36 protein-coding genes and 1 pseudogene are annotated in these 42897 nt (G+C 37.9%); 26 read left to right on the top strand and 11 right to left on the bottom strand.

The features are described 5' to 3' along the window. Positions 1 to 215: 215 nt before the first annotated feature. The 7 genes and pseudogenes from IOC57_RS19375 to IOC57_RS19350 form a co-directional block, all read left to right on the top strand. Positions 216 to 371 (top strand): annotated as a pseudogene (locus IOC57_RS19375) (JAB domain-containing protein); the annotation flags it as partial. Between the two features lie 605 nt (positions 372 to 976). Then, positions 977 to 1465 (top strand): hypothetical protein, encoded by a 489-nt coding sequence (locus IOC57_RS19370; protein ID WP_207440226.1) that lies wholly within the window; start codon positions 977 to 979, stop codon positions 1463 to 1465. Further along, positions 1449 to 2075, top strand: coding sequence for a hypothetical protein (locus IOC57_RS19365; RefSeq protein WP_207440225.1), 627 nt, complete (start codon positions 1449 to 1451; stop codon positions 2073 to 2075). Before IOC57_RS19370 ends, IOC57_RS19365 begins: the two co-directional genes overlap by 17 nt. A 368-nt stretch (positions 2076 to 2443) precedes the next feature. Then, on the top strand, positions 2444 to 2545 hold the full coding sequence (locus tag IOC57_RS26760; protein WP_483862052.1) for an IDEAL domain-containing protein: 102 nt from the start codon (positions 2444 to 2446) through the stop codon (positions 2543 to 2545). A gap of 792 nt (positions 2546 to 3337) precedes the next feature. Beyond that, on the top strand, positions 3338 to 4051 hold the full coding sequence (locus tag IOC57_RS19360) for a hypothetical protein (protein WP_207440224.1): 714 nt from the start codon (positions 3338 to 3340) through the stop codon (positions 4049 to 4051). Positions 4052 to 4528: 477 nt separating this feature from the next. Next, positions 4529 to 4717 (top strand): hypothetical protein, encoded by a 189-nt coding sequence (locus tag IOC57_RS19355; RefSeq protein ID WP_207440223.1) that lies wholly within the window; start codon positions 4529 to 4531, stop codon positions 4715 to 4717. A gap of 332 nt (positions 4718 to 5049) precedes the next feature. Continuing rightward, positions 5050 to 6729 carry a competence protein CoiA family protein gene (locus tag IOC57_RS19350; RefSeq protein WP_207440222.1) on the top strand — a complete coding sequence of 560 codons (1680 nt, stop codon included), beginning with the start codon at positions 5050 to 5052 and terminating at the stop codon, positions 6727 to 6729. A gap of 429 nt (positions 6730 to 7158) precedes the next feature. On the opposite strand, the gene IOC57_RS19345 is transcribed toward IOC57_RS19350, so the two are convergent. Further along, positions 7159 to 7362 (bottom strand): DUF3006 domain-containing protein, encoded by a 204-nt coding sequence (locus IOC57_RS19345; protein ID WP_207440221.1) that lies wholly within the window; start codon positions 7360 to 7362, stop codon positions 7159 to 7161. Further along, the gene (locus tag IOC57_RS19340) at positions 7362 to 8147 is read right to left on the bottom strand and encodes a ComEC/Rec2 family competence protein (protein WP_207440220.1); all 786 of its coding nucleotides are present in this window, start codon (positions 8145 to 8147) and stop codon (positions 7362 to 7364) included. The genes IOC57_RS19345 and IOC57_RS19340 overlap by 1 nt, the downstream gene beginning before the upstream one ends. 502 nt (positions 8148 to 8649) lie before the next feature. Between IOC57_RS19340 and IOC57_RS19335 the strand changes: the two genes are divergently transcribed. From IOC57_RS19335 to IOC57_RS26575, 6 genes are all read left to right on the top strand, one after another. Continuing rightward, the gene (locus tag IOC57_RS19335; RefSeq protein WP_207440219.1) at positions 8650 to 10164 is read left to right on the top strand and encodes a serine/threonine protein kinase; all 1515 of its coding nucleotides are present in this window, start codon (positions 8650 to 8652) and stop codon (positions 10162 to 10164) included. Positions 10165 to 10282: 118 nt separating this feature from the next. Next, on the top strand, positions 10283 to 10744 hold the full coding sequence (locus IOC57_RS19330) for a dioxygenase family protein (RefSeq protein ID WP_286185033.1): 462 nt from the start codon (positions 10283 to 10285) through the stop codon (positions 10742 to 10744). 149 nt (positions 10745 to 10893) lie between these two features. After that, positions 10894 to 11793: a UbiD family decarboxylase domain-containing protein gene (locus IOC57_RS26585; protein WP_396020865.1), complete on the top strand. Its 900-nt coding sequence runs from the start codon at positions 10894 to 10896 to the stop codon at positions 11791 to 11793. 53 nt (positions 11794 to 11846) lie between these two features. Next, a complete protein-coding gene (locus IOC57_RS26580; RefSeq protein ID WP_396020864.1) occupies positions 11847 to 12380 on the top strand; it encodes a hypothetical protein in 534 nt (177 codons plus the stop codon). A gap of 86 nt (positions 12381 to 12466) precedes the next feature. Further along, positions 12467 to 13042, top strand: coding sequence for a non-oxidative hydroxyarylic acid decarboxylases subunit B (locus tag IOC57_RS19320; RefSeq protein ID WP_207440218.1), 576 nt, complete (start codon positions 12467 to 12469; stop codon positions 13040 to 13042). 107 nt (positions 13043 to 13149) lie between these two features. Further along, positions 13150 to 13275: a hypothetical protein gene (locus tag IOC57_RS26575; RefSeq protein WP_396020863.1), complete on the top strand. Its 126-nt coding sequence runs from the start codon at positions 13150 to 13152 to the stop codon at positions 13273 to 13275. Positions 13276 to 14232: 957 nt separating this feature from the next. Here the strand turns inward: IOC57_RS26575 and IOC57_RS19315 are convergent. From IOC57_RS19315 to IOC57_RS19295, 5 genes are all read right to left on the bottom strand, one after another. After that, positions 14233 to 14985 carry a 3-oxoacyl-ACP reductase family protein gene (locus tag IOC57_RS19315; RefSeq protein WP_207440217.1) on the bottom strand — a complete coding sequence of 251 codons (753 nt, stop codon included), beginning with the start codon at positions 14983 to 14985 and terminating at the stop codon, positions 14233 to 14235. A gap of 45 nt (positions 14986 to 15030) precedes the next feature. Further along, complete coding sequence (locus IOC57_RS19310) at positions 15031 to 16491, bottom strand: NCS1 family transporter (protein ID WP_207440216.1); 1461 nt, start codon at positions 16489 to 16491, stop codon at positions 15031 to 15033. Positions 16492 to 16508: 17 nt separating this feature from the next. After that, the gene (locus IOC57_RS19305) at positions 16509 to 17351 is read right to left on the bottom strand and encodes a carbon-nitrogen hydrolase family protein (RefSeq protein WP_286185031.1); all 843 of its coding nucleotides are present in this window, start codon (positions 17349 to 17351) and stop codon (positions 16509 to 16511) included. Positions 17352 to 17381: 30 nt separating this feature from the next. Further along, complete coding sequence (locus IOC57_RS19300; RefSeq protein ID WP_207440215.1) at positions 17382 to 18497, bottom strand: zinc-binding dehydrogenase; 1116 nt, start codon at positions 18495 to 18497, stop codon at positions 17382 to 17384. Positions 18498 to 18827: 330 nt separating this feature from the next. Next, positions 18828 to 20558 (bottom strand): sigma-54 interaction domain-containing protein, encoded by a 1731-nt coding sequence (locus tag IOC57_RS19295; protein ID WP_207440214.1) that lies wholly within the window; start codon positions 20556 to 20558, stop codon positions 18828 to 18830. A gap of 293 nt (positions 20559 to 20851) precedes the next feature. Between IOC57_RS19295 and IOC57_RS19290 the strand changes: the two genes are divergently transcribed. The 3 genes from IOC57_RS19290 to IOC57_RS19280 all read left to right on the top strand — a co-directional run bounded on the left by IOC57_RS19290 (position 20852) and on the right by IOC57_RS19280 (position 23179). Next, positions 20852 to 21751 carry a polysaccharide deacetylase family protein gene (locus IOC57_RS19290; RefSeq protein WP_202186425.1) on the top strand — a complete coding sequence of 300 codons (900 nt, stop codon included), beginning with the start codon at positions 20852 to 20854 and terminating at the stop codon, positions 21749 to 21751. Between the two features lie 66 nt (positions 21752 to 21817). After that, the gene (locus IOC57_RS19285; protein WP_207440213.1) at positions 21818 to 22153 is read left to right on the top strand and encodes a hypothetical protein; all 336 of its coding nucleotides are present in this window, start codon (positions 21818 to 21820) and stop codon (positions 22151 to 22153) included. Between the two features lie 12 nt (positions 22154 to 22165). Then, on the top strand, positions 22166 to 23179 hold the full coding sequence (locus IOC57_RS19280; protein ID WP_207440212.1) for a CobW family GTP-binding protein: 1014 nt from the start codon (positions 22166 to 22168) through the stop codon (positions 23177 to 23179). 413 nt (positions 23180 to 23592) lie between these two features. Here the strand turns inward: IOC57_RS19280 and IOC57_RS19275 are convergent, their stop codons facing one another. The 4 genes from IOC57_RS19275 to IOC57_RS19260 form a co-directional block, all read right to left on the bottom strand. Further along, positions 23593 to 24276, bottom strand: a complete 684-nt coding sequence (locus tag IOC57_RS19275; RefSeq protein ID WP_286185027.1) for a MerR family transcriptional regulator — start codon at positions 24274 to 24276, stop codon at positions 23593 to 23595. Positions 24277 to 25548: 1272 nt separating this feature from the next. Further along, positions 25549 to 25968 (bottom strand): hypothetical protein, encoded by a 420-nt coding sequence (locus tag IOC57_RS19270; protein ID WP_207440211.1) that lies wholly within the window; start codon positions 25966 to 25968, stop codon positions 25549 to 25551. Positions 25969 to 25977: 9 nt separating this feature from the next. Next, positions 25978 to 27120 carry a ParM/StbA family protein gene (locus IOC57_RS19265; protein ID WP_048883064.1) on the bottom strand — a complete coding sequence of 381 codons (1143 nt, stop codon included), beginning with the start codon at positions 27118 to 27120 and terminating at the stop codon, positions 25978 to 25980. Positions 27121 to 27281: 161 nt separating this feature from the next. Beyond that, the gene (locus tag IOC57_RS19260; protein ID WP_286185026.1) at positions 27282 to 29141 is read right to left on the bottom strand and encodes a helix-turn-helix domain-containing protein; all 1860 of its coding nucleotides are present in this window, start codon (positions 29139 to 29141) and stop codon (positions 27282 to 27284) included. Between the two features lie 1055 nt (positions 29142 to 30196). Between IOC57_RS19260 and IOC57_RS19255 the strand changes: the two genes are divergently transcribed. The 10 genes from IOC57_RS19255 to IOC57_RS19210 form a co-directional block, all read left to right on the top strand. After that, entirely contained in the window at positions 30197 to 31747 is a 1551-nt protein-coding gene (locus IOC57_RS19255; RefSeq protein ID WP_207440210.1) for a primase C-terminal domain-containing protein, read from the top strand. A gap of 1187 nt (positions 31748 to 32934) precedes the next feature. Further along, positions 32935 to 33729, top strand: a complete 795-nt coding sequence (locus IOC57_RS19250; protein ID WP_207440209.1) for a hypothetical protein — start codon at positions 32935 to 32937, stop codon at positions 33727 to 33729. Beyond that, on the top strand, positions 33698 to 35683 hold the full coding sequence (locus IOC57_RS19245; RefSeq protein WP_286185035.1) for a type IV secretion system DNA-binding domain-containing protein: 1986 nt from the start codon (positions 33698 to 33700) through the stop codon (positions 35681 to 35683). Before IOC57_RS19250 ends, IOC57_RS19245 begins: the two co-directional genes overlap by 32 nt. After that, a complete protein-coding gene (locus tag IOC57_RS19240) occupies positions 35670 to 36749 on the top strand; it encodes a conjugal transfer protein (protein WP_207440207.1) in 1080 nt (359 codons plus the stop codon). Before IOC57_RS19245 ends, IOC57_RS19240 begins: the two co-directional genes overlap by 14 nt. Before the next feature lie 5 nt (positions 36750 to 36754). Next, entirely contained in the window at positions 36755 to 36985 is a 231-nt protein-coding gene (locus IOC57_RS19235) for a TcpD family membrane protein (RefSeq protein ID WP_016236199.1), read from the top strand. Beyond that, positions 36982 to 37371, top strand: a complete 390-nt coding sequence (locus tag IOC57_RS26570; protein ID WP_207440206.1) for a TcpE family conjugal transfer membrane protein — start codon at positions 36982 to 36984, stop codon at positions 37369 to 37371. Before IOC57_RS19235 ends, IOC57_RS26570 begins: the two co-directional genes overlap by 4 nt. 12 nt (positions 37372 to 37383) lie before the next feature. After that, positions 37384 to 39834 (top strand): ATP-binding protein, encoded by a 2451-nt coding sequence (locus tag IOC57_RS26345; protein ID WP_207440205.1) that lies wholly within the window; start codon positions 37384 to 37386, stop codon positions 39832 to 39834. Continuing rightward, positions 39831 to 40265: a hypothetical protein gene (locus IOC57_RS19220; protein ID WP_207440204.1), complete on the top strand. Its 435-nt coding sequence runs from the start codon at positions 39831 to 39833 to the stop codon at positions 40263 to 40265. The genes IOC57_RS26345 and IOC57_RS19220 overlap by 4 nt, the downstream gene beginning before the upstream one ends. Before the next feature lie 11 nt (positions 40266 to 40276). After that, complete coding sequence (locus tag IOC57_RS19215; protein ID WP_207440203.1) at positions 40277 to 42331, top strand: CD3337/EF1877 family mobilome membrane protein; 2055 nt, start codon at positions 40277 to 40279, stop codon at positions 42329 to 42331. A gap of 95 nt (positions 42332 to 42426) precedes the next feature. Continuing rightward, positions 42427 to 42897, top strand: a 471-nt coding sequence (locus tag IOC57_RS19210) for a lysozyme family protein (protein WP_207440202.1), incomplete at its 3' end; no start/stop codon positions are given.

Below are 42897 nucleotides of genomic sequence, written 5' to 3'. Positions count from 1 at the left end.
CATTAAGAAGTATGGAAAATGATCAAACAATTTTATAAAAGAATCATTCAACTGAATATATTAAGAGCGTGTTTTGATCAATCTCAAAACACGCTCTTTCTTTTCGTTTACCAAGATTTTTAAATATCAATTTGATCAAACTTTATTTTAAATACAATCAAAAAATGGATAAGTTAGGTATAACCGAACTTACCAAGGGGAAACATGTCCTTTTCCACCCATCGGGTGACCCAACCCCGAGTATGGGAGACATTGAAGTCACAAAGCGATTGGCGGAAGCAGGGAAAATTATTGGGATTGAAGTTTTAGACCATTTGATTGTTTCCCATACGGGTAAGTATGTTAGCTTAAAAGAAAAGGGGTATTTATAATAAGAAAAAAGACGAGCAAGAGGGGGATGGTTCTCCCTTTTGTTTTATAGGGACTGGGTACCTTTGGAAAAGCACTGAAGGAAATAACCAATAAAAGGAGGCACACCGGCTGGATCGTCAGCTGGTGCGTTCACGCATGGAGAAAAAAACATCCGTTTTTTCTCGATTTAGAGCAGGCATCGAGCCTGCTTGAAGGTTGCTTGATGCAACCTCAAAAACTTACAATAGCGCCTTCGGGTAGAAGGAACAATTTGCTGAGTAAATATTCTACGCTTGTAATAAAAGTCAGAATGTCATTCATTCGCTTTCTTCTTACTTTATCTTTACCTTTACAATTTTTCCTCCGGCCTTTTTACCCGCCTGTTCCATTAATTTCGCAAACTGCTTCTTTATCTCCGTATCCTTTTTGTTCTTTTTCATCATATATATCCCTCGCAATTTAATATTCTTGCTAAATAGTATCGCCATGGTAAAGGAAGCTCATACATTCCTCGGTTCTAAAGTGACCTCTTCCCCACTATATTGTTAGTAAAGTGGAAAACTGGCAAAGTGACCCTAAGGTATGTTCCCATTTTTACAGAATGAGAGGGGAGAGGAGGGAAGGGATGACATCATTGAACCCTTTTTTCGAGGAAATGAAGAAAAAGGATCCAAAACCAAAAGCTATTCAAAAAACATCTTCCGAAGGTTCTTCGTACCAAATAACGTCGGTGAGGAAAGTCAGGAAGGACAAGCAGCATGACATTAAGTTCCCTGTCGATTATGTCATGAAGGTCAAGCTCCGGACCCTTTGCAAAACGTTAAATCCGATATATAAGCAAAAAACGGGAAAATCCTTGACGCAAACGGCCTGCAATACCTTATTGCTAAGGTTCGGTTTGACTAGATGGAAGGATGTGAATTATGCAATGGACTATGCGGACACGAAGGAATATATGCATACCTACTTGCTGGAAACTGAATACGGCGAAAGGGGAGGATTGCATGAAGTCGCCATCTTAAAGGATCTGTCCGATCGGAGGGTTGCCTTTTGCATGATTCATCATACGGTAGGCTGGTTAGAAAGAGGGGGTTCCATTGAAGAAATCCTATAGTCAATTTAACCTTTTATCGAACAAGCTGTTTTATGGGAAAAAGGAAAAAAAGGGGTTTTTTGATTACTTCTTGCCTAAATATCGATATGTGCAAATTGAGTTACCCTATTATGAATTTTTAAGGGGGGAGGTATTCGTTGAAGACATGAAGGATTTGTTTGAAGAGGCTCCGCAAAACCTAAGTTTGTATCATCTTATTGCCCTCTTATACTTCGATTTTCTAGAACAAGTGAAAAAGGGGGCCAAATATGAACAGCTCTGTCCCTTTTTAATTTCTTCCAAAAAAAAATTCCTGGAACGGCCGATGATTGAAAAAAGAGTATTGAAGCAGGTGACGACCAACCTTTTCTCTTTCGAGCAAAGGGAAGAGGAAATCGAGGTGACCTCAGAAGAAAAACGAGCAGAAATCACCCTTCGAATAAAGGAGTCAGAGATATACCGGGGTGAGGTATTCCTGCATGATATTTCCCCATACTTGATGGATGAAGAGTTGAAGGTCGAGGATTTACTGGTGATTTTGTTCATGGACTTTCTGAAAAGGATTAAAGAAAAGGGAAACTCAAGCCAAGCCATGAAGGCCATTTTATTGAACTTTGAGGATTATTTTTGATAAGCGATGATGAAATGCAGAAGTGCCTCATCAGAGTTTCCTTCACATTATGGAGAGAATCCTCGGTCAATATAGGTCGGTGTGAAAATTCTGGAGATTCCTGCACCTCCAGACTCATATTCAATGCGTGTTTCCTGGCCGCAAGCAACGCCAAGGATCTTGCATTAATTCCTTCTTGAAAGTTAGAGACGGCTCCCTTAAAGTACACGCCACCGATGATGTGATAATTCCGAGCAAAAAAGAAAAAGGAACAAGGCAAGCACTTAATAAATGATAATAATCTTCAGGGTACTCAGTATAATAAAAAAGGTTTAGGAGTTGGCTTCTTATGGAAAAGCAATTGCCTGAAACCTGAAGTGATCGCTGAAATGGTACTAAAAAGAGCCCTTGAAGATTACAGGAAAGCCCAAATTGAAAAACAAATCGATGACTCATTGAAAAACGTAATAAGGTCGAGTTTTTCCGGTTAACAAATAAATTAAAACGCACACATAAAATGCAAGAGACCAGAACTTAATAAAAAAAGATAACTCCTAACTTAAGAAATAATGGATCAGGTAATGCTGCTTAATTTCCTGATTCATTATTTAATTTAAGTGGTCTTAGAATGCTTGGAGGACCTCAAGTATATTCAATGCTTCCATCTATAAGAATAAATAAGAAAATTAATTCTAATGACAGTTGTGTAGGGAAGCATTGTTTTAACATTAAATATAATTATCTTTGACCTTTACTAAAAAATTCAGCGCTTTCTTTAATGGATAGCCTAAGAACGCTATCAAAAGATATATCTATGTATGGGTATTTTAACATTAACCTCGTTAGAATATAAAAGTGTAACCATCTATATTTTAATTTTTTACAGGCTATTATCCTTTATAGAAAGTTCTCTGATAAATTATTACAAGGGACATTAATGGTGTAAGTAATACGGAACTGTAATTGTTAAAACGTCCTTAATCTATGTAAAAGACCAAGGTTGGAAAATATATTATGTAGAGTTTGTCAGACAATTAATAGGTCGGGAATAAATTTGATTCTAAAAATCCTAAGAAATTTTATGGTCATTTCGGAATATATGTCGGTTATGGGAAGTTTATTGGAGCCCAAACTAATACAGGGGTAGTTATCGCTAATATGTCAAAAGGATATTAGCAAAATAAATTTAATGGACGAGTTAAACGTTTATAGAAGCAGGCTCTGTATGGATATATTGAATTAGGAAATGGGTCTTTATTTTATTTAAGGAGTTGTGTAGTCCTATGGAAACAAACGACGTAGCACTGTTTTATGAAAAGTTAGGAATTGACAGGATGAATCCACCTGATGATCTACTGAAAAAAATGAATGATTGGCCAAAACTTGAATCATTCTGTTGTACAAAAATTGAGGTGCAAAAATTGGTTAACCCTCAACAAATCTTTAGCACATATCACTCTAAATACTCAGAGTGTTCAGTTATAGAAGCTTTTGAAAGGTCTGATCAATCTCAGCGTTGTAAGAAGTTTCTAGAGAATCCCGAGTACTTTTTTAAATATATGAAAAGTACTCCAGAGCAACGTAAAGGGATGAATGGACGGGGTCTAGGAGGCAATACAATTACCCTCAAGGAATATAAAGACCAATTTCGAATTGAAGATGGGAACCATCGTGTGCTATTTGCAAAGGTTGCTGGTATTCCACTTGTTTATGCTGATGTAACAGTCTATACCTCTGATTCTAAAAGAACAAAAATGTTTAGAAGAGCCAAAGAAATGGGAATCCTTTTAGAAGATTATGGGAGAGCATCTGAATCCGCTGCAGCATACTTTGTAGATGAATTGGACGATAATTCATATTGTAAACCAATAGAAACGTTTAAAAATTTACAGGAGGTTGAAGTTTTTATACTAGAGGTACAAAAGAAGCTATCAAGGGGTAATGAATCTAGTGAGTCCAAATTTAGACGAATGATTAATTGGATTTCCTTCAGATAGAGGACCTCGGCGCTATCATAACTAAAAGACGTTGAAAGAAGGTACTTAAACTATTTGGTGCGTTAGTTCATTAGGATGGACTAAAGAAGACCACTTATATAGGGTGTCTTCTTTTATTTGTTCAAAAATCAACATCAATCTTTAAAAAAGCCAAATAAAAAAGAACCTCTAAAGAGATCCCTAAATTATATTTTTAGTTGATTAATTTTAAAAAGCTAAATCATCTTTTATTATAGGGCGTATCTTACTTACTAAATCTGTAATGTCATTTTCTCCGTTGTAAACAATACTAAAAATTTGAAAGTCGCTTGGATAGCGAACAGAGCTTTTTATCTTTTGTATCCACTCATAAGCTGATACAGCAGCAGTCCTTTTAATGCTATTGGGGATTTTTGCTCATTTCTTGCATTTGATTATAAAATTTTCTCTTTGAATCGTATTTAATAACATGCAATTTTAAAAGAAGGGGGAATTTGAATGACCACTAAACAAAAAGCGGAATTTTGCAAGCACTTAAATTATCAATTTGAATTAAAAAAAGGATGGCACATTATTGTAAGTTGGGAAGCAAGGAACAGATTAAATAGGGATGATTTTATTGATTTTATGACATATTTGGGGTGGGAAAAGAATTTATATGGGATGCTTCGATATTACGATAAATAAACGAGAAAAAAAGGCACTCACTAAAAAAGAGTGTTTTTTTGTGTCTCAAAACGTACGATTGGTCGGATGGTTTCTTGTTCAAAGGGTAAAGTTTGGAGGTGCTAACATTGTTCTATTCATCTTCTTTGAGAATCTAAAAGAAAAACGAAGAGAGAAAAAATTTCAAAGGGGAATATGTCCCGATTGCACCTCCACTGAGTGAAAAAACCGGAACAGTGAATGGAATAATCGAACAGAAACCGCTCCTATTATAGGGCGCGATCTTTTTTTTGCTGCCAACAAACAAGAGTGGTAGTTTTGCTGGTATTATTTGTATATAGGGGGAGTGGAAAATGCCTAGATATGCTTATATACCGTACCAATCGGATTATGAAAAAGTATTGCAGCATGTAGACGTAGATGAATTTCAAGGGAACAAAGTGTTTAGAGTCGATTCAACAGAATTAACAGAACAGGATTATGATGTTATTCGTAATCAATTAAAAGAGACTTGTTATTGCTATTCATGTGAAACACAAATGATTTTTCGTAGACCAAAGGATAGGAATAACCATTTTGCCCACCTTACTAGAAATAACTGTTTTCAAGCGGAAGGCTTGGCGCATTCTGCCGTAAAAAAAGACTTGTTTCAGCGGTTCCAGCAAAGAGGATATCATGTATTAATGGAGCGTGCTTTCAGGGCCAATAATAAGCAGGTTCGTACAGATGTGGCAGTCCTGTATCAGCAAGATATATTGGCCATTGAAGTACAGGCAAGTCCATCTATTAAGCGTTCCACCGTTGCCGAAAGGACTAATACATATTCCGCTGCAATCATACCGACAGCGTGGATCATTGTCTTAAATTCCTTTTTTGGTGAGGGTAAATATACGAGTCTATCTGAAAATGTATTAGTCGAAAATGAAGATGGTACTAAAACCTATAAAAAACAAATGATTCCCTTTGATAAACCCACACCATTTTTTATTTTAGCTGACATTCCGAACAGCTTTCACCTGTTAATGGATTCCTATAAGTATGTTGTATCCGTTAATCATGATGGCCACTTTTTCTTAATCCGGGAAAAAGATTTTGCTGTTAAAGAGGAATATGAAGTCTATCGTATTGAACAGGATAAAGTCGTGGATGTGTTGCTTGCAACCGAAGTATTAAATATAGATTATGTGCCGGATAAAAAAGCAGCAACTGAGCAGCCGGATGCTGAATTAGAGCATAACGAAGGCAAACACCAGCCGGCACAATGGGCCGGAGAAAAGTTTCTTAATATTGATTTTAAGAAGGCTTATGAGGAAGAACAGGAGCAGCTGCAGCATGAGGAAGCTATTAATATTCTCGCAGTTGTCAAGGAAACAAAAAACCGGGAACGCTTTGATATTAAAAAGCAACAGGTTATGCAGAGTCTTAATGTTGAGTTGATCGAGCTGCAAAACCAACAGGAGTATATTCAATCTGTTTCTGAAAGGCGGCAAGCCGAAATAAGACGACAAGAAAAGCTGCTGAAAGAAAAAGACCGTTTAGAAAAAAGTGAAAAAGCTGAAATCTTATCTACTATCCAGGAATACAAGGAAATGGATCCGTATTTTTACGAATTAATTAGTGGTTGGGAAGCAAAATCTAATTTAGAAGAAATGCAGGCACACCGATTAAAGAAAGCGGTCGAGTATCTGGAGAAACAAAAGACAAAAGTTGCAGTTAAGGTGGTTCGTGAAACTTATGCGGAACTTTCAGAGATAATTGGGAGTATTCCAAATGTACATCCTACCGCAGTAGCTCAACAATTTGTTAATGTCATGAGAAGAAAGGAAAGTCCCCCTAAAAATCCTAATGATTTATATATTAAAGTTAATGGAGAGCTTAATATCCGTAAAAGATATAAAGAATTGCTGCAAGCGTTAATGTTTCATAAAGAAAAGATGATTATTGTAGCCGAATACTATTTTTGGTGGGAAAATATAAGCCTTCAAGAAAAGAGCGAAATTAAAAGTGAACGATACCGACAGGCCATGAAGTAATGCAGCTGCTCTAAAAAGAGCGGCTTTTTTTATGCCCAGGTAAACCCGGTAAACCTGTGAAGGGGTTCGAAAAAACATGTCGTTAGATTATTTCTCGAAATGCGCTTGTTGCGGAAAAAATTACATGACATTGGACTACCGTTTGTCTTGTTCCAATGATTACAAAGAGCAATTAGAAATCGAATTTTATTTTGATAAATACGAGGACTTACAATGGGAACTCGAAAACATGAAAAAGGATTTGTAAACAGGCAAGATCGGCTATTGGGTATACATACACCCAATCACTAAGGAGTTAAGGATTCAGAAGCAAGATAACTCCTTTGAGTATATTCAATTTACCGAAATAATTAGTCTAATGGTAATGGATTAAAAGAGAAAAACCCCTTCTTATTAGAGAAGGGGCTCAATCATCAATCTTCAAATAATTCATCCCATTAAATCGTCAATTTCTTTTCTTAATTTTTCAGTGCCTTCCTTAGAAATGGTGATGTTATCACCTTCGATGATCAGCATATCCCCAACTTTGGCTCCTTTGGGAAGAGAACTTTTAGGGAAATCCTTCATATCGCCACCATCGATTTCAACGACGGCAATATTTCCTTCGAACCGATCAATAATGCCTTTTACCATTACTTCACCGTCTTTACAGTAATTTTCGTACCTGTAGAAGTAAAAATGATGTTGCCTGATTTGTCCGTGCGGTATATTTTGGCTTTCACCGAATTCAATCGTTTTACCACCGTGGAAGTAGGGTGCCCATAACCATTTTTCCCTACACTGATTACAGCGTATTTCGGTTTGGCTTTATTAATAAAGGCTGAACTTGATGAAGTGTTTGCTCCATGATGGCCGACCTTAAGCACATCCACACTAGGAACTAGCTTTTTAGCCAACATGTCTTTTTCGGACTTTTCCTCGGCATCCCCAGTGAACAGGAATGTCTTCTTGTCATGTTTAAGTAAAAGTACGGCACTCCAGTTATTTAAGTCTGATTTTGCATAGTCTTTTACGGGTGCAATGAATTTCAATGTCGAATTCTTTGCTTTAGTTGAAATATCCACGCCTGTCTTGGCCGTTTTAATCGTAAGCTTTTTCTTTTTAACCGCCATCAAAAAGTCTTTGTATGCTTGCGTAGTATGTGAAACCTTAGGTGCATACACAGTTTTTACATTAAGCGTTTGAATGACATAAGCCAATCCACCAATATGATCAGCATCCGGATGAGTGGAAACCACTGCATTTAAGGTTTTCACTTTTTGTTTCTTTAAGTAAGCAACCACTTCGTCGCCTTTATCTAATCGTTCATTAAACCTTTTATCTCGTTCTTCTTCATATTTAGATTTTTCGTTTAGACGTTCAACTAATACCCGGATCAGTTCGGATTGTTTTTCTATGGTTCTATCTTGCTGGTCCATTCTATCTGATATATCTTGTTCAAGACGCGTTATATCAGAGGGTATAAGTTGTATCGGTAGGGAAAACAGATTTACTTTCATATACTGATACAATCGACTTTGCAGCCGTTTCAAGAGTTATGCCAGGGCGGTTCCGCTGCTTTATAAGCTCTTTGAACATCATAATGTTTGAATCGGTATAATTTCTATTTCCTTTTTCGTCTTTATGGAAGTTATAGCCGTTTTGTTCCAGCAGCCGGGCATACTTGGTTACAGTTTGTCTTTCTATACCTAGCTATTCCGCTACTTCTACAGGAGAATAAAGCCTTTCTATTTGTTCTGTATCGTCCATAACGGTAAAAAACCCCCTTTTCTCTTTAAATTACAATTAGGATTATAACATTCTATTGAAATAGATTATTTTCCTTTTTATTGTTGTATTTATAGAGAGGATAATGGTTAATAGAGTAATATTTGTTAATTAGTTTGTTGATAATTATTTTTGAAGATACGGGAGGATACAATGTCTAAAGAAGATGAAAATATAAGTTTAGTGACAAGAGTAAGGCGTTTTATCGAGCAAAATAAAGGGTCAATTATTTTGTCATTAGGAGAAATTTCTAATTTAAATGAAATAGGTCAAGGTGGGAACGGTCTTGTTTATGGTGGGGTTCAGAATAATCAAGAGGTTGCCATAAAATTTCTCGTAGAAGATAGTAGGAAGAGTAAATTACAACGTTTTAAAGCTGAATATTTCAATATTAATTTATTGGAAGACCGTAGTAACATAGTTAACTATATAAATTATGAAGAAATTTCTTTAGAAGAAGGCTATTTGGTTCCGGCAATTATTATGAAAAGGTACGACAAATCACTCAAAGCTTTTCGAGGTGTTACTTCGAAAATAAGTGAAGAGACATTTATAAAATTATTTTACTTTTTACTTAATACTTTAGATAAAATACACCAAAATGGAATAATACACAGGGATATTAAGCCAGAAAATATTTTAGTAACAAAAGAAATTGACTTTATTTTAACCGATTTTGGAATTGCTAACTATAATCCTGAGTTATATACATTAAAAGCAAAAACTGAAAGAAGAGAAAGGTTAGCGAATTATGAGTTTTCAGCTCCTGAACAAGCAAATAAAGGTGCTGTTCCTGCCCCATCGATGGATATATATGCTCTTGGTCAAGTTTGCCAATGGTATGTATTTGGAGCAACGCATAGAGGAACAAATAGAAGCAGAATCACTGATATTTTTACATCAGAAGAAGCAGAAGTTATTGAAATAGTGTTAAATAAGTGCCTTTATAATAACCACGAACAAAGGTATCAGAATATTAATGAGATTTTTGAACATATTAACGAAATTAAGGACTCAAGAAGAGAAGTGGATCCTTTTGAAGAAATGTTTTTGTTAAATGATGTTATTTGTTCTACATGTCCCTCTGTATCTCAAGGATTACAGTTTGTTGATGATGAAAAATATATAAAAAGATTGGTGGAAAATATCAATAAACAAAACTTTAAGAAAAAACTCTGGTTTAATACCGGGATAGCAAATAGTGAGTTTAGTAAAATAGTGTATTTGGGAAATAAGATAATTTTGTTGGGTGATTACAGAGAATTAAAAATCAAAGGAATATGGTTGTATACAGGAAATAGTTATGATGACTTAATCATATTTGAAAGAGAAGAAAATGAACCTTTCATTATAAATGGAGAAGAGGTGTATCATGCGTTAATAATAAACGATGAACATATATTAGAGACCCATCATCTTAATTCAGGGTATATTGAAATTGAGGATAAAGTGTATAGACTCGCAGACCTCCAAATAGAAGAACGCAATAGATCCAATGATTATAATTACTTTTTCATTGGAACTATGTTTCACTGTTCAATTATAAAAGCGAATGATTCTGTTTTAAATGAGTTTCAAAAACATGAGGAAATAAACAAGGAAGCAGTATTTCAATTGATAAAGAATTTAAGAAGGAATAAGCATAGAGAAGTAGGATATAGATTATAGTACCAAGAATTATGGGATGTCTTTTCGACCGATGAAGACATGAACCATTAAGTGCCTGTAGCGGAAATTGCTTCAGGCTTTCTTTTATGTGATGTCCAAAAGTTATGATATAGATAAAATGAGTGGATTTGAATTTGAGGAGTATATGGCTGTGCTGTTTACAAGACTGGGTTACGCTGAAGGTATTCCAGATAATAATTTACGTGGTGTATTTTACACAGATTCGAATGGTGATTTTGAAATTAAAACAGTTGTACCGGGTAATTATTCAATTCCAACAGATGGACCTTCTGGTCAGTTCTTAAAGTGGATTGATCATCATTCATATCGTCCAGCACATTTGCACCTGTTATTCCAACCGGAAAATGGCGATAGATTAGTAACACAAATTTATTTTGAAGGGGATAAATATTTAGAAGATGATGTTGCACAAGGTGTTCGCGGAAGCTTAATTACGAAGTTAGAAAAACATTCTGGTGTTGAAAAAGGATTGAAAAATGATTATTATACTGCTCATTTAGATTTTGAACTTAGATTACAAGATAAACCAGTTTTCAACAAAGCTATTTTGAATAAATAATTGTTAATATACTTATACCCTGTAGGAAAATTATTCGAATTTTCAAATTACTATTGACTGTATAGTAGACCTTGTAACCGATTACATATAGGTTCTTTGAAATTGAAGGATACATTGGATGCTGATCATAAAGTGATAGGGGGATTTTTATGTCTGAAAAAATGAATAAAGTGACAGATTTACGTTCTGCTTTAGAACTTTTACAAACAGTTCCAGGACAATTAATTGAAACAAATGAACCAGTCAATCCACACGCTGAATTATCAGGGGTTTATCGTCATGTCGGTGCTGGTGGTACTGTAATGCGCCCAACAAAACTTGGGCCAGCCATGATTTTTAATAATGTAAAGGGACATGAAGATGCAAGCGTACTGATTGGGCTTTTAGCTAGCCGTGAAAGAGTTGGCCTCATGCTTGATACAAAACCAGAGCGATTAGGGTTCCTATTAAATGAAGCGGTTAAAAATCCAATTAATCCAATTACCATTTCAAACGATAAAGCGAAAGCTCAAGAAGTGGTTCACTATGCAGAAGATCCAGATTTCGATATTAGAAAATTAATACCTGCACCTACGAATACAGAGGAAGATGCGGGTCCATATATTACGATAGGTATGTGCTATGCCTCTGATTCAGAAACGGGAGAATCAGATATTACTATACATCGTTTATGTTTACAAAGTAAAGATGAGATGACTATGTACTTTGTTCCAGGCCGCCATTTAGAAGTTTTTCGTGAAAAGGCAGAAAAATCTGGAAAATCATTACCCATTTCCATTAGTATCGGCGTTGACCCTGCTATTGAAGTCGCGGCTTGTTTTGAGGCACCAACGACACCGCTAGGTTTTAATGAATTGAGTGTTGCAGGAGCGATTAGAAATGAAGCTGTTGAACTAGTTCAATGCTTGACCATTGATGAAAAAGCCATCGCAAATGCTGAATATGTGATAGAAGGGGAATTGGTTCCTGGAGTACGTGTTCGAGAAGATCAAAACACCAATACCGGAAAAGCAATGCCGGAATTCCCTGGTTATACGGTTCTGCTGTAGCTGAACTACCTTTAATCAAAGTAAAAGCTGTTACGCATCGTGTCAATCCAATTATGCAAACAGTTATTGGTCCAAGTGAAGAACATGTGAATATGGCTGGTATTCCTACAGAAGCAAGCATACTTCAAATGGTGGAAAGAGCAATGCCAGGCAAATTATTAAATGTTTATGCTCATACATCAGGCGGCGGTAAATACATGGCAGTTTTACAATTCAAGAAAAGTCAGCCAAGTGATGAAGGACGTCAAAGACAAGCAGCTTTGCTTGCGTTCTCTGCATTTTCTGAGCTTAAGCATGTCTTTATAGTGGATGAAGATGTGGATCCATTTGATAGCAATGATGTATTATGGGCTCTTAATACACGTTATCAAGGGGATGTTGATACCGTATTCATTCCTGGAGTGCGTTGTCATCCGTTAGATCCTTCACAAGATCCGGCTTACAGCCCATCTATTCAGGAAAAAGGGGTTTCCTGTAAGTCAATTTTTGACTGTACAGTGCCTTATCATTTAAAAGATGAATTTAAAAGATCAGCATTTAAAGAGGTAGATCCAAGTCTTTTTGCGCCAGAATTATTCAATAAATAATTACCCTTTGCTTCGTGTAGGGGGAATTTGCATTTGACAGTTTTTCGCTTTATTAAACAAAAACATGAAAAAGGAGGGGGAATTGGATGAAAATCATTGTTGGAATTACAGGAGCAACTGGAGCAATTTTGGGGATTAGGATTCTTCAAATGCTTAAAAATAGTGAAGTGGAGACTCATTTAGTAATGTCTCCTTGGGCTCATGCTACTATTCAACACGAAACCTTGTATTCTGTTAAAGACGTGGAAGAGTTAGCTGATTATGCCTATTCATACAAAGATCAAGCTGCTAGAATATCCAGTGGATCCTTTCGAGTTGATGGGATGATTGTAGCTCCTTGCAGTATGAAAACCCTTGCCTCGATTCGAATGGGATTAGCTGATAATTTAATAACACGATCTGCTGACGTAATGTTAAAAGAACGAAAAAAATTATTATTGATGACAAGAGAAACCCCTCTAAATACGATTCATTTAGAGAATATGACAGCACTCTCAAAAATGGGAACTATTATATTCCCTCCGATGCCAGCCTTTTATAATCATCCGGAAAACGTTGACGATATCATTGACCATCTTTCATGCAGAGCTTTAGATCAATTTGAGCTCGATGTTTTCGGTGCGAAACGGTGGGACGGAATGAAATATAGCAGTAAAACATAGATGGATGATGGAGAATTTTCTGAAACTATATAACCTATATTATATTTTTACATTACTTTTTATATGGGGTGCAGGCCATTGGTTTAAAATGAAGAAAAGGTGAAAAAATGAATAGAATAGAAATATCAACAGAGGTATTCGACTTGTTAAATGGTGAAGAACTTACTGACAAACAGCATGAAGCCATGTTGTTGTTAACGGTAAGTGAAGACGGTTGGCCACATACAGCATGATAAGCGTTGGAGAAATCGTAGCCATAAGCGGTAAGGAACTACGAATTGGATTATGGCCAGATACATCGACTACAGTTTAAAAATGCCCAGTAAAAATAATTTGAAATTTTTATTCTGTCTCATTAATACAAGTTTACTTGTGATTATGAGACATTATTTTTTGGTATTATCAACTTCCTATAATATATGTTATGTAAACTAAAAAAATGTGTAATAAAAAAGAACCCTTTTAAGCCCCTACTCTATTATATATACTCTGAATCTTACAAGTTGTTGTTCTTAGGTAATATAACTATTCGTATAATTCAATTTTTACGAATGAATGATTCAACCTATCTTCAATCTCTTTTTTAGCATCCAATTTTCCATCATAAACTCTTTCCAGATGCATTCCCTTTTGGTAGGTCATATAAATATTATTAGGATCTTGGAAACCATGATGTACTTCGCATATAACCTGTATAGGTTTTTAAATTCCTTCAATGCTTCTAAGCTATTCGAACCCTCGTAAGTTCAAGCTTTTGAGCAGCTAGATACCTTAACGCCGACTTTAAACCTCATTCTCCAGTTACTCTAAGAGCAGGCATTATATATCCCTACTGTCTTGTCTTTAAACCATAACCTCGGTAGAATATAAATGAATTAAACCACCCTATAAATCCAGGACGGTGTCTCATCGTCCTGGATTTATAGGATTGGCGCTATTAAAGGAATGGTTGCTTATATAATAAATGGTTAGGATAAGGGGACATTCGATTCAACAAAGAATTAAACACCCTTATTAGTGTAGGATTCCGTTTGATTTTTTATCAAAATTAATTGGCATTATCCTATACATCAACTACTATTGAATTGAATTTGAAATAAGAAAAACGCTTGATGTGGACGCTCACTAATGTCATCTCATTATCTATACTTTAATTAAGCATTTGAATCCCTGAAAATGTGAGTGATCTATTAAAACATTACATCCCCGCAATTAGGTCCTAATGTTTGACCGGTATAGATATTCCCGTCTGGATCAGAAGCTAATAACACTGCAGTAGGAGCGACCTCTTCTACTTTCCCAAATCTTGGAATAGCAAGTTCGCTTCTTTTTTGCCGTTTCCACTCTTCTTCGATGGCATAGAATAATTCTGTTTCTATGGGACCAGGAGCAATGCAGTTAGCGGTAATATTATAAGCACCTAATTCTAATGCAATTGATTTAGTAAATCCAATTACTCCTGCCTTTGCAGCAGCATAATGACTTAACTCAATTCCACCTTTTTGTGCGGTTTGAGAAGCGATATTTATGATACGACCATACTTTTGATTTATCATATGGTTTACTACAGATCTTGTAGTTAAAAAGACAGATTTTAGATCGATGTTTATCATTTGATTCCAAGTTTCGACAGTCATGTCCTTAATCAGGCTTTGCGTCAGGATACCGGCATTGTTAACCAAAATATCAATATGACCATATTCAACTATTGTCTTTTCAACTAGTTCCGATACTACTTTTTCTTGAGAAATATCTCCTTCGGTTACGATTACCATACTACCATACTCGTGTAATTCTTCTAGTAACTTTTGGACTTCTTCCTTTTGCATTCCATAGAGATTAAGTGATAAATGGGCACCCTCTTTAGCAAAAGCAAGGGCTATCCCTTTTCCAATACCTCGTCCTGCTCCAGTTACAATGGCCACCTTATCTTTCAACTTCATATCATTTCTCCTTTATAACCCCTATAGGAATTATTTCTTTAGCTTTTATTGTGCTTCTTTGATACCTGTTATTTCTGCATCTTTTAGTGGTAATTCATCAATTGAAATATTCCAATCACGACCGACTGTCGTCCCTAAAAATTCATCAGAGTAATTTGATTCGATTTCTTTTTGAGGATGTTTTTTGAAATACCAAAATTTAGTCAAAATATAATAAGTGATCATTCCTGTAGGGAAGCCAACAATATACATATACTCTAAAAAGTAGATGGCTAATCCTCCTGCAAAAACCCAAGAAATCATCCCTGCCCAATTTATTCCTTTGTGAAATTTATATTGACCTTCTGTATCGTAAAGGTCTATTACGTTAAGTCGTCTTTTTCTGATAATGTAATAGTCACAAATCATAATTCCAGCAAGCGATGATAGAACGGCTCCGTAATAGCCAAGAAAGATGGATAATTGGTCTAATATTGCCCATGGTTGGAATAAGGTCCCGATAATACCTGCAAGTATAATCCCTGTAGAATAAGATAAATTAATCTTTGCTCCCGCATTTACAAAAGTTAGTGAAGCAGGGATTAGGTTAGCTGCCGAGTTAGTTGACCACTGAGCAAGAACTACCATTAAAAGAATAACTACCATGATCCAACCCGTTGATATTTCTTGTACAACCTCTATAGGATTCCAATTACCCGTAGCTAAGAAACTTACGGCCCCTATGACTCCCATGAAGGTTTGAACCGTTGGTAATGCAGTCAGATGGGGAATGATATTATTCTTGTTCCGTTTAAACCAATTTCGTTCATTTTTTGGTGCCTTTAAGTATCGTGTGATATTAGGGATATCAACAGCTAACGCAGACCAAAAGCCCATGTTTGTTGCCATCACTAATAACCAAGTTGTATTATTACTAGTTCCTTCGTACGTAAGGATGTTCGTTCCATTGTCCGCAGCAATCCCGGAAATTTGGAAAAAGATCCAGATTGATATTAAAATAATAGATGGGGCTGCAATGACTGCAAAGCGGTCAACCGCTTTTATTCCCAAGGATGCCTGGATAATTTGAACAGCAGCAAATATAACATACCAAAGGAACCATGAGTCAAATCCTGTTATATCGTGAAAAATGTAGTTGATTGCGGTGGCTCCTAAATAAGTCTGAATCCCAAACCAAATCGATGCAACAATCCCTTTACTTATAGAGGGAATATGAACACCCATCGTACCAAATGGAGCCCTTAAATAAGCTGAGAAGGATAATCCATGTTCCACACCAATATCAGCAGTTAAACTAGCAATAATAGCAATAACAATATTAGCGATAAATATGGCTCCTGCTACTTCCCACACCGACATGGAATCTATTCCATTGGCCCCAATTTGAAAGGTGGCAATGATAACGGCCATCCCCACCCAAATATTAAAGAATCCAAATCCGGATATGACTCGGTCCTTACTTGTTATTGGTAATATATCTTTTGAAATTAAATTATTCTTTTTCATTAAGGTCCTCCCTATTACTATAATTTGTGTAGAACTCCATTTGATTTGTTTTCGTTTAGGTTCTTTAGCTCACGAATGACTATTTCATTATTTAAATCGCGAAGATAGGGAATCGTCTTTCTTTGCTCACTAACTTTATTCATATCAATTTCCGTCACAATTACTTCATTTTCTTTTGTTGCTTCCGCTAGAATGATTCCTTTAGGATCCAAGATACGGCTATGGCCCCCAAAAATGGTCTCACCCTTTTCAATTCCAGTACGATTAGCCGCTATAACATAGCAACCATTTTCCAATGCTCTTGCTTTAGTGGCAATATCCCATGCATAATACCTTTCTTCACCAAAGGCTGAAGGATAAATGATTAAATCTGCCCCTTTAAGAGCTAAAATTCTTGCCCCTTCTGGAAAGCCCACCTCATAGCATATTTGCATTCCCATAGTGGCCCATTCTAGCTTGAATACTGGATATTTCTCTCCGCTTACAAATCTTTTTACTTCTTGATCCCATAAATGAATTTTTTGATATTTGCCCTTTAACCCCTCTTTATCCACGACCAAACTTGTATCATAGATTTGATTATTCTCTTTTTCCAATATGCAAGCTATGATGGTCATGTTAAATTCCTGTGCTCTAGCTATCAACCAATCACTCGTTTCTCCAGGAATGGTTTCTGCTAAACTAGCATCTTGATCTTCGACTCGATAAGCTGTATTAAAAAGTTCAGGTAATACACTAATTTTCGCTCCTCTTTCCGCAGCTTCCCTCATTAGCTGATAAGCCCTTTCCAGATTCGCTTTTTTGTTTCCCATTTCACAATTCATCTGTATAGAGGCTACTTTGACTTTTCTATTCGACAATGGATTCCCTCCTGAAATTTTGGTAGTAGTTTAAAAAGTAATCACTGCTTTAATAATGTTATCCTTTGCTTTCTCAAATATTTCATATGCTTCGACCACCTCATCAATATGAAAACGGTGAGTAATCATTGGAGTTAGATCAATTCGCTTCTGTGAAACCAAACTAATTAATTGATTCATTCTCTCTCTGCCACCAGGACACAGAGTGGTGATGATACGATGATCCCCCATTCCACCTGCAAAGTGTTCAATTGGTATTTGTACATGTCCCGAATAAATCCCAACACTTGAAATGCATCCACCTCTTCGAATCACCTTTAAGCAACTTTGGAAAGTTTCTTCTTTCCCTAATGCTTCGATGGCAACATCAACACCTCTACCATCAGATAGGTTTAAAATCTCTTTTACAACGTCCACATCATTTAAATTCAATGTAATATCAGCGCCCATCTCCTTTGCGATTCGTAATCTTTCAGAGTTTCCGTCCACTCCAATGATTAAACTCGCCCCCTTTAAACGAGCCCCTGCAATGGCGCACAGTCCAACTGGTCCACAAGCAAAAACCACTACCGTGTCTCCAATTTGTATTTCCGCGTTTTCAGCGGCCGCAATCCCTGTCGATCCAATATCAGTCAATAATAGAACCTCCTCATCTGACAATACATCTGGAACCTTAGTCAGGTTATGTTTAGGAAAGGGCATTTTAAAATATTCTGCATGTGTACCATCAATCGTATTCCCTAAACGCCAGCCTCCAGGAGTAGTAAAATCATTTTCTGGACCGATGCATTGTGATGATAAATTCTTTTGACAGTAATAACATGAGCCACACGGTGTACAAGAACCACACATGACTCTTTCTCCAATGCTGATACCTTGTACGCCTGCCCCTATTTCATGAACAACCCCAACATGTTCATGGCCGAGTGTTCGATTTTCCACTACAGGGTGTTCTCCGTGTAAAATGTGGATATCAGTTCCACATATCGTAGTGGATGTCGTTCTAATGACTACCTCTCCCGGTCCAGCTTTAGGAATGGATTTATATTGAAGGTCCAGCTTTCCGATTTCTTTAAAGACTGCGGCTTTCATATAACCTTCAGGTGCTGGGATTCCTTTTTTGACATTTTCAATTTTCAACGGCATGAAAGTACCCTCCTTTTAGGAATAATTTTCAAACTCCTTAATTTTAGTATTATTAAAATCCAATTCCCCATCTTGCCAATTACTAAGTTACAGAAGCAAAAAATGTGCCAACATGTTAAAAAGCGATAAAATACGCCCTTTAGTCCTTTTAAAAGAAATACTTAGATTCGCTTTATGCTTTTTAACATAGTGAAAAATGCAGAAAAGCATAATAACTGCATGGAAATTGTTGATTTTATAAATGAGGATAAATAAAAATGGTAAAGCAGCAGGATAGTCCTTGCCGCTTTACCATTCATCGTTATATTCATTATGAACAAGGTGATTCTTTCAATTGAAGTTCCCCTCGTTTATCTTTTTAAGCTTCCTACTGATTGTTGATTGATTTACTTCTAAAACATCGGCTATTTTCACAGTGGAATTAAACTTTGATTGAGCCAATTTTAATAACTGACGTTCAGCCAATTCTATACATTCTTTAAGAGGCAATATATCCAAAACTTGAACTTTATCACGATTGAGGGATTGGTTCATAAAGCCCTCGGGAAGAAAGCTTTCATTTATTTTTCTTCCATCGGAAATGACAATCAACCGTTCAACGAGATTTTGCAATTCCCTTACATTTCCTGGCCAATTATAGGCTTGAAGCCCTTCGATTATATCTATGGAGAGTGTTTTATTTGTGTCATATTTATTGTTGAATTGTTCTATGAAATGGTGAATTAATGGTAAAATGTCTTCCCTCCGCTCTCTTAAAGGCGGAATTTTTAAAGGGATAACATTCAATCGATAATATAGATCTTCTCTAAACCTCCCTTGCTTAATTTCTTCGGGCAAGTTTCGGTTGGTTGCTGCAATAATCCGGACATTTACATTAATCGTCTTTTTACCACCAATACGCCTGATTTCTTGCTCTTGAATCACTCTTAATAGTTTTACTTGTAGAGAAATGGGCATTTCTGCAATCTCATCCAGAAAAAGTGTACCTTCAGTGGCTAATTCGAATAATCCCATCTTGCCTTCTTTTTTAGCGCCTGTAAAAGCTCCACTATCATAACCAAAGAGTTCTGATTCTAATAGATTTTCTGGGATGGCTCCGCAATTGATTTTTATATAAGGCTTACTTTTTCTTAGACTGGCATTGTGAATGTAATTTGCGAAAACTTCTTTTCCTACACCTGATTCTCCTAATATTAAAACTGTCGAATCTACATGTGCAATTAGTTTTGCCAATTCTAAACTCTCTTCCATTACTTTACTATTAAAGATTAACTTCCATTCCTCAACTTTTTCTTTTCTAAATTCCATCAATTCATGCTTATACCCATGTATCAGCTTTTTCATTTCATCTATTTCGGCTTGAAGCTGACTTATTTCAGTAATATCCCTGGAAGCATTAACAACTCTTATGACATTTCCATTTTCGTCCTTTATAGGGGTTCCAATTACCATAAGTCGCCTGCCATTTTTAGTCGTTTGAATAGCCGATATTTTTTCTCCTTTTTCTAATACCAGACGAGTGATGGACGGTTTATAAATGCCTTCCTTTTCTAATTCGTTAACATTTTTACCGACTAATTCACGTTCATTTTTCCCCCATATCTTCGTGCATGCTGAACTTACCCGAAGTGTATTTCCTTTTGCGTCAGAAACATATAAGACATCATAGGAAGAATCAAAGAGAGCTTTTAAATCGATGCTTTCATCCTTATAAGTTTCGTATTCTTCAGGGACAGTTACATCAGGCTGGATGGTTGCCAGGACTCCTTGAAAATCTTCTGCTTCATCGTTTAGTGAAGAAAAGTGGAAAATGAAATCTTTGGACTGGATATTTATTTTTTTGTTATGTAGAGGACATTGAGTGGTCATCACTTTAATTACAAAACTTTTAATCTCTTCATTTTCAAAATAAAAGGAATCTCCCCCCGTTATTTTCTTGGCAGCCTCATTCATAAATTTATCATTTTTAGATGTATGATATAAAACGGTAGCGAACGGCAGTGAATCTATGATTTTTTTCAAATTTGTAGGAACATCTTCGTACGTATTGATATCGTTCATAAATTTCCTCCTCCATTGCATTTGAAAATTTTTAAAAATCATTTTTTATTTATTTGAAAATTATGATAATATACATCGTAGCATGTTGCTTTTTCTTCCGCAATGCATTCTTGCAAGATGATTTATGCACTACCGCATATCCTTTCCAATTTATGAATCTTACTTTTCGTTTGAAAAACGCTTATTGTAGCATTCTTTTGCAATTATTTCGTTTTGTGAATTTCGGCATGATTCTTGCTTTGTATTTAAGGTGTAGAGGTAATCTAATAATCTATTAAGAGGAGTGGATGAAAATGAAGAAGAAAGAAATTTTAGTAGCTTATGGAGTAGATGTTGATGCTGTTGCTGGTTGGTTAGGTTCATACGGCGGAGAAGATTCACCAGATGATATTTCAAGAGGACTTTTTGCAGGAGAAATTGGCTCTATTAGGTTACTTGATTTGTTTGATAAGTACAATCTGAAGACGACTTGGTTTATACCTGGGCATTCCATCGAAACTTTCCCTGAACAAATGAAAGAAGTTGTTAAAAGAGGGCATGAAGTGGGGGCTCACGGATATTCACATGAGAATCCAATCGCCATGACTCCTCAACAAGAAGAAGAAGTCTTATTAAAATCAATTGATCTAATTGAAGAATTATCAGGTAAAAAACCTACTGGTTATGTGGCCCCTTGGTGGGAATTTTCTAACGTTACTAACGAACTTTTACATAATCATGGAATTAAGTATGATCATAGTTTGATGCACAATGATTTTTCTCCTTATTACGTAAGAATCGGCGATAGCTGGACAAAAATCGATTATGCAAAAAAAGCAAAAGAATGGATGCAACCCCTAAAGCGTGGTAAAGAAACAGATCTAATTGAAATTCCTGCAAACTGGTATTTAGACGACCTTCCCCCTATGATGTTTATCAAAAAATCACCTAATAGTCATGGTTTCGTCAACCCACGAGATATAGAACAAATGTGGCTTGATCAATTTGATTGGGTTTATGAAAATATGGATTATGCAGTATTCACCATGACCATCCATCCTGATGTAAGTGGAAGACCACAAGTGTTAAAAATGCATGAACGCATCATTCAACATATTAATTCACACGATAATATACGTTGGGTTACATTCGATGAAATCGCGGATGATTTTGCTAAACGTCAACCAAGGGAAAAATATCAATTGAATTCTTAATCTCGATTATTGTAAATCCGCCCTATTTCAGGGCGGATTGATCCATTTATTAAGGAGGGAAACAGGATGTGTGTACTTTGTGGAGAATTTGTTCATCAAGTTCATTGGACGGACCACACTTCAAAAGAACAGGAGGAAATAACAGTTGGTGATAATCAAAGGCTTCGAAAAAGATCGCGCTTACATCGAGCGGAATTATGTAACAAAATCCTACAGCATTTCAAGTTGAAATTAGATGATTGGCAAGGAAGCAAATTTGTCTTGCGTGACGCAAAAGGGAATACAGTTGTCGTGGATGATTTAGCGGCAATATGGAGTAATGTGGAACGCATGTTGAGATATCCGATAGATCCATTAAATGATGATCTTTTAGAGAGACTTGTACATCAAGAAAATAAGTGAAGGGTGATTATTATGGATAAATATAAAGGTAAAAAACCAATTACGATTGTAACCGGTTGTTTAGGAAGTGGTAAGACAACCATACTTCAAGAAATATTAAAAGATGACGAAATCAAAAAAAATACGGCAGTTATTGTCAATGAATTCGGTAAAGTGGGACTGGATCACCATTTGTTAAGAAAATCTGTTGAAAGAACCATCCTATTAAACAACGGATGTATTTGTTGCAATTCCAGAGAAGATTTAGCGGAAGAACTAAAAACATTATTAAACATGGATGAAATGGGTGTATCTACTTTTGATCGAGTCATCATTGAAACAACGGGAATGGCAGACCCCTCCCCTATTTTATTCACAGTACTATCCAATCCACTCTTGCTACACCGTTACGTCATTGATTGCGTTATTGCTACTGTAGACGCAAAAAATGGCTTGTTACAATTTGAAAATAATCCTGAACTAATTAAACAAATAACAGTTGCTGATAAAATCGTTATTACAAAAACGGATATTACACCTGAAGAAGAAATCGGGGAACTATTAAAACTTATAACTGATATCTCTCCTTCTTGTGAATTACACAGAGCCATTCATGGGCAAGTAGATAAATCCATCATTATAGGAAATAAAGCATCTTATCCTTCACCACTTAAACAAAGTAATATTTCTCGTGACAATCATTACTCATCCGATATTCGCTCCATTTCTTTCACAATAAAAAAACCCCTTGATTGGACTGCCTTCGGGCTTTGGTTGAGCATGCTTCTTCATGCTAAAGGTGAAGATGTATTGAGGGTTAAAGGATTACTTGATGTTGGTGAAAAAGGACCCATTGTATTAAATGGCGTACAACACATTATCCACCCACCGCAACATTTAGAGGAATGGCCCTTAGATGAGAAGAATTCACATCTTGTATTCATACTACGTTCTATCGATCCTCAGTCCATTGAAAGATCCTTGAAAGCTTTCCAAACGTTCTTAAATACTAAAATTGAGTTATTAGAACTTCAAGCCGTTCTGTAATCTATAGAGGTCAGAATCACTGGGAAATTCAGATAGCGATCTCATTATCAATGAGCTATTTCATTTTATAAGAGTGTAAAAGGTACTATCAAATAACTTTATGAATATATGATTTTTTTTAAAAATAGCCTCCAAGTCTAGGACATAATCCCGGTGTACTAGACTTGGAGGCTATTCTTGTATATCCAAATTCATGTGGATTTTTTCTGTCTTTATTTGATTTCCTCTTAACTAATAGGAGAATTTGATGGATGAATACTGCTGTTATTGCTTCTTCTTTTTCAACGGCAAATGATTAGGATTTGCATGGTCGATCCTTTTTAGCCAACGTGGCTCCCTGAATTGACCGAAATTGGTCAAATTCAAGGTTACTTTTAGGACTATAATATTTCCTCTTTATTGAGATTCCTAACTTACTTATCAAGTTCCATCTCTTTTTTCAACCGATCCACAAAATTCTCATTGATATAATCCCGGACAAATTTATCCTTTTTCTCCAAATCGATGTCTTTTCTAAAAAAACCCACCCTCTTAAGGCGTTGATCTTCAGGCAAGTTGGACCATGCCTGGTTCGCCTCCTCTTCCAGAGAACTTTCAATCTTTCTCTGGATCACCATCGCTTGAAAGCTTTGGTTCTTTCTTTCTTCTATAGATGGTGGTTTGGGCAAGCCGTTTAGTAACTGTTCATATTGGCTTTTCAACTCTTCGACCTTTGCGGTAGCCATTTCTTCAAAAGTTTTCTTTACTTCATCTGTTATCTGTTTTTTCAAAGTCTCAATATTGTCTACATATGGAGCAGGTTTCTCTTTTTTTACAGGGAATGGTCTTAACTCAAAAAAGTTTGAGAGATCATTTGAAATCGCTGATAAGGCCCACTTCTCTTCCCTTCTCTTCTTTATAAACATTGCAATTTTTAAATCTAATTCATCGTACACCTTTTCATTGGTTTCTAGAGTACGATTTATATAATGGAGGCGTTCTTTCTCTAACCGTTTAAACCAACCGTCCACTGTATTAATATGTATATTTTGATTGTTCAGATGAGTTTTTAACGTTTCTACAAAATCGCTAATTTTCCAAAAGGTTTCTTCTGACATTTTTGAACCTCCTAAATTTATTTTTTTGTCTTATTTATTAAAAGTCTCTAAATAATGAACTATATGTAGAACACAAAGCAAAAATGGTCTACATATATAACGGTTTTACTGGTAGTACATAGAAAGAATAATAAGATGCTCTGTTTATGTAGACTATTTATGGATTATAGAGTATATGTGCTCTATATCCTTTTTCTAATTAAGTAAGAAAATGATCGTTGATCGTAGACTCGAAAACTCTTGCTTGGAAATTGGTTTTTAGTTATTGATATGTAGCCTCTGGATTATAGTCTATATGTAGTATACAAAACACAAATGGTCTACATTAGTAACTGTTGCAATTGAAGTAGCAGTTAAATAATAGAATGGAAAAGGGTAATATAATTATCTAGCTGTAGTTCCAGATTCATGTAGGCTATATATGGTAATGCTTTATAGACCATTTATGGATTATAGAGTATATGTGCCCTCTAAGTTTCTTTTCTTAAGTTAGCAACAAGGAATATATGGTGTAGATATTGCCTCTATATTATGGTCTATATGTTGAATACAAAACACAAATGGTCTACATCAGTAATTGTTATATTTGCAGTAACAGTTAAATGGTAAAAAGAATATGATTAAAAAAACAGTCTAGTTATGGATCCGGGTTTATGTAGGCTATATATAGTAATAGTTTATAGACCATTTATAGATTATAGAGTATATGTGCTCTATAATTTCCTTTTCTTAAGTAAAATAAGATGCATTGTTTTGAAACTTGAAAACTACCTATCTAGATTTAGTAAATATATGGAGTAGATGTAGCCTCTAAATTATAGCCTATATGTAGAATATAAAATACAAATGGTCCACATGATTAATAATATTATACAAGACTAGCAACGAATAACAAAATAAAAAAGAATTATAAGATGGCCAACTTTGATTTATTATTTTTTATTGGATCTTATTTAAGGAGAAAGTTATAGCCAGTTATGGAGCAGGGGTAGATTGTTCCTTTAAATCACCATCTGTAGCTTAAATCCTATAAAAATTTATAGACTATATATAGCTTACAGAACACAAATGGTCTATATAAAGAGATTCGTTTGGTACAATTTGGGGGGAGGGGTAACTTTCTAAGCGATTGAGTAACCAAATAAATGTAGAATACAGGTTTTTTGTGCTCTATATAGCGTTCTATATGTATTTGACTTTCTATAAGCAATGTCCTTTCTCTGATTTTGACTGATTTTGTCTATAACAGGAAAACCCCATCAAAGGATGGGGTTAGTCGTCGTCGTCAAAATCTAAGAATGTTTTTTGTGCGAATTTTTGAATGGCTGCATTTGCTTTAAATGCAGTGTTTTCTTCTTGCTTATTTTCAAGAGTCTGATTAAATTCAAAGGCTTTAGTAGGCTTGGTCACTACCTGATAAAGAAGTTGACCAATCAATGCCCTTGTATTAGGGTGGTTCATCCATTCCTTTTGTTCAGCTGTCAAACCTTCGGGCAGACTAATGGTGATTTGATCGCTATCTGTATTCCCCAAGGCTTTTTGCGAAACCGCCTTAACAAAGATTGGAGCTATTTCACTACTGAATTTCCTGCCTAATTCCTTTTTCCTGCTTATTAAATACTCACTGACATGTAAAGGGGTGTCAGAGGGTAAGCGAAAAGAGATGGTTTTTCCAGGCTCAAATTGTTCCATGGATTTATATCACTCTTTTGTAGCTGCCACGTTTTGTGTAGATATCCCTTTACTTTGTAAATACATAAGCAAAATTTTAAAATAGGCTCGTGTAATCATCCATACGCTGTCATCTTCCGATACGAAACGGAGAGGGTAGTTTTTGTCAGCTTGATTCAGTGCATTCAGGTAAGGTTTTAACACCAAGGATCCGCCACCAATTTGATAGGCCAGTCTTATGTCCGGAACATTCCGCCACATATCTTTAATTAATTTATATTCTTCCTTGGCCAAAACGGATAATTCTTCATCAATGATATCCTTTATGGACACTCTATTCCCATTAACCCAGATATGATATTGTTCATCAGGCTGTTCATTTGTGATGATTTCTACGAGTGTGCGTCTACTTTTAATGGTGTATTTGTATTTGGAATACACTTTCTTGATAATATTATCCAAATAGGTGGATACACCTCTTTTTATTCCATTGCTGTATTCATTATCCACTTCAGCTTCATCGGTGATGATGGCTGAGTCCGTTGATAAGCCCCCAATATCGTTGATGAGGATTGTTTTTCCCATGAGTTCTTCGTTTTTGGTAGAACCGTCATTATTTGTTGTTAAATCCACAAATGCTGCGAATCCTTCCGTATTCACTAGGATTTGTTCGAATTTAATCCGAACAATTTTACCTTCCAGGGAAGGGGTTTTTAAGAATTTTACTTCATGTTGGGAGTTTTTCAATTTTTTTCGGAAGTCTTTAGCTTTTCCTTGTTTAGTTTCATCCAGAGGCAATCCTGTTGATAAATAATAAGTGGCTTCAATCACACCATCTTCTTCAGGAAATTGTTCCACGGCATCATATGCAAGGGTTGTCAATAGCATGATGACAGGTTGGTCACTCTCGGATTTATCCTGGTCTGGTGTTAATTCGTCATTATTTGGATACTTGGATGCTAACTTTCCGACTGCAAAACTTCCGTTTTTATTTTTTAAGGCGGATGAAGTGATCTCCACATGTAATCCATTCAATATGTTTTTTTCCATTTCCACAATTTCCCGATCTTGCACTTCTGCTATAACGTTCGGTATGTATACACGATTTTCAATACTTCCCAAGAATCCTTTCACCGCATCATTACCAACATCAACTGATACAAATCTAGCCATTTTTAATAGATTCCTCCTTGGTTTCATTTATTTTCATTGAACTATATTCTGATTGTATGCTTTTTGTATGCAACTGTCAAACTTGAATGCAAATTGCATGCAATTGAGAATTTCTTGTCCCAATGTAGGGAGTAAACAAAAAGACAAAACTCTAACGATAATCAATTAGAGTTTTGTCTTTTGGATTTTTCTTTTATCCAATTGAGCATTTTTTCATCGTTCTTGTTGTTTTGACGCTTATTTTCCTTTCTTAGGTATCGCGAAAGGGTAGAGTGGGAAATGCCGATTTCCTCTGCCGTCTGTCGGATACTCATATTTTGGGAGTCCATCATCTCTCTCATCGTCTCAGGAGAAAGCGCCAATTCCTTTTCGGGTCCAAAATGAAATGTCTGCTGCTCTGTTTTCGGAAGACTACTGGTGATCTCGGATGTCACTTTGGATGGAATCTCAATGGAGTCTTCTATTTCAAGTGTAGGAGCCAACTCATTTAGTGAAAAGTCCTGGGAGAAAAAAAGGTCTTCTGAAATAGAATTTTCGTGACTTATCTGATTCATCCGTTCAATAATTTCCTCATTCACCAAGCGGTTTGAATCTATCATCATTTTTTTCTGGTTCTCTTTAACGACAATGTCTGTTGGTAGAATAAGCACATTCAACTTGGTCCAATAGCCTTGGAACCATCCTTTTTTCCCAACTTGTTCCTCATCGATCTCCTCGGTGTAGCTCCAGCTGCTGATCACGCTGTCCTTTTGCAATTCATCCAAAACGTTTTCAAACTTATCCCTTTTTTGCACCCCGTTATATCGACTGGATATGTCCATTGTTTTCAACAGGGTAGAGACCTTAAACGGTTGATGCAAGGACCTTCTAATGGTCCTGATTTTCCACTGTAGATTCAGGTAGCGGGTCAATCGCTTGTGTTCACGCTGTGTGTAGTGGCTATACTGAAACACTTTTAAATCCAACAAGCCCAGTGTGCGATTTGGTCCATCTAAGTAAGGGGTAAGAACAGGGGACGGCTTTACCTGTACGGCATATATCCCTTTCGCTTCCCCGGTCTTTTTATCATAAGCAACACGGATTTTTCCGATTTCGAACATTCTCTGGAAATCCTTGAATTCATAAAGTTCATTGTCCTGGATATCCTGGGTGTTGATCACTTTTACCTGTTGATTGCCCAGAGAGATCCAAATGCTTGATAGTGCAGCAACCCGTTTCATGATATTGAAGCGATCTTCCTCACGGAAGTCCAGTTCCCGTCCTTGTGCTGTCCGTTTCTTCAAGTTCCTAAGCTGTAAGGCATCATTGCTATGAAACTCAATATAACCGTCAATGGACTTGGGCGAGACCATCCATAAATATGTAATTAAGTCAAAGAGGTCGGCGGTCATTTCATCCAATGAATTTATAGTAGATTCTATCAGTTCAAGCCACATTTCCTGTTGATCGGAGGCTAGTTCCTCTTTCTGAGATTCTGGGGGCCTTATTTCAGCTAATCCTCTAACGTGTCCACGGTTGTCTATAATCTCGGTTGCCAAGAGACCAGCCTCTCCTTTTTTAAAGTCCTTTTTCTTTGTCACGATGTCTCTCATTAAATGATAGTCAATATCCATGCTTGAATAGATATAGTGGCGGCTCAAGGCCTCACTTATTTTCTCTTCGTTCGCACTGCGTTTTATCTCATCCATCGGGAATTCGTGTATGAAATGGCCGGCCAATATGACCTTGATTGTATCCTGATAACTGTCCACGGCCTTTTTTATCATTTCTTTTGTTATAAGTTTTTCGAAGTATAACGTTTGAGTGAACAAGGAAAATAAGGCCCGAAAGCTTGGTCCCATGGAAAAGCCCGGAACCTGATTTTTTACCTCTTCCTCCGTCATCCGATAGGCTTCCTGTTTCCATTTATCCAAAATATAAGGACGATCTTCAAACAAAATCTTGGTTTCTTCGAAAATAGAAATTTTCAGGAACTCATAGTTCAAAATCATACGATCATGTATATCCTGATACCTCAACAACAACCCCATCCTCTCTATTGCAGGGAATCCTTGGGTGGAAAGATTAGAACCTTTTCATCTAAAATGCACCACTTTTTTATCATTATAACAAGAGTGGACCACATTTCGAAGAGTAAATGCACCATTTACTACACAGGTTTCGAAATAATGGTGCATATGCACCAGTTCCAGTCTAATTTCCAACACATCTCTATTATGAGGAATTCCCACTAGCTGAACGCTTTAAAGAAAAAGGAGGAATAGTCAGCCCCTTCACTATTAACACTATTTGATTTTTCAAATGAACTCCAGTATTCAAAGAAATGCACCATTATTCTAGCTGTGAGCGGAACCTGTGTACCATTTTACAGATGAAATGCACCACATATACCCTATATGTGGAACATTTTTTAGTGATCATGGATTCTTAGAAAAATTCCAATTTGAAATCCTTTTGGGGAAATTGAGTAAAATATGCACCAATACAATGAGTTCGAGCGGAACCTGTGTACTATCTTATGAAAAAAATGCACCAAACTTATTTTTTCGGAGAAGAAGTGAGCGGAACCTGTGTAGGAGGGGGAAACGTTGGAGAAACAACTATTCAGCACCGATTTATTTTTCTCAACCATAAAATTGCACTCTCCTTTTGATGGAAAATTGAAAAGTTGAGCGGAATCTGTATACCAAAAGTGCACCACAAGCCCAAAAAGTTGAGCGGAACCTGTTTGGCATCATTTTTGGTTCAACGTTAAAAAAGCTTATTATGACAGGCCTTTTCAGGAACCCATTCAATTTCACACATGTGCACAAATGGTCCATTATTGGCCTTTTTGGTGCAAAAAGCGAGCGGAACCTGCATAATAAAAAATTTTGATATTTTTTTCAATCCCTTGGGGCTCTAAGACTCAGGGTCCTTTTTATTTTTGGTGCATTTCCCTTAGAGAGCACCCTTTTTCAAAAGTCGAGTTCGATATACTTTATTCAACAAAAAGTTCCATGTAAGAAGTGGAAATCGGTCCAATTTTTTTAACTTTAGCTGTTTGTATTCAAGTATTAGAAGGAAGGTGCGAATCATGGGAACTCCATTGGCAGAAAATCATAAAAGAGGCCTTCATTCAATCGTTGAAATCATACAATTTATGACCCATGATGGGTTGCTTCTATACAAAAAAAAGGGTACAAGCCAACCTATAAAAAGAGTGGTGGCATACGAGAAGACCATGAGGGAAACCAAGAATCGTAAAGGCGTGGTCTTTGTATCGCCGTCCAAGGCAGAACTTGTGGAGGGAAAAGGCTTCGTCGTGACCTCTTATGAAACGCTTCAGGAAAAGTATCAAAACCTCTCACACTGGACACCCAATACCTACCGAGGTGGTACATACTATGATTTCAAAAACCGCATCATCAAGGGGCATCAGCGTGAAAACCTTAAACAAATCCATGTCATAGGACTTGATATAGATTCGAAGGAAGTGGATCTGTACGCCCTTTATCTTGGATGTGAGGAATTGGGATTGCCAAGGCCAAATCTCCTGCTGGAAACGCCAAGGGGTTTCCAGGTTTTCTTTGTCCTGGAAACTCCCTTCCACATAAACAAAAAACACGATTACAAGGCTTTAAGAGTGGCCGAGCGTCTGTCAGAAAATATTCGAAAAGCGCTTAAGAAATATGTACCGGTCGATACCGGATGTATCCCTTTCGGCTTCTACCGCATCCCAAGAGAAGACAATGTACTGGATTTCTATGACAAGCCTGCCAATACGGGCCTACTGCTTACCTGGTCCAAACAGTATGAAGAGCAGGAGAATAGGAACTTCCTGCGTGTGGTCTATAACAAGAATGCAACAGCAATCGATCAGACCTCTTCCGACTGGTATCGTGCGCTTATTCGAGCTATACACATCGAGGAGGGGCATTACGGATCCAGCCGCAATAATGCGCTCATGACACTTGCACTTGCCAATTATGCAAGTGATAAGACAATCGAAGATGCTTATGATGAACTTGATCAATTCAACAGTAACCTGGAACAACCCCTTAAGAAAAGAGAATTCGAACGAATCCTGAAGAGTGCTTATTCAGGAAAATATAAGGGCGTAAAGCGTTCATATGTGGAAGACTTACTCGAGCTTTGGACAGATGGACAAGCTAAATTCAAGGGTAGGGAAGGGTGGTATAAATTCAAAAAACCTCGGGAAGAACGAGTGCGTTCCCATTATAAGGAGTGGGAAGAGGATATCATTGCCTATCTGGATACCCATACGAGCCCTGAAACGCCGTTTTTGGAGGCTTCTTTGAAAAACCTTGCTGAAACCTTTGGGATTCCCCTATCCACGCTTAAAGAGGTCTGCAAGCACTCTAGTAAAATCAAAAAGTTTACGATTGGCCGAGGACGCGGGGCAGTCACCAAACTGGCCAGCCGTTCCATGCTATTCAGGAGCTTGTTGCTATTACGTAGGAATCACATTCGGCAAACCCAGCTGACGTTTGCCGAATTGCTTCCCGTTCCGAATCAATTTACTGCTACCCTTCCATTACCCACATTGGAAGCCGAATTATTGACTCATGAAGTGGACCTAATATATAGTTCCGGATCTTCTCCGCCGGATAAGATGACTTCTTGAAAATAATAAGCCAGTCTGCCAATACATATCTATAGTATCCTTCCTGTGGGGTCTTTAAGAATTACTGCTGTTCCTTATACTTAGTGTTTTTACGGGGGCTTGGGTGTTTAAGCTGATGATCACTCTTGTTTACTTAATTTTATTCAGGGAATATCATGGTGTTTGCATGGTTAAAAGTGAATTTTGTGGGGATAGTAGTAGACGTCAGGTTAACTGTTAGTTATTTATTTTTATTCATTATTTAATACATATAGGGAATTTTAGTTTGTGGGTTTTTTGGCTTTCAAAAGGTGATCTTAGATCTTCAGTAATCTTTAATTGTTTTCATTATGAAACGTAAGCTAGGTATCTTTAGTCCTTATTGTGTTTTATGAGCAGGTGATTTTAGTATTAGATTTTTAGTCTGTGTAGGTGATACTACACAAGTCACCATCCAAAAATATGGTAATTTTTATTCAATTCTCTTTACAATCATTGCCAAACAAATGTACGTCTAGTAGACTAAAAATAAGTAAAAAAATAGCAAATAATATAGATTCATATACGTAAATGGAAGGGTAATGAATGTCTTTATTATTTGCGGTCTTAAAATGACGACCACCCCATTCACACAAGGACTGAACACCCCCTGTTCATTCTCGGTACCCGCAGAAGACCTCGCCTATACTACGTAAACATAGCCGAGGTCTTCTGCTACTCAAATAAAGGCGGAGGTATTCAAAGTGTGATTGGGGTGGTCAGGTTAGATTTTAGATAATGGGGAGGAGTGATAGTTAGGTAGTTGAAGAGATAAGAATTAAGTTCAAGTGATTTAGTTCAAGGTCAAATATCAAGTTCAAAAATAAAAAAGTTCAGGATCTAGTTCAAGGTCAAGGGAATAAGAAAGTGGAGAAATGGTAGGTATGGGAGATTAATGTAGAGGGTTTAACAAGGGCAATATTATTTTACAGGATTGTATAAACATACATTTTTAATCCATTCTTATTGTGGTTGTTGACTAAATAAGAGCTTAACTGTGTTATGGATTTTTCTTAGATGTATTGTTTTGGCTGGGCCTGAAAATACTTCAATCATTTATTTTATTAGTTGTGGTTTTACTTGCGGTTTTATTTATGAAAATAATAACTATTTTGGTAAACTTTAAGAGGGAGAGTGGTTCCTATATTTTCTAGAAGAGGATGATATTTTTGGTAATGCTAAAGTACACTTCGTTGAAAGAGAAAGATTTGGAGTATTTATCGTTTATTTTGAGGAATGGTATGGTGACGGCCAAACAAATCATGTTGAAATTCAGGGAGCCGAACATTCACCGTGTTTATCGCAGGCTACGAAAATTAGAAGGCCAAAAGTTTGTCAAGCATGAACGCATTGCACATAAAGTAGGGGTTTATCTTGGAACGATTGAGGCCAGGAAATTAACGAATGTCAATGTAACCGTTCCAAATAAGGCAACGATCTACACCATGCAGCATGATCTTCTTATTACGGACTTGATCCTTTTTTACGAACTACAATCGGAAAAGCAGGCCGTTGACTTTAAATATCGGACAGAGAGAGAAATTCGTTTTTCTATGATAGGAGAAGGAGATAATCGAAGTAAATTGAAGGCCTACAATGATAATCGAGACCGCATACCAGATGTCGTTTTCTTTTTTAAAGGAACAGATGGGAATGTGACTACCACTTGGGTTGAGCTGGAATTGAACAAGAAAGATCGTAAGCGTTATGATTACAAGTTTAAGATGTTTGATGACATGCTTTCCGGTGGACGACAGGACCATCAGCTTTACTCCTACGATCAGGTGATCTATTTTGCGAATGACGTAAAAATTCATAATGTGATCAATCAGGCCAAACAGCGGTTGATTAATGCCAGCAAGATTACTGTGCGTAATGTACCTTCTATCATTTTGGAAGAACGTTGGGAAGAGGTGTTGCCGGTTGGAACCGATGGAAAGCCAGGGAGAGTCGAAGCAGACTGAAACCGATCAGATCGTTGGCGATCTAGTGATTTATGGATTAATCGGCATAATTGGAGTCTTGTTTTTTCTTCCGGCCATGCTTGGAATGCTGATTTTTGCGATCCTTACCCTCTTTAAGCGGGATTGGATCTCCTACGTTATCCTTGCAGCCGGGGTCATCCTTTTGTTTTGGCAATTTCAAACAGGGCGACTCCTCAGTTATTTTGGATTGATTTCAGGCATGAACATTCCTTATATGTCAGATACTTTGGAAAGATTCCTCAATCAGGGGGATACCATTGCCGTGACCAGTACTTCCTATCTTGTTTTACTCGGTTTAGCCTTTCTATTCTCCTTTGGATTTTTTATCTTCGCCAAATACTTTTGGAAAAAGCGAGTGACCACCAAATCTGGTGAGGTGAAGAAGCAAAAAGAAGAGCAGAAATATAAGGCTTTCCGCAAAAAACGAGTGAAGTTTTTGAATAGGAAGCAGAAACAGTATCGACATAAACCGTCCAAAGAAGTGTTTGTCGGGTACTCCGATTTTAAAGAGCGTGTAACGCTTCAGTCAAAAGAGCTCAATTATCACATGCTAGCAACAGGAGGAACCGGTACTGGAAAGACTACGTTGATTGCCTCCCTAATGGAAGCAGCTTTGCAACAGGAAAAACCGGTAATTTTCATGGATGGGAAGGGCGAAAGGAAGTCGATGCTGGAATTTAAGGCCTTGTGCGAAGCCTATGGCAGGAAGGTGTATTTATTTTCCGAAATGGACGATCTCTCGTACAATCCAATCAAGAATGGTACCCCAACTGAAACACGGGATAAGCTCATGTCGCTTTTTAGCTTTTCGAATGAAGGGGATGGGGCTTACTATACCGATATTGCTTCCCGTTATTTGCAATTGGTGGTCAAGTTGATTGATGAGGCAGGGGTTCCAAGAGACATCAAGACGATTGCGAAATTAACCAATTATAAATACATGAGCGAATTTTTCAGGGAACATAGCAGTCAAGTAGAAATCGAGGAAGAGTTCGAGGTTGAAGTAGAGGAAGAAGTCATCGTCGAAAGGCAGGCGCCTTCTACAACGGATGACGATTTAAGCGGTTTTATAGCCAATGCAGAACCAAAGAAAGAAACGGTCAAAAAGATGGTGATAGAAAAGCGGAAGCGATACGTCACAAAGCTTGAAGAGGGCATGCAGCGTATAAAAAAGGTGTTAGATGACGAATTTCCGGAAGAAATTGTGGAGGGATGCCTGACACGATTGAAAATGCAACTGGGTGAGCTCCTAGAATCCGATCTTGGTCATTTATTTGTAGAAAGGGAGAACGGAATTGATCTTCAAAAAATTACCGATCATAACGAAGTCGTCATTTTCAGCATTTCCGGAAGCCGATATGCCGAATACATTAAAAAGATTGGAAAAATGATCATTTTGGATGTAAATAGTTTGGTAGCTTATAGACAAGCCCAAGGGCGTAAATCGATTTTTGGAGTGTATGATGAGTTTTCTGCCTATGGTGACCGCAGGATCGTTGATATCGTCAATAAATCACGTTCTGCTGGCTTTGAATGCATTATCTCTACCCAAACGTTGTCTGATATTGATGCCATTGACCCAATCATGACGGAGCAAATCATTTCAAACTGCAATATTATCGCAACAGGCCGTGTCAATTCCTCCAAAGACGCCGAACGGATCGCCCAAGTTTTTGGTACGTATTCTGACCAGGAAATCACGCAGCAGATTGAAAAAAAATATCCCCGGATCCGTTATGAAGCAACCATGGGGACGGTTCGGGATGTAGAACGGTTCAAGGCGAATCCGAGCGAGATCAAGAATTTGCAAATCGGTGAAATTTTCATCAATCGTAAAATGGTAGAAGAAAATATGGGTGATACCTATTTCCGACGAGTCTATGTTCGAAATGCACTAGAATTAGGGGGGATTCCACCAAATGAAGCTTCTTGATACGCTCAAGCATGGGGTGAAGAACAATGCAGACCGAGGGCGCAAGAAAGTGATGAAAGATGATAGGCGACTCAAGTCGTCGCGATTTAATGGACGAATGACCTTTAGCTTTATATTTTGGATTGTACTTTTAGGGGTGATCTTTTTGACCTTTCTATCATGGTCCCGGACAGGCTTCCTGAACGAGAAGGTTAATGGATACCAAGATAAAGCCGCGGCGCAAATCGCGAGCCTGAATGAAGTGGGTTTCGCCAATTCACCGGCTGGTGAAGATTATTCCAGACAGTTTATTGATACTTATATCAACGTACCCGATGACGAAAAGCAGCGAGAAGAACGATCCAAAGCACTCCAAAGCTTTCTTGCAGAAGGGTTAGAAGTTGGACAGTTGGAAAACCTTTCGGAGTTTAAAGGGAAACGAGTTTTGAAGAGTGCTAGTTTATATGATGTGAAAGATATTTCGGAAGCAGCGGCCAGTTATGTGTATCGTATAGAATATGAACTTTTCAAGATCGTCGAGAAAAAAGAACAGATGGAAGTGAAGAAGAAAAACAAAAACGGCAAAGTAGAGGTCGTGAAAGAAGAAAAGACCACTAGGAAAGATGAATCGCTAGGAAAGAAACAGCAAATGATTGTCGTTCGGCTTGGCACAGACGGGAATTTTTTTAACGTAATGGAACAGCCGTACTATCAAGCTCTTCCGAATGATACTCGAATGACGGCCATTGCTGATAAAACCGACCAGGCAGACAAGAATACTAAGGTAGAGAGTGAACTTCAGCAGTTCGCGACACAATTTTTCACTTCTTATACGACGAATTCAACTGAGGAAATGTCGTATCTCATGGAAACCCCCGAATCTCTTAAAGACCTATACGAGTATAAGGGCCTGGAAGGCTTTGTGGTCTATGACGGGGAGAGAAAAGGGCAATACATCGTGAAGACGCTGGTCCTCTTACAAGAGGCGAATACGGGGCTACAATCGAAACACCCGTTTACCCTTGTTGTGAGCAAGCAAAATAATAAATTTTATGTTCATGAATTAAAACACACTAAAGGAGGATGATTTTCATGCCAGATATTACAGGTCTTACAGATTACGTGTCGTCCCAGGTCGCGGCGGTCTTGTTCATTGTTATGGTTGTCATGATTGTTCGAGCTTTCATATCCCAACGTTGGGGCATGTTCTTCTCTAGCTTCATCTTTGCAGTCGTTTGCTATGTGATTGTCTCCAATCCGGGTGAATTCGAAAGCATGGCCAATGCCATTTGGAATCAAGTGAAAAGTGGAGGGCTTTCATGAGGTCAGCTGCTTATAGCTACAGGAAATTCTTTAAATACCCCTTGAAAATTTGGAAAATTGGAAAAAATGAAAAATCCCTCGTCTTTTCCAAAGGGATTGAGATTAGGCAAATCATGGTGGCCCTCGTGCTTTTCAGTGTCTTCTTTCTTTTCAGAGGGAGCATCAACCAAGTCCTTCCAACGACGTTGCAGCTGGCTTTTTATGCCGTGTTGCCTTGGACGATCGCAGGCGCGATCTGTCGAAGCAAATTGGATGGTAAACGGCTTGATCGTTTCTTTATTGGGTACTTCCGATATTTGTATACTAAACGATTTAGTTACAGCAGCCATAAACCCGTTTACCAACCACAGGTGAAGAAAGCACAGTCATACGAGCGATTCCAATAAGGGGGTGATCCCGTGATCCAATTTCCGATTCAATCTTATAAAGACAATGTGATCTATACGCATGAGATGGAGGCTTGGTCTTACTATCGACTCCATGAAAATACGGTAGGCGTGAATGAGCATGAGGCTGAAAATAATCTGGTGAACCGTCTTCAAAGGCTCGCTTGGCAATTGGCGGCCTTCGAGGAAATTGACTATAAAATCGTGCCGATACCCGTTGATATTGATAAGCGTATGGACAACCTGCAACAACAATATGAAGGCAAATATGCCGAAACAGGAAAATATTATGCGGAACGGGCAAAGGAAATCTTACGTGAAGAAGCTAAACATATCGTCGAGTACAAATTTTTTGTAGGCGTGAAGTTAAAGAAAAGGGAGCTGGATGAAACGATCATCAGCACCTTTACTTCTTCCTTTAAAAGCATGAACCGTTATTTGCAAAAACTTGCCGGTTTTGGAGGGCATGAGGTGGACGACCTTACAGCCAGTATGTTCGAGGAATCCGAGGAAGATGCTTTTACGACCTTAAATCATTATCTAGGAGCTTTCAGGGTGAAAGAAAAGGAATTACGCTATATCATCCGTCACCAGTTCGTAAGGGGTCAGAAACAGCCTGACGGTGACGGCAGTGTCTACAGCCTGACAGAAGGCATTCTCGATCCAGGGAAAGCCGGGTATCTCCATATTAGTCAACTGGATGATGAATCATGGTGTGCTTTCCTTCCAGTTTCAGAATTTCCGGTTGATCTAAGCCATAAGGAGTGGGCTTACTTTTTTCAATCCTATCATTTTCCGGTAGAAGTCAATATGCGGACCATTTACAAAAGAAAAAAAGAGGATGAGAACCAAACCAATACCATCAAAAAGAGATTTCGCGATCAGGACGCTCAATTGATTGAAGCGAATGAGGATGACGACAGTTTAATCAATACAGGACGTGAGCTCCTGCATGAACTTGAAAATGAAATTAAAAACCAAGGAAAACCACTTCTTAGAACGCACATCCATTTTGTTGTATATGGTCCAACCAAAGAAGAAGTCCGAAAACGAGCTAGAAGGCTCAAATCAGATTTTAAGGATCAGCAAATTGAACTTGTGCAGCCACTTGCCGACCAACTCCTTTTATTCCATCAATCGTTACCAGCAGCCAAAATTATAGCAGGGGATTGGGAGCAAATCCTTACGCCTGAATCCTTTGCCGAATCCCTTTTCTCCCTTACACGAAAAATCGGAAATACCGTGGGATTCTATCTCGGTAAGAATTTATCGCATGATGGGGAAAGTATGGAAAGCTCTCCCTCTCTCGTCTTTTACCATCCGTTCCTAGCCCACTTGGGCTTAAAGGGATCCAAGTATTCCTCCCCGCATGTGACCATCTCGGGACCGACAGGGATGGGGAAATCATATCTACTAAAAGATATTTTATTAAATGCCGTCTTTTTCGGAGCGAAAGTCCTGATGACGGACCCGAAGGACGAGGTGGAAAAGAAATTCAAGCAAGCCCTCACGCCTGAAATGAAGCGTACCGCCCCCTTCTTTCAAGAATTAATTGAGAGTTTCAACTATATCACTCTATCAAGCGAGAAGAAGGATGCTGGAAAGCTAGATCCACTTACCTTCCTTGAAGGGGAAGAGGCGCAGGATGCAGCCGTTAGCGTGCTTGAATACTTATCGGAGCTTCAATCGAATGAAAGGAATGTGAAAACGGCCATTTATAAAGGGGTTCGTCATGTCCTTCAACAGGAAGAGAAGCCTGGCCTTCTGAAAGTCGTACGTTATTTGCAGGCAGCCGAGGATCAAGACATTAAAAATGTGGGAGATCTACTTTATGAGATTGGAACAAACGGGGTTGCAAAACTGATGTTTTCAGAAGGGGATGTTGTCGGAATCAGCCTTGATGAACAAGTGAATATCCTGCAGATTCAAAACTTAAATCTTCCGGACGAAGGCGAAAGGGCGGCCACGAGGGATGAACACATTGCCGTTGCCCTCATGCAGCCACTGGCCAAGTTCGCAACGAAATTCGCGCGCGATGATTCGGTCGTCAAGATGACGGTGTTTGAGGAAGCATGGATGCTCATGAATACGGGTGCTGGGGATCGCCTAATCAATGAATTGCTTCGTACAGGACGTTCCTTACGTTCTGCCGTTTATATCGTCACACAGTCCACGTATGAATACAATAAGCCGCAAATCAAAGAGAATATTGGCACGAAGTTTGCTTTTAAAGCGAAAACAACTGAAGAAGCTGGAAACATCATTGAATTCCTCGGGATGGAAGATAACAAGGCGAACCGGGATATGTTGAAAAACCTTTCGGAAGGCCAATGCATTATTGAGGATATGTACGGGCGAACGGCCAAGATTCAGACGGATATCTTGTTTGATGAGTGGATCAGCGCCTTCAATACAAAAGAAAGTGATCGTGGAAGAGCAGAGACCGAGGAGGCGTTCATGTGAAAAGAATATTCATCTCTTTTATTGCTTTGATGTCACTTTTAACCGGTTGTAATCAAAGCGCAGCAACTTCTGAAGATATTTCGAAACTAGCTTACGAGTGGGAAAAAGCAAATTTTGATCGGGATTATGATCGTGAACAAGAGTTGCTTTATGAGGAAGGCTCTTATGAAATTCATAAAACTACAAAACAAAAAGAGTCCGGAATAAAGTATGAAGATATTCGCTATGAAATCTATTTCGATGAAGATTTAGAACGATATTATGTTTTTACCGATTTTAAAAATCCGAATGGTGAAAATTCAGTAGAGGATAATATTGTCCTTCGTAAAAAAGATGATGAATGGAAAGTTGATACCAGCGAAGGGTTGGATATCGACCGTGAAGAAATATCAGAGAAGTTTGAACGGGAAGCATGCATTAACTGCAAATAAGGAGGGATTAGATGCAAACCCTTAAACAAGGCTTAGGCTTTTGTTTAGTGCTGTTGTTTCTTCTCTTGCCAACGACGTCCAATGCAGAAAATGTGTCACCAACTATTCCGAAAAAAGAGGAAACAGTTGGCCGAGTTACTTTGGAAAGTAAGGAATATCCTCTCTATCATTATCAGATGGAAGCAGATATTGGCGACGGTATCACGGAAGCTGGCGATAATGCATTACATGCCATTAATCAAGGAATTTGGGGATTTAATAAAACCATTGCCAGTTTTACTTTATATTCGGTTAACCAGCTGATGTCCTTTGATTTGATTGGGATCATTGTTGATGAATCTGCAATCATGAGTGAGCGAATCTATGAAATCATGTCCGGTACGTTTTTATCCTTGTTCGTCATTTTTGTGGGAGGAACAGCCGCCTGGCGTTACCTTGTAAATCAACAAGTCGGCCATGCGATGAAATCAATCCTTGGTGCCATGTCTATCATGGTTATTACTTTTTGGTTTTATTCAGATGCAACGGGAAACATTAAATGGCTGAATGATCGGGGGGCGGAGCTCGAAGGGATTGCAAGCTCTGCAAACGTTTTGGTCAGTTCCGATGAGTTTGACAGCAACGCTGCCTATGATTCCAAAGAAGGAATTGCGGTGTTGGAAAATCAACTATTTAACTTAATGGTGAAGCGTCCATATTTACTCTTGAATTATGGTTCAACAAAAGTATCTGATGTAATAAACGAGGATCCAAACCGGGTAAATAAACTTTTGGAAATCAAGCCTCATACTGAAGAAGGCAAAGAGCAAAGAAAGATTATTGTCAGTGATGAGGTTTCCAACTTTGATAACAAACAAATGTCTGCCAGTTTTAGCGGTGAACGGTTCGGATACTTGATTGTCACGATCCTTTCAACCATTGCACTTTCCATTCCCATCCTGTTATTAGGGATTTTTAAGTTTTTACTACAAGTATGGTTCTTGGCATTAGTCATATTCACAGCCATTCCATTAGTTCTATCAGTTATCCCTTCTTATAGTGAAACGGCCTTGAATCACGGGAAGAAGCTTGTGGGTGTTTTACTTATGAAAGCAGGATTAGTCCTATTGATTGCCGTCATTACTGGACTTGTCACCTTGCTTTACGAATCAGTAAAAGTGACGAATGGTGTAGAAGGGTATGTCTTTGTTGTCTTTCTTATCTGCATGACCATTTGGGGATTGTTTAAATACCGTTCCGAAATCTTTGAGGTTGCTTCTGGTGGTATGATTCAAGGTCAGCAAGTTGTCGAGAGAGCAACAACCAATACACTTGATAAGATGGGGGATGCTGGGGAATCAGGATTCAAGGGAGCCAAAAGAATGGTCGCCAAAGCTTACAGAAGCCACCAAAATAAAAAGCGTCAAGAAGAATATCAGTCGAGAAAAGAAGGCACGGGCCGAAAGACCTTTACCCATCCACCCGTAGCAAACAGTGGAAGGTCAGAACATCGAAAAGTGGTTGGCGAGAATACACCTCAAAAACCAGGTGTAGGGGGAAATCAAGGAAAAAAAGCAATCGGAAAAGGGTCAATCAATACAGCAACGGGTTTAAATACAGGAATGGCCAACCGATCAGCTTCACGAAATGCGGGAGCTGCGATTGTGGATTTAAAGGATTATAAAAGTGAAAAGGATGAAGGAGCAACAGGCAAAGGACCAGTCAGTGGCCACCTTTCACAAAGTTCTGAGCGTACGGTTTCGGGAGCCCGTAAGCCGGGTGCGAACCCGCCGAATTCAACTAGTCAAGAGAATAATAGAAAACCAGAACAACCTAAGCCTCCCAGGCAACGGACAGAGGGATTACATGAGCCTGAAAAGCAAACTTCCCCGCATCGTAATCCGGCCACAAAAATGGAAAGCAAACAAGAAGCAGCAGCATCAAGAGAACCAGTCAAACACCTAACGCAATGGGAAATCCAAAAGAAGATTGATGCTAGAAAAGCTAAAGTATCACCTTCCGTATCCGTCAAACGTTCGGAGGGCAGTAAACCCAAAGCCAAGGAGACCGAAAAGGATAGAAAATGATAATTCGAGAGAAGTGAGTAGTTATCATGACAGGTATGTTTGTGAACATACACACTCATTGTTTTGTCAGAATCTCTTTTTAGAAAGGAGTTCCTATGCAAGGCGTTTTAAAGAAAGGTGCAAAGGCCGCAGGAACCATTGCCATTCTCAAAAACCCTTTCTCTTGGATCATTGCAGGCATCCTTCTCCTCCTTACATCGCTCTTCGGATTTGCCTTGTTCATTTCAATTAGCTTGGGCGGTGAGAACCAGCTTGAATCAGGTAAGTCCGGTGAAGGAGCAGGGGGAACAGCGCAGGTGTCTTCTGAAGTCATACGATACGAGCCGTTAATCCGGAAATATGCGGAACAAAATGGGGTTGGGGAATATGTCGGACTTATCCTGGCCATGATCCAACAGGAATCAGGTGGACGTGAATTGGATGTGATGCAATCTTCCGAATCAATCGGGCTCCCACCCGGTGCCATTACCGACCCGGAGTATTCCATTCAGGTAGGCGTGAAACATTTTGCAGAAGTGATGAAGCAAGCCAAAGGTGATGTAAACCTAGCTTTGCAAAGTTACAAC

The sequence above is a fragment of the Bacillus sp. SD075 genome, from assembly GCF_017355165.1.
GTDB lineage: Bacteria > Bacillota > Bacilli > Bacillales > DSM-1321 > Peribacillus.
The sequence above is the reverse complement of the archived record's forward strand: the minus strand, read 5'-3'. Positions and strand labels throughout refer to the sequence as shown.

Bases quoted from the DNA above. Each gene is read 5' to 3' on its own strand.
- IOC57_RS26580 (WP_396020864.1), top strand. From the start codon at position 11,847: ATGCAAACAGTTATTGGTCCAAGTGAAGAACATGTGAATATGGCTGGT.
- IOC57_RS19355 (WP_207440223.1), top strand. From the start codon at position 4,529: ATGACCACTAAACAAAAAGCGGAATTTTGCAAGCACTTAAATTATCAA.
- IOC57_RS19215 (WP_207440203.1), top strand. From the start codon at position 40,277: ATGCAAACCCTTAAACAAGGCTTAGGCTTTTGTTTAGTGCTGTTGTTT.
- IOC57_RS19345 (WP_207440221.1), bottom strand. From the start codon at position 7,362: ATGGTAAAAGGCATTATTGATCGGTTCGAAGGAAATATTGCCGTCGTT.
- IOC57_RS19360 (WP_207440224.1), top strand. From the start codon at position 3,338: ATGGAAACAAACGACGTAGCACTGTTTTATGAAAAGTTAGGAATTGAC.
- IOC57_RS19340 (WP_207440220.1), bottom strand. From the start codon at position 8,147: ATGGACCAGCAAGATAGAACCATAGAAAAACAATCCGAACTGATCCGG.
- IOC57_RS19335 (WP_207440219.1), top strand. From the start codon at position 8,650: ATGTCTAAAGAAGATGAAAATATAAGTTTAGTGACAAGAGTAAGGCGT.
- IOC57_RS19240 (WP_207440207.1), top strand. From the start codon at position 35,670: ATGAAGCTTCTTGATACGCTCAAGCATGGGGTGAAGAACAATGCAGAC.
- IOC57_RS19310 (WP_207440216.1), bottom strand. From the start codon at position 16,491: ATGAAAAAGAATAATTTAATTTCAAAAGATATATTACCAATAACAAGT.
- IOC57_RS19320 (WP_207440218.1), top strand. From the start codon at position 12,467: ATGAAAATCATTGTTGGAATTACAGGAGCAACTGGAGCAATTTTGGGG.
- IOC57_RS19265 (WP_048883064.1), bottom strand. From the start codon at position 27,120: ATGGCTAGATTTGTATCAGTTGATGTTGGTAATGATGCGGTGAAAGGA.
- IOC57_RS19245 (WP_286185035.1), top strand. From the start codon at position 33,698: ATGGAAAGCCAGGGAGAGTCGAAGCAGACTGAAACCGATCAGATCGTT.
- IOC57_RS19255 (WP_207440210.1), top strand. From the start codon at position 30,197: ATGGGAACTCCATTGGCAGAAAATCATAAAAGAGGCCTTCATTCAATC.
- IOC57_RS26585 (WP_396020865.1), top strand. From the start codon at position 10,894: ATGTCTGAAAAAATGAATAAAGTGACAGATTTACGTTCTGCTTTAGAA.
- IOC57_RS19350 (WP_207440222.1), top strand. From the start codon at position 5,050: ATGCCTAGATATGCTTATATACCGTACCAATCGGATTATGAAAAAGTA.
- IOC57_RS19295 (WP_207440214.1), bottom strand. From the start codon at position 20,558: ATGAACGATATCAATACGTACGAAGATGTTCCTACAAATTTGAAAAAA.
- IOC57_RS19300 (WP_207440215.1), bottom strand. From the start codon at position 18,497: ATGCCGTTGAAAATTGAAAATGTCAAAAAAGGAATCCCAGCACCTGAA.
- IOC57_RS19315 (WP_207440217.1), bottom strand. From the start codon at position 14,985: ATGAAGTTGAAAGATAAGGTGGCCATTGTAACTGGAGCAGGACGAGGT.
- IOC57_RS26570 (WP_207440206.1), top strand. From the start codon at position 36,982: ATGAGGTCAGCTGCTTATAGCTACAGGAAATTCTTTAAATACCCCTTG.
- IOC57_RS26575 (WP_396020863.1), top strand. From the start codon at position 13,150: ATGAATAGAATAGAAATATCAACAGAGGTATTCGACTTGTTAAATGGT.
- IOC57_RS19235 (WP_016236199.1), top strand. From the start codon at position 36,755: ATGCCAGATATTACAGGTCTTACAGATTACGTGTCGTCCCAGGTCGCG.
- IOC57_RS19275 (WP_286185027.1), bottom strand. From the start codon at position 24,276: ATGTCAGAAGAAACCTTTTGGAAAATTAGCGATTTTGTAGAAACGTTA.
- IOC57_RS19285 (WP_207440213.1), top strand. From the start codon at position 21,818: ATGTGTGTACTTTGTGGAGAATTTGTTCATCAAGTTCATTGGACGGAC.
- IOC57_RS19270 (WP_207440211.1), bottom strand. From the start codon at position 25,968: ATGGAACAATTTGAGCCTGGAAAAACCATCTCTTTTCGCTTACCCTCT.
- IOC57_RS19280 (WP_207440212.1), top strand. From the start codon at position 22,166: ATGGATAAATATAAAGGTAAAAAACCAATTACGATTGTAACCGGTTGT.
- IOC57_RS26760 (WP_483862052.1), top strand. From the start codon at position 2,444: ATGGTACTAAAAAGAGCCCTTGAAGATTACAGGAAAGCCCAAATTGAA.
- IOC57_RS19290 (WP_202186425.1), top strand. From the start codon at position 20,852: ATGAAGAAGAAAGAAATTTTAGTAGCTTATGGAGTAGATGTTGATGCT.
- IOC57_RS19370 (WP_207440226.1), top strand. From the start codon at position 977: ATGACATCATTGAACCCTTTTTTCGAGGAAATGAAGAAAAAGGATCCA.
- IOC57_RS19330 (WP_286185033.1), top strand. From the start codon at position 10,283: ATGAGTGGATTTGAATTTGAGGAGTATATGGCTGTGCTGTTTACAAGA.